Source organism: Streptomyces sp. NPDC026515, assembly GCF_055567595.1.
On record NZ_JBVHQD010000016.1, the window covers coordinates 167521 to 224246 of the forward strand.

The 56726-nt window shown below is 72.2% G+C and carries 50 protein-coding genes (2 of these 50 only partly in view); 14 read left to right on the forward strand and 36 right to left on the reverse strand.

What is annotated here, in order from left to right; genetic code table 11:
• Positions 1-105 carry the beginning of a class II aldolase/adducin family protein gene (locus ACZ4O3_RS30450; RefSeq protein ID WP_362722533.1) on the reverse strand. It extends 690 nt beyond the left edge of the window, so the window shows 105 of its 795 coding nt (coding positions 1-105); it begins with the start codon at positions 103-105; the stop codon falls past the left edge of the window.
• 139 nt (positions 106-244) lie between these two features.
• On the opposite strand from ACZ4O3_RS30450, the gene ACZ4O3_RS30455 reads away from it, so the two are divergent.
• A complete protein-coding gene (locus tag ACZ4O3_RS30455) occupies positions 245-751 on the forward strand; it encodes a pyridoxamine 5'-phosphate oxidase family protein (protein WP_362722536.1) in 507 nt (168 codons plus the stop codon).
• A 6-nt stretch (positions 752-757) separates the two neighbouring features.
• Here ACZ4O3_RS30455 and guaA read toward each other — a convergent pair whose 3' ends face one another.
• On the reverse strand, positions 758-2338 hold the full coding sequence (guaA, locus tag ACZ4O3_RS30460) for a glutamine-hydrolyzing GMP synthase (RefSeq protein ID WP_362722539.1): 1581 nt from the start codon (positions 2336-2338) through the stop codon (positions 758-760).
• A 304-nt stretch (positions 2339-2642) separates the two neighbouring features.
• Here guaA and ACZ4O3_RS30465 point away from each other — a divergent pair, with 304 nt between their 5' ends.
• Entirely contained in the window at positions 2643-2933 is a 291-nt protein-coding gene (locus ACZ4O3_RS30465; protein WP_467725279.1) for a chorismate mutase, read from the forward strand.
• A gap of 619 nt (positions 2934-3552) precedes the next feature.
• Here ACZ4O3_RS30465 and ACZ4O3_RS30470 read toward each other — a convergent pair.
• Positions 3553-4695 (reverse strand): hypothetical protein, encoded by a 1143-nt coding sequence (locus tag ACZ4O3_RS30470; RefSeq protein ID WP_362730974.1) that lies wholly within the window; start codon positions 4693-4695, stop codon positions 3553-3555.
• A gap of 206 nt (positions 4696-4901) precedes the next feature.
• On the opposite strand from ACZ4O3_RS30470, the gene ACZ4O3_RS30475 reads away from it, so the two are divergent.
• Positions 4902-5921, forward strand: a complete 1020-nt coding sequence (locus ACZ4O3_RS30475; protein WP_384989418.1) for an LAETG motif-containing sortase-dependent surface protein — start codon at positions 4902-4904, stop codon at positions 5919-5921.
• 123 nt (positions 5922-6044) lie between these two features.
• On the opposite strand, the gene ACZ4O3_RS30480 is transcribed toward ACZ4O3_RS30475, so the two are convergent.
• The 5 genes from ACZ4O3_RS30480 to ACZ4O3_RS30500 all read right to left on the reverse strand — a co-directional run bounded on the left by ACZ4O3_RS30480 (position 6045) and on the right by ACZ4O3_RS30500 (position 14159).
• The gene (locus tag ACZ4O3_RS30480) at positions 6045-7820 is read right to left on the reverse strand and encodes a GMC family oxidoreductase (protein ID WP_362730232.1); all 1776 of its coding nucleotides are present in this window, start codon (positions 7818-7820) and stop codon (positions 6045-6047) included.
• A 76-nt stretch (positions 7821-7896) separates the two neighbouring features.
• Positions 7897-9522, reverse strand: a complete 1626-nt coding sequence (locus tag ACZ4O3_RS30485; protein ID WP_467725282.1) for a succinic semialdehyde dehydrogenase — start codon at positions 9520-9522, stop codon at positions 7897-7899.
• A gap of 136 nt (positions 9523-9658) precedes the next feature.
• Positions 9659-10606 carry a serine/threonine-protein kinase gene (locus tag ACZ4O3_RS30490; RefSeq protein WP_467725284.1) on the reverse strand — a complete coding sequence of 316 codons (948 nt, stop codon included), beginning with the start codon at positions 10604-10606 and terminating at the stop codon, positions 9659-9661.
• Positions 10607-10736: 130 nt separating this feature from the next.
• Complete coding sequence (locus ACZ4O3_RS30495) at positions 10737-12437, reverse strand: LamG domain-containing protein (RefSeq protein ID WP_467725329.1); 1701 nt, start codon at positions 12435-12437, stop codon at positions 10737-10739.
• Positions 12438-12554: 117 nt separating this feature from the next.
• Entirely contained in the window at positions 12555-14159 is a 1605-nt protein-coding gene (locus tag ACZ4O3_RS30500) for a serine/threonine-protein kinase (RefSeq protein ID WP_467725285.1), read from the reverse strand.
• Positions 14160-14375: 216 nt separating this feature from the next.
• Here ACZ4O3_RS30500 and ACZ4O3_RS30505 point away from each other — a divergent pair, with 216 nt between their 5' ends.
• Positions 14376-14792, forward strand: coding sequence for a hypothetical protein (locus tag ACZ4O3_RS30505; protein WP_362731554.1), 417 nt, complete (start codon positions 14376-14378; stop codon positions 14790-14792).
• A gap of 16 nt (positions 14793-14808) precedes the next feature.
• Here the strand turns inward: ACZ4O3_RS30505 and ACZ4O3_RS30510 are convergent, their stop codons facing one another.
• The 3 genes from ACZ4O3_RS30510 to ACZ4O3_RS30520 all read right to left on the reverse strand — a co-directional run bounded on the left by ACZ4O3_RS30510 (position 14809) and on the right by ACZ4O3_RS30520 (position 21575).
• Entirely contained in the window at positions 14809-16515 is a 1707-nt protein-coding gene (locus ACZ4O3_RS30510) for a serine/threonine-protein kinase (RefSeq protein ID WP_467725287.1), read from the reverse strand.
• A 178-nt stretch (positions 16516-16693) separates the two neighbouring features.
• On the reverse strand, positions 16694-19387 hold the full coding sequence (locus ACZ4O3_RS30515; protein WP_467725289.1) for a protein kinase domain-containing protein: 2694 nt from the start codon (positions 19385-19387) through the stop codon (positions 16694-16696).
• Between the two features lie 136 nt (positions 19388-19523).
• Positions 19524-21575, reverse strand: a complete 2052-nt coding sequence (locus ACZ4O3_RS30520; RefSeq protein WP_362728624.1) for a protein kinase domain-containing protein — start codon at positions 21573-21575, stop codon at positions 19524-19526.
• Between the two features lie 170 nt (positions 21576-21745).
• Between ACZ4O3_RS30520 and ACZ4O3_RS30525 the strand changes: the two genes are divergently transcribed.
• Positions 21746-22786 carry a serine hydrolase domain-containing protein gene (locus ACZ4O3_RS30525; protein WP_467725290.1) on the forward strand — a complete coding sequence of 347 codons (1041 nt, stop codon included), beginning with the start codon at positions 21746-21748 and terminating at the stop codon, positions 22784-22786.
• Positions 22787-22814: 28 nt separating this feature from the next.
• Here the strand turns inward: ACZ4O3_RS30525 and ACZ4O3_RS30530 are convergent, their stop codons facing one another.
• Positions 22815-24521 (reverse strand): glycerol-3-phosphate dehydrogenase/oxidase, encoded by a 1707-nt coding sequence (locus ACZ4O3_RS30530; RefSeq protein WP_467725292.1) that lies wholly within the window; start codon positions 24519-24521, stop codon positions 22815-22817.
• A 290-nt stretch (positions 24522-24811) separates the two neighbouring features.
• Here ACZ4O3_RS30530 and ACZ4O3_RS30535 point away from each other — a divergent pair, with 290 nt between their 5' ends.
• Both ACZ4O3_RS30535 and ACZ4O3_RS30540 read left to right on the forward strand, forming a co-directional pair.
• The gene (locus tag ACZ4O3_RS30535; RefSeq protein ID WP_362728454.1) at positions 24812-26020 is read left to right on the forward strand and encodes a nucleotide sugar dehydrogenase; all 1209 of its coding nucleotides are present in this window, start codon (positions 24812-24814) and stop codon (positions 26018-26020) included.
• Between the two features lie 143 nt (positions 26021-26163).
• Positions 26164-26700, forward strand: coding sequence for a hypothetical protein (locus tag ACZ4O3_RS30540; RefSeq protein ID WP_467725294.1), 537 nt, complete (start codon positions 26164-26166; stop codon positions 26698-26700).
• Positions 26701-26770: 70 nt separating this feature from the next.
• Here ACZ4O3_RS30540 and ACZ4O3_RS30545 read toward each other — a convergent pair whose 3' ends face one another.
• The 4 genes from ACZ4O3_RS30545 to ACZ4O3_RS30560 form a co-directional block, all read right to left on the reverse strand.
• Complete coding sequence (locus tag ACZ4O3_RS30545; RefSeq protein WP_467725296.1) at positions 26771-27895, reverse strand: GuaB3 family IMP dehydrogenase-related protein; 1125 nt, start codon at positions 27893-27895, stop codon at positions 26771-26773.
• A gap of 105 nt (positions 27896-28000) precedes the next feature.
• Positions 28001-29503 carry an IMP dehydrogenase gene (gene guaB / locus ACZ4O3_RS30550; protein WP_362728766.1) on the reverse strand — a complete coding sequence of 501 codons (1503 nt, stop codon included), beginning with the start codon at positions 29501-29503 and terminating at the stop codon, positions 28001-28003.
• 152 nt (positions 29504-29655) lie between these two features.
• Positions 29656-30243: a sigma-70 family RNA polymerase sigma factor gene (locus ACZ4O3_RS30555; protein WP_351693558.1), complete on the reverse strand. Its 588-nt coding sequence runs from the start codon at positions 30241-30243 to the stop codon at positions 29656-29658.
• A gap of 277 nt (positions 30244-30520) precedes the next feature.
• Positions 30521-31132 (reverse strand): response regulator transcription factor, encoded by a 612-nt coding sequence (locus tag ACZ4O3_RS30560; RefSeq protein WP_003948568.1) that lies wholly within the window; start codon positions 31130-31132, stop codon positions 30521-30523.
• Positions 31133-31513: 381 nt separating this feature from the next.
• Here ACZ4O3_RS30560 and ACZ4O3_RS30565 point away from each other — a divergent pair, with 381 nt between their 5' ends.
• A complete protein-coding gene (locus ACZ4O3_RS30565; RefSeq protein ID WP_362732945.1) occupies positions 31514-31843 on the forward strand; it encodes a WhiB family transcriptional regulator in 330 nt (109 codons plus the stop codon).
• Between the two features lie 79 nt (positions 31844-31922).
• On the opposite strand, the gene ACZ4O3_RS30570 is transcribed toward ACZ4O3_RS30565, so the two are convergent.
• Positions 31923-32822, reverse strand: coding sequence for a LysR family transcriptional regulator (locus ACZ4O3_RS30570; protein ID WP_467725297.1), 900 nt, complete (start codon positions 32820-32822; stop codon positions 31923-31925).
• Between the two features lie 79 nt (positions 32823-32901).
• On the opposite strand from ACZ4O3_RS30570, the gene ACZ4O3_RS30575 reads away from it, so the two are divergent.
• The 3 genes from ACZ4O3_RS30575 to ACZ4O3_RS30585 all read left to right on the forward strand — a co-directional run bounded on the left by ACZ4O3_RS30575 (position 32902) and on the right by ACZ4O3_RS30585 (position 35236).
• Complete coding sequence (locus tag ACZ4O3_RS30575; RefSeq protein WP_467725299.1) at positions 32902-33570, forward strand: MOSC domain-containing protein; 669 nt, start codon at positions 32902-32904, stop codon at positions 33568-33570.
• Between the two features lie 97 nt (positions 33571-33667).
• Positions 33668-34441 carry an SDR family NAD(P)-dependent oxidoreductase gene (locus ACZ4O3_RS30580; RefSeq protein WP_467725301.1) on the forward strand — a complete coding sequence of 258 codons (774 nt, stop codon included), beginning with the start codon at positions 33668-33670 and terminating at the stop codon, positions 34439-34441.
• Between the two features lie 78 nt (positions 34442-34519).
• The gene (locus tag ACZ4O3_RS30585) at positions 34520-35236 is read left to right on the forward strand and encodes an ester cyclase (protein WP_362717633.1); all 717 of its coding nucleotides are present in this window, start codon (positions 34520-34522) and stop codon (positions 35234-35236) included.
• Between the two features lie 89 nt (positions 35237-35325).
• Here ACZ4O3_RS30585 and groL read toward each other — a convergent pair whose 3' ends face one another.
• From groL to ACZ4O3_RS30605, 4 genes are all read right to left on the reverse strand, one after another.
• The gene (gene groL / locus ACZ4O3_RS30590; RefSeq protein WP_362717636.1) at positions 35326-36951 is read right to left on the reverse strand and encodes a chaperonin GroEL; all 1626 of its coding nucleotides are present in this window, start codon (positions 36949-36951) and stop codon (positions 35326-35328) included.
• Positions 36952-37069: 118 nt separating this feature from the next.
• Entirely contained in the window at positions 37070-37378 is a 309-nt protein-coding gene (gene groES / locus ACZ4O3_RS30595) for a co-chaperone GroES (protein WP_066995800.1), read from the reverse strand.
• Between the two features lie 404 nt (positions 37379-37782).
• Entirely contained in the window at positions 37783-38586 is an 804-nt protein-coding gene (locus ACZ4O3_RS30600) for a polysaccharide deacetylase family protein (RefSeq protein ID WP_362717639.1), read from the reverse strand.
• A complete protein-coding gene (locus ACZ4O3_RS30605) occupies positions 38583-39473 on the reverse strand; it encodes a polysaccharide deacetylase family protein (protein WP_384989445.1) in 891 nt (296 codons plus the stop codon). The genes ACZ4O3_RS30600 and ACZ4O3_RS30605 overlap by 4 nt, the downstream gene beginning before the upstream one ends.
• Positions 39474-39563: 90 nt before the next feature.
• Between ACZ4O3_RS30605 and ACZ4O3_RS30610 the strand changes: the two genes are divergently transcribed.
• Positions 39564-40757: a class I SAM-dependent methyltransferase gene (locus tag ACZ4O3_RS30610; RefSeq protein WP_467725303.1), complete on the forward strand. Its 1194-nt coding sequence runs from the start codon at positions 39564-39566 to the stop codon at positions 40755-40757.
• Here the strand turns inward: ACZ4O3_RS30610 and ACZ4O3_RS30615 are convergent.
• The 9 genes from ACZ4O3_RS30615 to tsaB all read right to left on the reverse strand — a co-directional run bounded on the left by ACZ4O3_RS30615 (position 40735) and on the right by tsaB (position 49664).
• On the reverse strand, positions 40735-42756 hold the full coding sequence (locus ACZ4O3_RS30615) for a cell wall-binding repeat-containing protein (RefSeq protein WP_467725305.1): 2022 nt from the start codon (positions 42754-42756) through the stop codon (positions 40735-40737). The two genes, ACZ4O3_RS30610 and ACZ4O3_RS30615, sit on opposite strands and share 23 nt — an antisense overlap.
• A gap of 118 nt (positions 42757-42874) precedes the next feature.
• Positions 42875-44143 (reverse strand): RNA polymerase sigma factor, encoded by a 1269-nt coding sequence (locus tag ACZ4O3_RS30620; protein ID WP_362717218.1) that lies wholly within the window; start codon positions 44141-44143, stop codon positions 42875-42877.
• A gap of 43 nt (positions 44144-44186) precedes the next feature.
• A complete protein-coding gene (locus ACZ4O3_RS30625; protein WP_362717215.1) occupies positions 44187-44543 on the reverse strand; it encodes a YciI family protein in 357 nt (118 codons plus the stop codon).
• Positions 44544-44684: 141 nt separating this feature from the next.
• Complete coding sequence (locus tag ACZ4O3_RS30630; protein WP_362717212.1) at positions 44685-45740, reverse strand: LCP family protein; 1056 nt, start codon at positions 45738-45740, stop codon at positions 44685-44687.
• A gap of 277 nt (positions 45741-46017) precedes the next feature.
• Positions 46018-47049 carry a LacI family DNA-binding transcriptional regulator gene (locus tag ACZ4O3_RS30635; protein ID WP_362717210.1) on the reverse strand — a complete coding sequence of 344 codons (1032 nt, stop codon included), beginning with the start codon at positions 47047-47049 and terminating at the stop codon, positions 46018-46020.
• A gap of 93 nt (positions 47050-47142) precedes the next feature.
• A complete protein-coding gene (locus tag ACZ4O3_RS30640) occupies positions 47143-47409 on the reverse strand; it encodes a hypothetical protein (RefSeq protein WP_362717208.1) in 267 nt (88 codons plus the stop codon).
• A complete protein-coding gene (tsaD, locus tag ACZ4O3_RS30645) occupies positions 47406-48500 on the reverse strand; it encodes a tRNA (adenosine(37)-N6)-threonylcarbamoyltransferase complex transferase subunit TsaD (protein WP_384989455.1) in 1095 nt (364 codons plus the stop codon). The genes ACZ4O3_RS30640 and tsaD overlap by 4 nt, the downstream gene beginning before the upstream one ends.
• Positions 48493-48990: a ribosomal protein S18-alanine N-acetyltransferase gene (gene rimI, locus ACZ4O3_RS30650; RefSeq protein ID WP_362717227.1), complete on the reverse strand. Its 498-nt coding sequence runs from the start codon at positions 48988-48990 to the stop codon at positions 48493-48495. The genes tsaD and rimI overlap by 8 nt, the downstream gene beginning before the upstream one ends.
• Before the next feature lie 17 nt (positions 48991-49007).
• The gene (tsaB, locus tag ACZ4O3_RS30655) at positions 49008-49664 is read right to left on the reverse strand and encodes a tRNA (adenosine(37)-N6)-threonylcarbamoyltransferase complex dimerization subunit type 1 TsaB (RefSeq protein ID WP_384989457.1); all 657 of its coding nucleotides are present in this window, start codon (positions 49662-49664) and stop codon (positions 49008-49010) included.
• A 112-nt stretch (positions 49665-49776) separates the two neighbouring features.
• On the opposite strand from tsaB, the gene ACZ4O3_RS30660 reads away from it, so the two are divergent.
• Entirely contained in the window at positions 49777-50340 is a 564-nt protein-coding gene (locus ACZ4O3_RS30660) for a hypothetical protein (protein ID WP_362717200.1), read from the forward strand.
• A gap of 56 nt (positions 50341-50396) precedes the next feature.
• On the forward strand, positions 50397-50642 hold the full coding sequence (locus ACZ4O3_RS30665) for a hypothetical protein (protein ID WP_467725308.1): 246 nt from the start codon (positions 50397-50399) through the stop codon (positions 50640-50642).
• A 117-nt stretch (positions 50643-50759) separates the two neighbouring features.
• Here ACZ4O3_RS30665 and tsaE read toward each other — a convergent pair whose 3' ends face one another.
• From tsaE to ACZ4O3_RS30695, 6 genes are all read right to left on the reverse strand, one after another.
• Positions 50760-51302, reverse strand: coding sequence for a tRNA (adenosine(37)-N6)-threonylcarbamoyltransferase complex ATPase subunit type 1 TsaE (tsaE, locus tag ACZ4O3_RS30670; RefSeq protein ID WP_362717194.1), 543 nt, complete (start codon positions 51300-51302; stop codon positions 50760-50762).
• Positions 51268-52521 (reverse strand): alpha/beta fold hydrolase, encoded by a 1254-nt coding sequence (locus ACZ4O3_RS30675; protein WP_362717192.1) that lies wholly within the window; start codon positions 52519-52521, stop codon positions 51268-51270. Before ACZ4O3_RS30675 ends, tsaE begins: the two co-directional genes overlap by 35 nt.
• A 129-nt stretch (positions 52522-52650) precedes the next feature.
• Complete coding sequence (gene alr / locus ACZ4O3_RS30680; RefSeq protein WP_467725309.1) at positions 52651-53847, reverse strand: alanine racemase; 1197 nt, start codon at positions 53845-53847, stop codon at positions 52651-52653.
• 93 nt (positions 53848-53940) lie between these two features.
• The gene (locus tag ACZ4O3_RS30685) at positions 53941-54861 is read right to left on the reverse strand and encodes a L,D-transpeptidase (protein ID WP_362730878.1); all 921 of its coding nucleotides are present in this window, start codon (positions 54859-54861) and stop codon (positions 53941-53943) included.
• Positions 54862-55032: 171 nt separating this feature from the next.
• Entirely contained in the window at positions 55033-56487 is a 1455-nt protein-coding gene (locus ACZ4O3_RS30690; protein WP_467725310.1) for an NAD(P)H-hydrate dehydratase, read from the reverse strand.
• Between the two features lie 54 nt (positions 56488-56541).
• Positions 56542-56726, reverse strand: the final stretch of a protein-coding gene (locus tag ACZ4O3_RS30695) for a holo-ACP synthase (protein ID WP_362716504.1). It continues 187 nt past the right edge of the window; the window shows 185 of its 372 coding nt (coding positions 188-372); the start codon falls outside the window, past its right edge; the stop codon is at positions 56542-56544.

Below are 56726 nucleotides of genomic sequence, written 5' to 3' on the forward strand. Positions count from 1 at the left end.
TTCCTTGCGATGCCGGCGCTCGTCGTCGAGCGACTCGTGCATCGGCGGCATCGCGAACCGGAGCTGATCGGTGGGCAGCGGCAGGGGCGGAGTCGGCCCGTGCATAGGTCCTCCAGCACTGGGTTTGTGTTACGGCCGGAAGTTACCGTCGGTCAGCGCAGGAAAACAGAGCTGTTCTGTAAAGATGACGCCCGCGCTCACAACACGACAGAAGATGTCGGGTATCGGCAGCAGACTGACTCGTATGACACGCACAACCCCCGCAACCGGAATCCCCGCCGCCCGCTGGGCGGACTTCGCCACGGCCGCGCCCGACCTGGCCCGGACCGCCGAGGCCCGCTTCCTCACCCACCCCCATCACGTCCTGGCCACGCTCCGCAAGGACGGCTCCCCCCGTACCTCGGGTCTGGAGGTCCGGTTCCTCGACGGCGAGCTCTGGCTCGGCATGATGCCGGACTCGGTGAAGGCCCTGGACCTGCTGCGCGACCCGAGGTTCGCGCTCCAGGCGAACCCGGGGGACGGCACCGGCATGGGCGGCGGAGACGTCCGGATCGGCGGACGGGCGTACGAGGTGACGGACGCGGCGGTCAAAGGGAGGTTCACGGAAGAGGTGGTGGTGCCCGAGGGACCGTTCCACCTCTTCCGTACCGAGCTGACGGAGGTCGTACGGACCCACGTCGAGGACGACAGGTACCTGGTCGTCGAGGCCTGGCTGCCCGGCGAGCCCGTGCGCACGGTCAGGCGCACATAGGGCCCGCTACTCCCACTCGATGGTGCCCGGCGGCTTCGAGGTGACGTCGAGGACGACCCGGTTGACGTCCCGGACCTCGTTGGTGATCCGGGTGGAGATCTTCGCGAGGACGTCGTACGGCAGACGCGACCAGTCGGCCGTCATGGCGTCCTCGGAGGAGACCGGGCGCAGCACGATCGGGTGACCGTAGGTGCGGCCGTCGCCCTGGACGCCGACCGAGCGGACGTCCGCGAGCAGGACCACCGGGCACTGCCAGATGTCGCGGTCCAGGCCGGCCGCGGTCAGCTCCTCGCGGGCGATGGCGTCGGCGTCGCGGAGCAGGTCGAGCCGCTCCTTGGTGACCTCGCCGACGATCCGGATGCCGAGGCCGGGGCCGGGGAACGGCTGGCGCTGGACGATCTCCTCCGGCAGGCCGAGCTCCTGGCCGACCATGCGGACCTCGTCCTTGAAGAGCTTGCGGAGCGGCTCGACGAGCTTGAACTCCAGGTCTTCGGGCAGACCGCCTACGTTGTGGTGGGACTTGATGTTGGCGGTGCCGGTACCGCCGCCGGACTCGACGACGTCCGGGTAGAGCGTGCCCTGCACCAGGAACGCGACCTCGGGGCCCTCGTCCGCGATGATCTCGGCCTGCGCCTGCTCGAAGACCCGGATGAACTCACGGCCGATGATCTTGCGCTTCTCCTCCGGGTCGGAGACGCCCTTGAGGGCGGTCAGGAAGCGCTCCTCGGCGTCCACGACGACCAGCTTCACGCCGGTCGCGGCCACGAAGTCCTTCTCGACCTGCTCGGTCTCGCCCTTGCGCATCAGCCCGTGGTCGACGTACACGCAGGTCAGCTGGGAACCGATGGCACGCGCGACGAGCGCGGCGGCGACGGCGGAGTCCACGCCGCCGGACAGGCCGCAGATGGCGCGCTTGTCGCCGACCTGCTCGCGGATGAGGGCGACCTGCTCCTCGATCACGTTGCCGGTGGTCCAGGACGGGGTGAGGCCCGCGCCGCGGTACAGGAAGTGCTCCAGGACCTGCTGGCCGTGCGTGGAGTGCATGACCTCGGGGTGGTACTGGACGCCGTAGAGCTTCTTCTCGTCGTTCTCGAAGGCGGCGACCGGGACGACGTCCGTGGACGCGGTGACGGAGAAGCCCTCGGGGGCGGCGGAGCAGGCGTCGCCGTGCGACATCCACACGTGCTGCTCGCCCGGGGTGCCCTCGAAGAGGGTGGACGACGTCCGGGAGACGTGCAGGTCGGTACGGCCGTACTCGCGGGCTCCGGTGTTGTCGACGGTGCCGCCGAGGACCTGGGCCATCAGCTGGAAGCCGTAACACATGCCGAAGACGGGGACGCCGGCCTCGAAGAGCGCGCGGTCCAGGCGGGGTGCGCCCTCCTCGTACACGGACGAGGGGCCGCCCGAGAGGATGATCGCCGCCGGGTTCCTGGCGAGCATCTCGGCGACCGGCATGGTGCTGGGCACGATCTCGCTGTAGACCCGGGCCTCGCGGACGCGGCGGGCGATGAGCTGGGCGTACTGCGCGCCGAAGTCGACGACCAGGACGGTGTCGGGGGTGGCGGCAGCGGGAGTCGCTGATGACACGGGGTGCCTTCCGGCGGTGGGGCGGGGGTCTGTGGTTACCGATTCTAACGGGGCGGGCGGGCGACACCCTGACGAGGTGCTGTGGCATACTCGCCTCCATGCTCACGCAGACGACCTTCTCCTTTACCTATGGCAACCGGTCCGCCGGCTGCCATGGTCGTGCCGCTTGAGCAACTGACAGGCGACTTCCCCAGGCGCCCCGGGCCGACAAGGTCCGGGGCGCCTGGTGTTTCTCCGGATCGTGCCGGTCCGGGGCTGCCTCCGAGCCCCCTCCGAGAACCTTCCGAGAACGAGGAGCCCCGACATGACGACCGTCAGCCCCGCCGAGAAGACCGGTGCCCGTACCGCCGAGGCCGCCGATGTGATCACCGGCGCGCGGGAGCGCGTGGACACGCTCGACGACCGGATCATCGGCCTGATCCAGGAACGGATGGCGGTCTCCGCCGTCATCCAGGAGGCCCGGATCACCTCCGGCGGCCGCCGGGTGAACCTGTCCCGGGAGATGGAGGTCCTCGGCCACTACAGCAAGGCGCTCGGCAGGCCGGGCACCGCCCTGGCCATGACACTCCTCGAACTGTGCCGCGGGCGGATCTGAGTTCGGACGTATCTGAGTTCGGGGCCTTCTCACCCGTACGGCGCGTGACCGGCACGCGAACCGCTTCGTTGGTGGGGTGTCCGTGCCAGCCAGGGGCGGGCCCGAAAAGAACCACGCGTGGCTCACTGGAGCGATGAGGCGTACGGATCGTGCCGTGCGCCGTGGGACCTCGCTCCAGTCACGTGACCGGACGGCAGGGGACAGCAGCCCGGTCACACCTGAGACGGCCGGCTCCGGGGACGCCCGGGGCCGACCGGCGGAAAATTGCAAAAATGCATAAGGGCTGGGTCAAACGGTTGCGAAGGCCCCGTGCATCCAGCACGATGCCCAGAGGGCCCCCACAGCCCTCACAAGCTCCCAAGTCCCGTTTCAGGCAACGGAATTACCCGTGTGCCGATCGCCCGTCCGAGGTCGAGACCTGCCGTACGCGCCGAGTGCGCCGGGGCACGGACGGTGGCACAGGGCACGGAGACCAGCGGCGCAACCCCCCCGGCGCCGCTCCCAGGCACCGACGCTGCCCTGACGTCGGTGCTGACGGAAGAAGGGCCCCGCGGCTCCGTCCTGCGGGGCCCTTCGCCCATCCCGCGGCCGGGGTCGCAGGACGCGGCAGGTCGTACGACTAGGTACGGCTCACCGTGCCGCACCCCTTCGGACCCTCCCCGATCTTCCGGCTGCGGTCGTACGGGTCGACCGACGGGCCGCTCGGCGACGCGCTGCCGGTCGGCGCGTGGGACGGGAACTGCGGGTGCAGAAAACCGTCGTCGATGTCGCAGGCCGAGTTGCCGGCGTCCTCGTCGTAGCTCACCAGGGTCAGGCGGCCGGGGGTGACCCGGTAGCGCGTCGGGTCGGGGAGTTCGGTGTCGACGACCCGGCGCACGATCGTGCGGGTGACCTCGCCCGAGCCGTCGACGGGGACCACCGGGTAGACGAAGGTGAAGTCCGCGTGCACGGCCACGCCCGCGAACTTGCCCTTGGCGAAGGTGATCCGGCCGCGGGTCTTGACGACCTTGCCGGCCGGCATCACGTCCTCGGGGTCGAAGCGGCTGAAGAGGGACAGCGGGTCGTGGGCCTTGCTGGGGTGGCGCAGCGCGGTGTCGAGCTCGTCGAGGAGGCGGGGCTGCTTGGGGTCGAGCACCGCGAGAGCGGCGTCGGGGTGCGCGCCGGCCACGACCTCGGGGTTGAGGTTCGCGTCGACCAGCAGCTTCTTGGTCTGCCGGAGGGCCAGTTCGACGCGGTCCTTGGGAATCGAGCCGAGCGCGGTGGCCTTCGGCAGCACGATGCCGGCCTCGCCGTCGGCCCAGCGCAGCGCCGGGGAACCGGCGAACGGGTGGGCCAGGGTGGGGGTTTCGGGGGCGACCGCGGACGGTGCCGCGGTCGGGGCGGCGGTCTCGGCGGGAAGCTGCGTGACGGCGGTGTCCGCGTCGGAGGCCGAGCCGAAGGGATCGCCGGGGATCAGCGACGGCCGCATCGCCACCACGGCGACGGCGATCGCCACCGGCAGGCCGATCACCGCCCACACCTTGCGGCGCCGCGTGGTCCGCCCGTTCATCTCCTGCCAGGCGGGCCCGGTCCGCCAGCCCTCGGGCTCCTGCTGCCCCCTGAGCCGCTCGGTCACCTGACGGGCACGGGCGGAGGGCTCCTTCGGAGCGGACCTGCGGATGTCGCGCTCGGAATCGCGAATGAACTGCTCCCACACCTCATCGGGTATGGAGGACGACGACGGCTCGTCCCCCGGCGACTGCTCGGACCGTCTGTCAGTCATGGCACTCTCTCGCTCGGCCGTTCGACGGGGGCGAGAATAACCTCGGAATCCGCTGTGGACATGCCCACCCCGTCGCGGACCCGGAAGTGACGACCGTCACATAAGAATTCGGTGAATGTGGAGGCAACCATTCATCGGATTCACCGGTCACATCAGCGGAACCAGCGGTTACATCCGCCTGCCGTACCTGATTCACGGGGGTCCTCATGAAGCTTCGCCGCGCCATGGCCGCAGCAGCCGCCACGGCTGCCATCGCACCCATGGCCCTGCTGTCCGCGCCGGCCGCCTTCGCGGACGACCTGCCGTCCGCGTCCGAGAGCGCGCCGAGCGAGATCCCGAGCGACTCCGCCTCGGCCTCCCCGTCGGACTCCGTCTCGCCGAGCGAGAGCGCGCCGGCGTCCGAGTCCGCGTCGGCGTCCGCCTCGCCCAGCGACAGCGCGAGCGCCAGTGCCAGTGCCAGCACGTCCGCCTCGGCCGAGCCGTCCGAGTCGGCGGAACCCAGCGAGGACCCGTCCGACCCGGACGTCCCGTACTGCGAGGACCTCGACGAGGACTTCGGCAACGCCAAGGTGTCCGCCGACATCAAGGGCCTGCCCGGCAAGATCGTCGCGGGTGACGGCTTCCACGGCTTCAAGCTGGTGGTGACCAACGAGTCCAAGACCGATGTCGACGGTGTCGCCTTCTACGCCGAGATCGAGAACTACGAGCTCAGCGAGTCGAAGTTCCTCAGCCCGTACGTCGACCTGGAGTTCAAGAACCCCGACACCGGCTCCTGGGACCGGATCGGCAGCGACGACTGGGCCGGCGACTACTTCTTCTACGTGGAGAAGCTCAAGTCCGGCGCGAGCAAGTCGGTCGACCTGCGGGTCTCCATCGACGCCAAGGCACCCGCGGGTGACGCCTACTCCTTCGGCTCCGGCGCCTACCTCGACAAGGTGGACGGCCAGGACTGCATCGCCGAGGGCTGGGCCCAGTACGACTTCACGGTCCTCAAGGCCGGCTCGTCCAACCCGGACCCGGGTACGGCCACGCCGAGCGACGACGGCGGCAAGGACTCCGTGAAGCGGCCGCAGGGCGAGGTCTCCGACCTGCCGACCGGCAACCTGGCCGAGACCGGCTCCAGCTCGGCCCTCCCGGTCATCGGCCTCGTCGGCGGAGTCGCCGTCGTGGCCGGCGCCGGCGCGGTGTTCGTGGTGCGGCGCCGCAAGGCCGGGGTGAGCGCGTAGCCATGTGAACGAGGTCGCGCGGACCGTCGTCGCACGGCGGCCGCGCGCACCGGACGAGGAGGGACCTGGGCTCGGAGGGGGGCACAGGTCCCTCTTCGGCGTCCGGACGCGTGACGCCCGGGCCTACTTCTTCGGGGGGACGGCCGGGACGTCGAGGAACGGCAGGCGCAGCGCTCCGAAAGCCTCCGCCGGGACCGCGGGGCGGTGCGGCTCCACCGCCCGCAGCCGCTGGTACGCCTCGCCCTGCCGGGGCCGCGGGTCCGCCTCACCCTTGTTGGGCCAGTACGACATCGCGCGCTCGGCCTGCGCGGTGATGGTGAGGGACGGGTTCACGCCCAGGTTGGCGGAGACGGCCGCGCCGTCCACGACCGAGATGCCCGGGTGGCCGTAGAGCCGGTGGTACGGGTCGATGACCCCGCTCTCGCGCGAGTCGCCGATCGGGCAGCCGCCGAGGAAGTGCGCGGTGAGCGGGGTGCCCATCAGTTCGCCGACGTTGCTGCCGGCGAAGCCGTTGATCTCGGCGGCGAGCACGGTGGCGGCCTCGGAAGCGGCCCTGATCTGCTTGGGGTTGGGGGCACCGTGCCCCTGCCGGGCGGTGAGCAGGCCCTTGCCGACGCCGTCCGGTTTCAGGTACGTCGTCAGGGAGTTGTCCAGCGACTGCATCACCAGGCCGATGATGGTCCGCTCGGACCAGCGCCGGTTGGAGAGCGAGCGCAGCACGAGCAGCGGGTGGCGGGCCGCGTTCGCCAGCCAGCCGAGGACGCGGGAGGAGCCCTCCGCGTACGGCACCTGGAGGATGGACATGCCGCCCATCGCGTTGGAGCCCTTGCCGTAGCGGACCGGCTCGATGTGCGTGTTCTCGTCCGGGTGGATCGACGAGGTGATCGCGACGCCCCTGGTGAAGTCGGCCTTCGGGGTGCCGTGCGCCCTGCGGTAGCGGCGGTCGTCGGTCTGGGCGCCCACCAGGGCCTCGGAGTTGGTACGGGTGAGGTCGCCCAGCCGGTCGGAGAGATAGGGCAGTTGGCCGCCGGCCTTCATCCGGTGCAGCAGGGTCTGGGTGCCGTAGGTGCCGGCCGCGACGACGACCCGGCGCGCGGTGAGGATCCGGCCCTGCGCCTTCTTGTCGTCGGTGGGCAGGGTCGCGATCGCGTAGCCGCCCCGGGAGTCGTCGGTGACGGAGACGACGGTGGTCATGGGGTGGACGACGGCGCCCGCCCGCTCGGCGAGATGGAGGTAGTTCTCGTTGAGGGTGTTCTTCGCGCCGTGCCGGCAGCCGGTCATGCACTCGCCGCACTCGGTGCAGGCGTTGCGGGCGGGGCCGGCACCGCCGAAGTAGGGGTCGGCGACCTGGTCGCCCGGTGCGGCCTTCGCCTCGCCGGAGGCGTCCTTGCCGTCGCCGAAGAAGACACCGACGGGGGCGAGGTGGAAGGTGTCGCCGACGCCGAGCTTCTCCGCCGCCGCCTTCAGGTGGACGTCGGAGGGGGTCATCGTCGGGTTGAGTCGTACGCCGAGCATGCGCTGCGCCTGGTCGTAGTAGGGACTCAACTCCTCCTGCCAGTCGGTGATGTCACGCCACTGGGGGTCGTCGAAGAAGGCCTTCGGCGGGACGTAGAGGGTGTTGGCGTAGTTGAGCGAGCCGCCGCCGACACCCGCGCCGGCCAGCACCATGACGTTGCCGAGCAGATGGATGCGCTGGATGCCGAAGCAGCCGAGCCTGGGCGCCCAGAGGTAGTTCTTGATGTCCCAGGAGTTCTTGGGGAGGGTCTCGCGGGTGAAGCGGCGGCCGGCCTCCAGGACGCCCACGGTGTAGCCCTTTTCCGTCAGGCGCAGGGCGGTGACCGAACCGCCGAAGCCGGAGCCGACGACGATGACGTCGTAGTCGTAGGTGTCCTGGGGCACGGGTGCTCCTCGTTGAGTTTCGCGTGCGGGCCGTCAGTGGTCGATCGCGCAGTTCTCCGCGCCCCTCATGGGGCGCTCAGCGCAGCCTCAGTGCCTTCATCACCTTCAGGCTGGTGCTCATGAAGGCGGCGTACCTCTCGTCGTCCATGCCGAGGGAGGGGGCCATGGGGAGCAGGCGCTGCTGCGCGACGGTCTGCGCCTCCGTGTACTTGAGGATGCCCTCCGAACCGTGCCGACGGCCAAGGCCCGAGTCCTTCATGCCGCCCATCGGGGACTGGACGCTGCCGTAGGCGGGGGCGTAGCCCTCGTTGACGTTGACCGTGCCGGTGCGCAGGCGGGCGGCGATCTCGCGGCCGCGGCCGCCGTTCTTCGTCCAGACCGAGGAGTTCAGGCCGTACGGCGTCGCGTTGGCGTGCTCGATGGCCTCCTCCTCCGTCTTGAAGCGGTAGAGGGAGACGACCGGGCCGAAGGTCTCCTCCGCGCAGACGGCCATCGCGTCCTCGACGCCGTCGAGGATGGTCGGCTCATAGAAGTAGGGGCCGATGTCGGGGCGGGCGGTGCCGCCGGCGACGACGGTCGCGCCCTTCTCCACGGCCTCCGCCACATGCCGGGAGACGGTCTCCAGCTGTCGCTCACCCACCAGGGATCCCATGTCCGCGCCGTAGGCGAGGGACCTGCCCAGGCGCATGGCCCTGGTGCGGGCCGCGAACCGCTCGACGAAGGCGTCCGCGACCGACTCGTGGACGTACAGCCGCTCGATGGAGATGCAGAGCTGGCCGGCCGAGGAGAAGCAGGCGCGGACCGCGCCGGCCGCCGCCTTCTCGATGTCGGCGTCCTCGAGGACCAGCATGGCGTTCTTGCCGCCGAGTTCCAGGGAGACGCCGACGAGCCGGGCCGCCGCACCCTGCGCGACCTGGCGCCCGGTGCGGGTGGAGCCGGTGAAGGAGACGTAGTCCGCGTGCCGGACGACCTCGGGACCGACGACCGGGCCCTCGCCGAGGACGACCTGGAAGACGCCGGCGGGCAGTCCGGCCTCGATGAGGATGTCACGGGCCCACAGGGCGGTCAGGCAGGTCTCGGTGTCCGGCTTCATGACGACCGCGTTGCCCGCGGCGAAGGCGGGCAACGCGTCGCCGACGGAGAGTTCCAGGGGGTAGTTCCAGGGGGCGATCTGGCCGACCACGCCCCGCGGATGGCGCAGTTCGGTGACCTTGGTGAGGGTGGGCATGGCGCCCGCGTGCCGCTTCGGCCTCAGATAGGAGGGGGCTTTGCGGCCGTAGTGGCGGGCGGCGACGGCGACGGCCTGCACCTCCTCGTGCGCGTGCAGGCGGGCCTTGCCGGTCTCCAGCTGGATGAGGTCGAGGACCTCCGCCTGCCGGGCCAGCACCAGGTCGTGGAAGCGGAGCAGGACGGCCGCGCGCTGCCGTACCGGCACCTGCGCCCACACGGCCTGCGCGGCGCGCGCCGCGTCGAAGGCCTTCGCCACGTCCTCGGGCGTGGACTCGGGCAGGTCGGCCAGCTTCTCGCCGGTGAAGGGCGTGTGGTTGGCCGTACGGCCGGAGCCGACGACGCCCTTGGTGAGCTGGGCGACCAGCTCGGGCGTGACCACGTCGGCCGCGGTTCGGGCCCCTGCGGGGGCGGGGGCGAGCGGGTTCGTGCCGGTGGTGGCCGGTGCGGGGGCCGGGGCCTGCGAGTCCGTCATGAGCCGCAGGGTATGCGCGGAGCGGGCCTTTGGGTACCCGTGGGTAACCCGGATTCACCGACTGCACACATACTGCCAGCGATCACTGGCAGGGAATGCGCTGATCAGGCGGTTGGACGGGGACGATCAGCGTCGGTCAGCCGCGTTCGGGTTTTTTGGCGAGAAGGAGGCCGAGGGCGGCGAAGGGGGTGAGGCGGCGCGGTTCGGGGGCCGTCGGGGGCGGTGCGGCCGGGTGCGACGACGGTGCGGGCGCCGGGGGTTCCGTGACCCACTCCGGCACGGCCGCCCCGGCGACCCCGGCGAGGGCCTCGGCCGTCTCCGGAGCGGCCGGCCGGGCCTCCGGCTCGGCGGCCAGGAGCCGATCCAGGAGCGGGCCGAGGGGGCCGGCGTCCGCGGCGGTGGCCGCCCGCAGCAGCGCGCCCAGCGACCACAGGTCGGAGGCGGGACCGGCGCCGCGCCCAGCCGCGCACTCGGGCGCCAGGAATCCGTCGGAGGCGGCGCGGTCCCCGCGGTCGCCCTGCCCCTGGCGCCCGTCTTGCCTCTGCTGCTCCTCGTGCCCCTGCTGCCCCTGCTGTCCCGCGCCGATGCCGAAGTCGGTCAGCACGACCCGCTCGCCTGCGGCCTCCAGGAGAACGTTGGACGGTTTGAGGTCACGGTGCACGATGCCGACGCTGTGGGCGGCGTGCAGCGCGCCGAGCACCGCGAGTCCGATCCGGGCGGCCTCGGCGGGGGCCAGCGGGCCGTGCGCGGCGAGAGCTTCCCGGAGGGACGGCCCTTCCACCAACTCCATGACCACCCAGGGAAGTTCGCCCTCCAGCAGGACGTCGAGAATGGCGACGGCGGCCGGATGGTCGACGCGAGCGGCGGCCCGGGCCTCGTGCAGCAGACGGTGTGCGGCGCGTTGCCGCTCCTCGGCGTCCGGCTCGCCGGTCAGGCGCGGCTCCTTGACGGCGACCTGCCGTCCGTCCTGCTCGTCGCGGGCGCGCCACACGGTGCCGGTCGGCCCGGAGCCGATGCGCCCGGCGAGCCGGTAGCGCCCGCCGATCAGACGTTCCCCGACCGGCCGTTCGCCGTCTTCACTCATGCCACATGAGTACCTTGCGCACCATGCCCTTGTCGAAGCGGCACGGTCAGCGGACCGCGGAGTCCGGGCCCCATCCTGCGGAAGGGGCCCGGAGAGGTCCCGGAGGGGGCTCGCGGGGAGCCCACGGCCGTCACATGTCGATGCCACCGATGGCGAGTTGGGCGATCTGGGTCCGGGTCAGGACGCCCGCGTAGGTGTGCACCTCGTCGATCGCGCCGGCCAGGTAGTCGGTACCGCCGTCAGGTGTACGCGTGCGGCCGACCTGGAGTGAACCGGCCGGCGTCCAGACGTTCTCACCGGCGACGTCGGCCGTGGCGGCGGGCTGGTCGTAGGTGACGTAGAGGCGGAGCTGGTCGGCCTTCTCGTCGTACACCACCGCGAGGTACTCGTCACTCGACGCGGCCCAGTCGGCGGGCGCGCTGACCGTCGTGGTGGGCGCGCCGGCCCTGTCCTCGTGGGCCACCACCGCCTCCCAGCTCTGCGAGGCGGCGACATAGCGCAGGGTGAACAGGTCGGTGTGGGCGCCGGGCTGGGACAGCACCGTCATGTCGTGGCCGGCGGCGCCGGTGTCGATGCGGGCGTGCGCGGTGACGGAGAACCCGGCGTCGGTCGGGATGACCGCGGTCGGGGTGCTCGCGTAGTCGCCGTCACCGTCGAGGAGGAGGTCCCCGGTGCCCCACAGGGGGTACTCGGCCGGCACGCAGTCGGGGTCGACGGCGCAGTCGTCGCTGCCGGTGTTGACGGTGGCGTCCCCGGCGAGGGTGAGCGGCGCGCCGCCGGCCCGGGCCGGGCTGCTGCCGCCAGTGGCGCTGTCCAGGTCCCAGTAAGCGATCCGTTGTGCCGAGCGCGCGGCCGCGCCGTCGGCCTCCGCCGCCACGAGCACGCGGTCCCAGACGTTCACGTCCGTGAGCAGCCCGTGCCAGTGACCGCCGGTACCGTCGGCGCCGAGCCGCAGTGCCGCCGCCGCGCCGCCGGCCGCCGTGACGCCTCTGGCCGCCGTGCCGGCCGGGTTTCCGTCGACGTACAGCCGCGCGGTCCCCGCCTCGGCGTCGTACACGGCGGCGAGGTGGGCCCACTCGCCCCGCTCGGGAGCGCCGCCGGTGACGCGCGCGGTGCCGCCGTCCCGGGTGGGGAGGGTGAAGGACCAGACAGGCAGGCCGGTCGCCGGGTCGGTCGCGGTGCCCAGGGTGAAGCCGGAGCCGCGGCTGACCGCGGTCGCGGGACCGTCGAGAGTGTCGGGCCGCACCCAGGCGTCGACGGCGAAGGTGCCCGGCGGGTTCGCGGCCGGATCGAGGCTCAGGTATCCCTCGTCCGTGCCGTCCAGCGCGGCGGCGGAGGCCACGCTCGTCCCGGACGGGCCGGAGGCGTCGAGGGTGACGCCGGTGCCGGGCGTGGCGCCCGCGGGGTGCTGCGGGTCCCAGTGGGTGACGGCCGGGCGGCCCCGCGTGACCCGCACGTAGTAGGTGGTCTGCGCGCTGACCCTGCCGGCGGCGTCGACGGCCTGCGCCTGGAGGTAGGTGGCCGTGTCGCGCTCCGGCAGCCAGCGGAACGCGACCGGTCCGCCGGGCACGGACGGCGCGAGGGTGTGCGTGGTGTCGCCGAGCCAGCTGTACCGGTACGAGACGACGTCGTCGGAGGCCGAGTCGATGGTGAACGTGCCGTACGTGCCGACACCGTCGTGCCAGGCACCGTCGTCCGGGTACTCGGCCGACGAGACGACGGGTGCCGCCGGCACCGCCCCGCTCTCGGCCGCCGCGACCGGCACCGCAGCGGCCACCGCCAGTACGGCGAACGCGCACGACACCGCCGCGCCCCGCCCCACCCTCGTCATCCTCAAGACCTCTCCCCATGTCCGTGACAAGCCCGGGTCAACACCGGGCCAAGAGGAGGATGGCCGCACCTCCCGTCCCACGCAACGCATTTGGCATCCGCGCCCGGCGCCCGGCGCTCACCTCGCCACGAACGTGTCCACCGCCACGTCGAAGTACTCCCGCGCCTCCCGCACCTTCCCGACCGGGGCGGACACCCACACGTCGTACATCCGGCCGCCCTCCTCCCAGCACAGGTCGTAGGTGTGCCGGGGGCCCTCCGCCGCGCTGAACCCCTTCCAGGTGAACTCCCAGAAGGCGGCGGGGTGTCCGGAGTGGGTGGTGTCGGTGACCCGGCCGTCGTGGTAGCCGGGGTTCGTGCTCGGCCCTTCGGCGGCCGCCCGCCGCATCGCCGTCCCCGGTCCGCCGGTCTGCGGCTGCGAGACCCTGATGCCGAGCCGGAAGGCCTGCCCGGGCGACAGGTAGAAGACGCGCTGGCCCTGCGGGTCACGGGTGAAGTCCTCCGGTACGGCCAGGGAGAAGCCGCCGGGGTCCCGCGCGAGACGGTAACCGGAGGGCACGGGAGGGGAGTTGGCGGCCGAGGGCGACGGTGAAGGGGACGACGGGGACGACGGGGACGACGTGGTGGCCGTCGGGCGTGCCGTGGCGGCGGTCGCCGTGGTCCCGGGGGCCGGGGTGCCGCCGTGACCGCCGCCGCCGTTGAACAGCAGTACGGCCGCCGACACTCCGGCCCCGGCCATCGCCGCGACCAGCAGCGCGGCGACCAGCACCCCGCGGGGCGAGGACCGGGGCGGCCCAGCCGGTACCGGGGCCGGTGGCCAGGGCACGTCCCGCTGGGTCGGCGTGTAGGCGGAGACACCGACGCCCGCCGCCGCCCGGGCGGGCGTCACGGTCCCCGTCTCCAGGAACCCGCGCAGCATCCGCTCGGCCTCCGCCGCGCCCAGCCGCCGCTCGGGGTCCCGCTCCAGCAGCCCGCGGACCACCGGCAGCAGCGGCTCCGACTGAGCGGGTGGCCGGATCTCGTCGGAGACCACGGCGTGCAGGATCCCGCCGAGCGAGTCGCGCCGGAACGGTGACTCGCCACTGAGAGCCGCGCACAGCAGCACACCCAGCGACCACAGGTCGGAGGCGGGACCGGACCGGGCGCCGGACATCCGCTCGGGTGCGGTGTACTCGGGCGATCCGACGAAAGAGCCGGTCTCGGTGAGCGTGGTGGCGCCCGCGACCTGGGCGATCCCGAAGTCGGTGAGGACGACACGCCCGGTGGCCGTCTCGACGAGCACGTTCGCCGGTTTGATGTCCCGGTGCAGCACCCCGGCCGTGTGCGCCGTCCGCAACGCGCTCAGCAGGGCGATCCCGATCCGCGCGGCCTCCCCGACGTCCACCGGGCCGTTCCGCGAGATCAGGTCGGCGAGCGAACCCCCGACGACCAGCTCCATGACGATGTAGGGCCGTTCGCCCTCCTCGACCACGTCGTGCACCACGATGATGTGCGGGTGGTGCAGCTGCGCGACGGCCTGCGCCTCACGCAGGGTGCGGTCGCGGCGCAGCCGGGCGTCGTCGTCCGGGAGCGAGTCGTCGACGGTGAGTTCCTTCACGGCGACCTGCCGGCCGAGCAACTGGTCGGTGGCGCGCCACACGACACCCATTCCGCCGCGCCCGAGCCGCGTTTCCAGGCGATAACGCCCCGCGATCAGCCGGACGGCTTCCCCGTCGGTCCCCATGGCCCCCATGATGCCCCGCCGGACGGATCCCTTCCGGACGGTGACCGGCCAAGTGTGCCGCCGCGGCAACCATCAGAGGCGATCATTTTCGGCCACATCGGGTTTTGAAATGGATACAGGACATGGCAAGCCGCCCGGGCATAAGCCCCGAGCAAGGTGAAGCGGGCGACCGGAAAAGCGCTACCAAGTGAATCATGGAAGCCTTATTTTGCCTTTATGGAGAACACATGGAAGCGCCTTTCCGTCACGAGTGTCGCGGCGGCGGCCATATTCGCCACGGCCACGGTGACCGATGCCAGCGCGGCGAGTGGCGGCGCGTCGTGCTCCACGTCCGGCGCCTCGGGGAGCCTCACGTTCACCAACTGGTCGGACAATTACGTGGACATCAGCGGCTGGGTGAAGGACACCGCCGCCGACGGTCACCACGTCGCCATTGAACTCATCTCCTCCAACGGCGGCGAGAACCTGAAGGATTGGACCTGGCACCACGAATACGACGGAAACGGATCGACTCTCACCTTCAGCACTCACGCGTCGAGCACCGACAATTGGCTCCGCTATGTCGGTGTGAGCGTGGCGGTCTGGGAAGGGGACAAGATAGTCGGCGGGCACACCTGCGCGGACTGGGCCTGAGCGCCGCTCGACGCCCTCACGGCGCGACTTCGCCCTCCCGCCAGCCCTGGAGGACGGAGGTGAACTGCTTGCTGGTGGTCGCCCAGTCGTCCGCCGGTGAGGCCGTGTAGATCGCGTACTCGACGCCGTCGCTGGTGAAATAGCCGACGTCGACGGCCCGGTACGACCCCGGCACCTTCGCGTCCTTCGCCAGCGCGGTCCACGTGTACTCCCAGCGGGAGCTCGGCAGATCGCGGTACGCGTCCTTCTTCAGGCTCACCGTCGTGTAGTCCACCAGCCTCTCCCGGAGCCGCCTCTCGAGGTTGCGCATGTGGTCGTACGCGTTGGTGTAGTCGGGTGAGGTGTCGACAGCGACGCGTACGAGGTGCGTGCCCCCGTCGGGCGAGTAGTCGATCTGCTCCAGTCCGTCCGTCTTCTTGATGGACACCGAGCGCTTCCAGCCCGCGGGCAGGTACAGCGTGAAGCCCACGGGGTCGTCGTACTTCTTCCAGCCCGCGGGAATCGTGCCCCCCGGGGCCGTGGTCGCGCCCTGGGAGGAAGAGCCGGACGTGGCCGGCGAGACCACGCTGCCGCCGTCGTCCTGCCGCTGCCCGAAGTCCCACTTCTGCAGGGCGACCGCCGCGCCACCGCCGAGCAGCGCGGCCACGGCGACGACGAGCGCGAGCGTGCGCAGCCGGCGCCGCCTGGGCTGGACGGGTACGGGGGCGGACGACGCCGAGGCGACCGCCGTCGGCAGGGACGTGGAGCCCCCCGGGGGCCGCTGCCCCCCGAACGAGCCCCCGTACGCGCCGTCCGGCGAACTGCCGTACGCACTCCCGTACGGCCGCTGCTGCGAGCCTCCGGAGTCCAGCCAGGTTTCGCCGCCGGTCTGCGACCGCGTCGGCACGTACACCTGCGCCCCGCTCGGCCGCCGGCCCTCCGCCGCCTCGGCGAGCATCTGCTCGGTCTCCTCGGGGCCGGGCCGCTGGTCGGGTTCCTTGCGCAGCAGCGCGGTGATGACCGGTTCCAGCGGGCCCGCGTTGCGCGGTTCGGTGGCCTCGTCCTCGACGACGGCCTGCATGGTGGTCAGCGGTGAGGTGCGGCGGAACGGCGAACGCCCCTCCACGGCGGTGTACAGCGTCGCGCCCAGCGCCCACAGGTCGGAGGACGGCCCGGGGTCGTGCCCGCGCACGCGCTCCGGCGCGAGATAGTCGACGGATCCGACGACTTCCCCGGTACGGGTGATCGTGGTGTCGCCCTCGATCTGCGCGATGCCGAAGTCGGTGAGGAGGACCCGGCCGTCCCGGCCGAGCAGGACGTTGCCGGGTTTGATGTCCCGGTGCAGCACGCCGGCGCTGTGCGCGGCGCGCAGCGCGCGCAGCACCCACAGTCCGATCCGCGCGGCCTCCCGCGGCTCCACGCGCCCGCGTTCCTTGACCTCGTCGGCCAGCGAGTGGCCCTCGACCAGCTCCATGACGATCCACGGCCGGCCGTCGTGTTCGAGGACGTCGTGGACGGTGACGACGGCGGAGTGGTTGATGCGCGCCGCGGCCCGGGCCTCCGCCCGGGTGCGGGCCAGCAGGACGGCCTGGTCGCTCTCGGAGACGTAGAGCGCGGCCGTCAACTCCTTGATGGCGACGGCTCGGTGCAGCACTTCGTCGTGGGCGCGCCACACCCGGCCCATGCCGCCGCTGCCGATGATGTCGGCCAGCCGGTAGCGGCCCGCGATGAGCAGGCCCTGCATCTGATTCACGTTGCCCCGCAATGGTCTTGTCAGGGTCAGACTAAGGACCCCCCTGCGGTCATGGAACGGGTGGGGTCCCACGGAGACAGCACTGTGACGGTTTTCGCTTTCGGCACGGAAAGTGAACAGAATCCGCCCTTCGGAACGGGAACCATTCGACCCGCACCGGCGTTGACGCTCAGCCCGTGTACTTGTACGTCGACGAGGCCTGCTCGTACAGCCGTGTGACCTCGTCCCGTTCCGACTCCGGGCCGCGGACCTGCACGACGTGGTACCGCCCGTCGATCAGGAACACCATGTTCCGAACGAACAGGTCGCCCTGCCCGCTGTCCGTCCAGGTGAACTGCCCCTCGGCCGACACCTGCTGACCCACCGTGATGGTCCGCAGCCCGCCCGCCGTGGCCCAGCTGGAGTCCCGGTACGGCTGCAACTCCCGCTCCTTGTCCCGCTGGTACGTCATCGGGTCGTTGCCGTAGGCCGCCGCGCCGTCCCGCCCGGGGACGACGATCAGCTCGAACTTCCCGTGCGAGTAGATCACCTGGCCGCTGCCGTTGCGCGGTGCGCGGCTCCAGCCCTGGGCGACGGCGACCTGGAAGCCGTCCGGGTCGTCGCGCAGGGTGAAGCCGTCTGCGGCCGTGGCGCCGCCCGTCGAACCGGCGGTGGTCTGCGTCTCGGTGGACGGCGTCGTCGTCTGCGTCGGTGTCCGCCCGGGGGTCGGGCTCGGACTCGGCGCGGCACTGGCCTCGCCGGCCGTGCCCGTCCGGTCGCCCCTCGCCGCGCCGCCGTTGTCCGCGCTGTCCTTCTTCGGCAGGAACAGCATGGCGTACGCGACCGCGGCGGCCAGCAGGAGCAGCACCAGCAGAAGCAGCGTACGGCCCAGCCTGCGCGGGGACTTGGCCTCCTGACGGGCCCGCTTGTGGCGGCCGTGCGGACCGGTCGCCGGAAGTCCGGCCCGCCGCCAGCGCACCAGCTGCCCGCGCCGCCGGACGATCGGCAGCCGGGCCGGGTCGGCGGCGGGCGGAGCGGAGACGACATGCGTGCCGGCGTCCGGCTCGGGCGCGGACCGCACCAGCGAACGCAGCCAGCCGCGCAGCTCCTCGAAGTCCAGCCGCTCGGTGGGGTCCTGGCGCAGCAGCGACTCCACGACCGGCCGGAGCGACCCGCACTCCTCCGCGAAGGCGGGCGGCTCCGAGCACACCAGCTGCACCAGCTCGGCCGTCGACTCCTCCGGATACGGCGCGTGTCCCTGCACGGCCCTGAAGAGCAGCGCCCCGAGCGCCCACAGGTCGGTGGCCGGCCCGATGGGCGCCGCCAGCTGCCAGTTCTCGTGCACGGGCCCGGCCTGTTCCGGCGCCCAGCGCTCGGTCACCGGCCCGACCACGGTCATCCGCACCTGCCGGGCCCGCTCGGCGGCCAGCGCGGTGGCGGGCCCGCGCCGCCCGGTCACGACGGCCCCCGGTTCGCCCCAGCGGGGGGGCTGCGCGGGCACGACCGGTCGCGGGAGGTCGGCGCCGGGGCCGACCGCCGCAAGCGCGGTGCGCTCCGCGGCCGGCGTGCCGGGCTGGGGTACCGCCCCGTGCCAGAGCGAGGGCGCACCGGCCACCCCGTACGGATCGGCGATCTGCCCGGGCGGCACACTGCCCGAGGCCCGCTGCCCGCCGCCCGGCGCCTCCAGGTGCGCCTGCCCGTTCGCGTACGGCGGCTGAGCCGCCCCGCCCTCGTGTCCCGGGGCGTAGGGCGGTTGAACGGCCCCGCCCGCGTACGGCGACTGTGCGGCGCCGTCGGCCTGGTCCGGACCGTAGGACGGGCGCGGTACGGGCGTACCGGTTCCGGTGTCCGTGTCGGCCGCCGGCCGGGCGCCGGGAAGCGCGGCCCGCCCGTTCTGCTGGGACTCCTGGACCCGGGCCGCGGCCCTGGCCCCCGCCCGGTACGCGGCGATCGCCCCGGCCCGTGCGGCCCGGACGTCCCCACCGCTCTCCAGCGCGCGCCGCTCCACCGCGCCCGTACCGGGGCCGCCCGAACCCTCCTCCGGTCCGGCTCCCGGCAACCCGCCGGCCGCCCGGGCCTGGATGGCGGCGCGCCGCGCGGCCTCGGGATCCGTCTCCGGCGCGCCGGGCGCCCGCCGCGCGCCGGCCGTACCACCCGACGCACCACCCGTGCTTCCGATGCCCCCGACGGCGAGGCCGCCAGGACCTCCGGGACCGGCCGAGCCGCCGGGTGTGGCGGAACCTTCCGCCTCCGCGCCGCCGTCTCCCTCCGGCACCGGGTCGTACCCGCACAGTGCCTCTTCCGCCGCTCCGACCGCGAGGCCGGTCAGCATCACCCGGCCGTCGTCGCAGACCAGGACCGTGCGGGCGGTGATGTTGCGGTGCACCCAGCCGTGCGCGTGCAGCACCCGGAGCGCCATCAGCACGTCCGAGGCGACCTCGGCCGCCCGGTACGGCGACAGTGTCCGCTCGGCGAGCATGCTCGCCAACGACCGCGCGGCCACGAACTCGCTGACGATCCAGAGCGAACCGCCCTCGGCGAACACGTCGAAGACCTGGTCGAGCCGGGGATGGTCGGGTATCCGGGCGGCGGCCTGCGCGGCCTCCACGGCGCGGCGCACCGCCGGATCGCTCGGCCGGCGTGTCGCGGTGCGGGCGGCCGGTGGCCGACGCGCGCCACGGTCACGGGCCGTGAACCCGTCGGGCAGCCCCTCCGCGTCGAGCACCTCCGCCTCGACGATCTCCGGCAACGGCACCTGCCGGACGTACACTTCCTGCCCGCTGTAGGTGTCGAAGGCCCGGGTCTCGGTGTGTTCGTACTCGTCGGAGGGGGGCAGGGGCAGGCGGTAGCGGTCGGCGAGTACCCGACCCGCGTAGTCGTCCACGTTGCCTCCCCCGGCCGGCCGGTGGTCAAATCCGCTCGTTTCGCGGGCCGTTCCGCATACCTGCCTGGATGCGTACGGTCCGCAACCACTCACGATACGTGCCGGAGGCAAATCGCAATGAGGGGATGCGGATTTGTCACTTGGGCTCGAAGCTCGCCGTCAGCGTCTTCCAGGTGTTCTCGCGCAGCTCACCGCTCCAGTCGGCGGCCTTCGCGGTGTACATCAGCGCGTACCCCTGCTTCGGGCTGACGACGAACCCCCGGTCGACGGTCCGGTACCGGGTGCCGCCGTCGACGTAGGTGAACTCCCAGTCGGCCGTGTTCCAGCCGCGGTAGCTCACCTGCGCTATGCGGATCTTCTGGTACTGGGAGCGCACCATGTACCGCTCCTGGTTCTTCCAGTCCGCCACCGGGTCGTCCTTGGGCGTGCTCGTCCACGCGACCAGCAGCTTCTGCCCGTCGGGCCCGGTGAACCGGTCTCCGGCGGAGCTGCCGGTCTGGAACTTCCAGCCCTTGGGCAGCCCGATCGAGTACCCCTGGCCCCCGTCGTACTTCTGCGCCACCGAGGTGCTGCCGTCGTCACTGCCACTGGAGTTCGACGTCGAGGAACCGTTGTCGTCCGACGTGCCGGTGTCCCCCGAGTTCCCGGAGGTCGAGGCCGCCGCGGAGTCACCGTCCGTCTCCGTGCCGCCGCTCGTGTCCTCCTTGGTGGAGGCCCCCCCGCCGGACCCCGAACCGGAGCCCGAACCGGAACCGGAACCCGCACCCGTGCTCGCGCCCGAGGTGGCCACCGCCTTGGAACCGCCGCTCTTGCCGCTTCCCTTGCCGTCCCCGTCGCCGCCGCCCAGTGTGAGGGCGAGCACGGTGCCGAGCACCGCGAGGGCCACCACCACGGCGATGATCACCAGGGTCCGCTTCGGTACCACGTCCGTGATCGGGGCCCGGGGCACGGACCGTGGTGCCAGGTCCAGGTCCGGCGGCGGCATCACGGGCCACCCGGAATCCGCCTTGCCGGCGGCGGCACCGGAGAGAGGACCGCCGGTGGGACGCGCACCGCCGGTGGAACCGGCAACCGGGGCCGAACCGGAACCGGTCGGGCCCTTGGAGGCGGCCGCCTCGGCGGCGGTGCTCTTCGACCGGGCCACGGACGCGGCACCCGCCGCTCCCGCGGCACCGGCGGCCTTGCGCACGGACCGCAGCGCTCCGCGCAGCTTCTCCCCGGCCTCCTCGCCCCGCCTGGCCGCGGTGCCCTTCTCCTCCTTCGGCGCGTCCGGCTGCGGAGGCAGCGGGACGACCCGCGTGGCGTCGACGGGCGGCTCCTGCGGCGCGCTGATCACCGCGTTGAGCATCGCCCGTGCGCCGGCGTCGTCCAGCCGCTTGGCCGGGTCCTTGGTGAGCAGGCCGTAGATGACGTCCCTGAGCGGTCCCGCGTTCTTCGGCTCCTCCAGCTGCTCGGTCATCACCGCGGTCAGCGTGGCGATCGCCGACCCCTTGTCGTACGGCGGGGCACCCTCGACCGCCGCGTACAGCAGGCCGCCGAGCGACCAGAGGTCGGCCGCCGGGCCGGGCTTGTGACCGCGGGCCCGCTCCGGGGAGATGTAGGAGGGGGCACCGACGAGCATGCCGGTGGAGGTGATCGACGGGTCGCCCTCGACCTGGGCGATACCGAAGTCGGTGAGCACGACCCGGCCGTCGCCCTCGGCGATCAGCACGTTGGACGGCTTCACGTCCCGGTGCAGGATGCCCTCGCGGTGCGCCGACCGCAGCACGTCCAGGATCGCGAGCCCGACCTCGGCCGCGCGCCTGGGCTTGAGCAGGCCGTCCTCCCGGATGACCTCGGCCAGCGACTTGCCCTCGACCAGCTCCATCACGATCCAGGGCCGGTCGTCCTCCTCGACCACGTCGAAGACCGTCACCGCGCTGTTGTTGCGGATCCGGGCGATCGCCTTGGCCTCGCGCAGCGTGCGCGTGATCAGGCGCCGCTTCTCCTCCTCGTCGATGTTCGACGGGAACCGAAGCTCCTTGACGGCCACCGTCCGGCCGAGGGTCTCGTCCTCGGCACGCCACACCGTGCCCATGCCGCCACGGCCGAGCACTCGTCCCAGCCGGTACCGCCCGGCGAGAAGACGGTCACTGTTGTCCTGACGAGTCTCCTGACGGGAATTACCCGCCCGCTCCGCCTCCGACATGCGTCCCCTCATGCAACCCGCCCTGACAGAGCCTTCATTGTCCCTCACCCGACAAGTGCCCGACGCCCAGGGGCCCCCTGACCGCGCATCGGGGCCGACCGGCCGGAACCCCCGGTGACGAGGGCGTCACGCTCGCCGGGATGATGGGCCGCGACAAGGGAGGAATCGGGATGCCTTCGCTTCGGACACTGGTGGCCATACCGGTCTCTCTCGCCCTGCTTGCCTCGGTGGCGGCCGGGTCCGCGTCCTCGGCGGAGGCCACGGACCCGCTCCTGTCACAGTTCGTCTCCAAAGGCCGGGTGCCCGCCGCCGCCCTTCTGGAACACGACGGCGACGACGTCCGCTACGCGTCCGCCGGCCGGGGCATCTCCCGCGCCGACCACTTCCGCGCCGGCAGCATCACCAAGACCTTCATCGCCACCGTCGTCCTGCAACTGGCCGCGGAACACCGGCTGTCCCTGTCCGATCCCGTGGAGCGCTACCTGCCGGGGCTGCTGCGCGGTCAGGGCGCCGACGGGCGGCGGATCACCCTGCGCGCCCTGCTGTCCCACACCAGCGGAATCGCCGACTTCACCGGGATCACCCGCGGGGCCGTCCCGCTGACCCCGCTTCAGGCCGTACGCGTCTCGCTCGCCCTCCCCTCGACCGGTCCCGGCCGCTACGCGTACTCCAGCACCGGTTATGTCGTCCTCGGCATGGTCGTCCGCCGGGTCACCGGGCACTCCTACGCCGCCGAGGCGCGACGCCGCGTCATCACACCGCTCCGGCTGACGGGCACCTCCTTCCCGGGCGCGAGGAGGACACTGCCCGCGCCGCACGGCCGCGCCTACGCGGCCGACGGTTCCGACATCACCCGACTCGACCCGCGCGTGGCCGGCGCCGCGGGCGAGCTGGTGACCACGCTCGACGACCTGGACCGCTTCTACGCGGCGCTGCTGGGCGGCCGGTTGCTGCCCCCGCACTGGCTGCGCGAGATGCTCGGCACCCGTGCCGCGCACGGCGTGTACGGCCTGGGGATGTTTCCGGTGAAGCTGCCGTGCGGGACCACGGTGTGGGGACACAACGGCCGGATCGCGGGCAGCTACGTGCGCAGCGCCGCCTCGGCCGACGGCCGTCATGTCGTCACGTTCCGCGTGAACACGACGGCGGTCGCGGACCCGGCCCTCGAACCCGCGCTCCTCACGGCCAAGTTCTGCCCCCGCGGCCGGTAGGACCGGGCTGCCGCCCGCCGTCGGCGGCCTACCGCGGCACGATGTCCGGGGCGCCCAGGCGGGCCGCGTCCGCCGTCAGGTCGTCCGGCTGGAGCTGGGACTCCCGTTCCGCCTCCACCCGCTTCTCGTAGTGCTCGACCTCCCGCTCGATCTGGTCCTTGTCCCAGCCGAGGACGGGTGCCATCAGTTCGGCGGCCTCGCGGGCGCTGCGGGTGCCCCGGTCGAAGGTCTCGATGGAGATACGGGTACGGCGGGTGAGGACGTCGTCGAGATGGCGGGCACCCTCGTGGGAGGCGGCGTAGACGACCTCGGCACGCAGGTAGTCGTCGGCCGCCGTGAGCGGCTCGCCGAGAGCGGGGTCGGCGGCGATGAGGTCGAGGAGTTCGTCCGCCATCGAGCCGTACCGGTTCAGGAGGTGCTCGACCCGGGCGACATGGACGCCGGTACGGGCGGCGATCCGGGCCCGCGCGTTCCACATCGCCCGGTAGCCCTCCGCGCCGAGCAGCGGGACCTCCTCGGTGACGCACTCCGCGACCCGCATGTCGAGCCCGTGCACCGCCTCGTCGACCGCGTCCTTGGCCATCACCCGGTACGTCGTGTACTTGCCGCCCGCGACCACCACGAGCCCCGGTGCCGGATGCGCGACCGTGTGTTCGCGCGACAGCTTGCTGGTGGCGTCGGACTCGCCGGCCAGCAGCGGGCGCAGCCCCGCGTACACGCCCTGGACGTCGTCGCGGGAGAGCGGCACCGCGAGCACCGAGTTGACGTGGTTGAGCAGGTAGTCGATGTCGGCGCTGGAGGCGGCCGGGTGGGCCTTGTCGAGGTCCCAGTCGGTGTCGGTGGTCCCGACGATCCAGTGCCGGCCCCAGGGGATGACGAACAGGACCGACTTCTCGGTGCGCAGGATCAGGCCGGTCGTGGAGTGGATGCGGTCCTTGGGGACGACCAGGTGGATGCCCTTGGAGGCACGGACGTGGAACTGCCCGCGCTCGCCGACCATCGCCTGGGTGTCGTCGGTCCACACGCCGGTCGCGTTGACGACCTGCTGGGCGTGGATCTCGTACTCCCCGCCGCCCTCCACGTCCAGCACCCGGGCCCCGACGACCCGCTCGCCCTCGCGCAGGAACCCGGTCACGCGCGCGCGGTTGGCCGCCTTCGCGCCGTAGGACACCGCCGTGCGCACCAGGGTGGCCACATAGCGGGCGTCGTCCATCTGGGCGTCGTAGTACTGGATGGCGCCGACCAGGGCGTCCTTGCGCAGGGCGGGCGCCACGCGCAGGGCGTGACGGCGGCTCAGGTGGCGGTGGCGGGGCAGGCCCCGGCCATGCCCGCGGGCCATCGACATCGCGTCGTAGAGCGCGACGCCCGAGCCCGCGTACAGGCGCTCCCAGCCCTGGTGCTGGAGCGGGTAGAGGAACGGCACCGGCTTGACCAGGTGCGGGGCGAGCCGTTCCAGGAGCAGGCCGCGCTCCTTGAGTGCCTCGCGGACCAGGGCGAAGTCGAGCATCTCCAGGTAGCGCAGGCCGCCGTGGACCAGCTTGCTGGACCTGCTGGACGTGCCCGAGGCCCAGTCACGGGCCTCGACTATGCCGGTGTTCAGGCCGCGGGTGACCGCGTCCAGCGCGGTCCCCGCACCGACCACCCCACCGCCCACCACCAGCACGTCCAACTCGCGCTCGGCCATGGCCGCCAAGGACTCCGCCCGCTGCTCGGGCCCCAGTGTCGCTGTCCTCACCGCTGCCTCCCGCTCTGCCGCCATGGGTCATGGCTCGTCGTCGGTCGTCGGTCGCATCGGCCACACCCGGCAGGCGGGGCCCATGCCGAAAGTCTGACCGCGATGGCCGACTTCAGCCACCACGCGCCCGCAGCCTGTGGACAACGCTCACCGAACCCCCGGAAGACACACGTACACAATCCCACATAACGTTCATATTTACTCCTAGTCTGACATTGCGCTTCGCTCATCCTGTCTACAGGGCTTGCGCACCTGTCCCGCTTCGGTTACTGGGAAGGACGGCCCACGCCATGCCCGCAGACCTCGCCGTCATGGGACTCGGTCCCTACGGCCTGCCCCTCGCCCAGGCCGCCGTGGCCGCCGGCATCCCCACGATCGGATACGCCACCGGTCCGGAGGCGGGCTCACTCAGCCCCGCCGAGCTGCGCCGGATGCTCTCGGGGGGCTTCCGTGCGGCCAAGGACCCGGCCGAGCTGGGGCGGGTACGCACGGCCGTGATCTGCGCGCCGACCCCGCGCGGCGCCGACGGCGGACTCGACCTGAGCCGGGTGGAGGCCGCGGCCCGCACCCTGGCCGAGCGGCTGCGCCCGCACACCACGGTGATCCTGGAGTCACCGGTCCATCCGGGGACGACCGAGGACTTCCTGCGGCCCCTGCTGGAGAAGGGCTCGGGCCTGCGCGCGGGGCGCGACTTCCATCTCGCCTACTCGCCCAGTCGGGTGGATCCCGGCAGCCGCGACTTCACCCCGGCCAACACCCCCAAGGTCATCGGAGGTCTCACGCCGGCGTGCACGGAGTCGGCGGCCGCGTTCTACGGCCGGCTCACCGACAAGGTGGTACGCGCGCGTGGCCCGCGCGAGGCCGAGACCGTGCAGCTCCTGGAGACCAACTTCCGGCACGTCAACATCGCCCTCGTCAACGAGATGGCCGTCCTCTGCCATGACCTGGGCGTCGACCTGTGGGACGTCATCCGCTGCGCGGAGACCAAGCCGTTCGGCTTCCACGCCTTCCGTCCCGGCCCCGGCATCGGAGGCCACGGGGTCGCCCAGGACCTGTCCGGGGTCACCGGCCGCGGCCTGCGCATGGTGGAACTGGCCCAGCAGGTCAACACCCGGATGCCGGGGTACGTCGTCCAGCGCGCCGCCGCCCTGCTCAACGAGCACGGCAAGTCGGCCCGCGGCGCGCGCGTGCTGCTGCTCGGCGTCACCTACAAGGCCGACCTCGCCGACCAGCAGGCCACGCCCGCCCGCGAGATCGCGATCCGGCTGATGGAACTGGGCGCCTCGGTCAGCTACCACGACCCGCACATCGCGTCCTGGAACGTCCTGGACCGCCCGGTCCCGCGCGCGGACTCCCTCTACGAGGCGGCCGCCGACGCCGATCTGACGATCCTGGTCCAGCAGCACCGGACGTACGACCTCCAGGGCCTGTCGGTGAAGGCACAGTTGCTCCTCGACACCCGCGGGGCGACGCCGACGGGGGCGGCGCACCGGCTCTGAGCCCCGCTCCGCGGCCGCGGAGAAATCGCCAGGAGCGTTGTCACCGGCTCCTGTTAATCTCCCCTCACTCGCGTCGCACAGGTGTGCGCACGCCTCTTCATCTCGCTGTTCGCACAGTGATCCACCAGGGGGGATTTCCTGTCATGAGCCAGTCAACTCCGCCGCAGCCGCAGCCGCAGCCCGCCGACGGCAACCCGTTCGCGCAGCAGCAGGCGTCCGCGCCGTACGCCGCCCAGCCCGGCGCCGTACCCCCGCCCCCGGCGCCGCCCGCGCCTCCCCGGGGCAATGTCGCCCTCGGCCTGGTGGGTGCCGTCGTCGCGGCCGTGGCCGCCGCCGCCCTCTACGGCATGGTCATCGGCCTCACCAAGCACGAGATCGGCTGGGCGGCCGTCGGCGTCGGCTTCGTCATAGGCCTCGCGGCCGGCCGGCTCGGCGGCCGCAACCCGCTGCTCCCCGTCGCCGCCACGCTCCTCGCGCTCGGCTCCGTCTACCTCGGCCAGCTGGTGGGCGAGGCGATGATCGGCGCCGACCAGCTCGACCTGGGCTTCTCCGAGGTGTTCTTCCAGCACTTCGGTGTCGTCCAGGACGCGTGGAAGGAGACGGCCGACCCGCTGACCTTCCTGTTCTTCGCGATCGCCGGGTGGGCGGCGTTCTCGGGCGCCCAGAAGGCGGCCGCCTGACCGGCCCGCGGCGCACGAAGGGGCCGGTCACCCGTTTCGGGTGACCGGCCCCTTGTCCGTCGTGCGGGACCTACCGCTTGTGCTGGCTGTCCGCCACGGTCACCTCGACGCGCTGGAACTCCTTGAGCTCGCTGTAACCGGTCGTGGCCATCGCCCGCCGCAGTGCGCCGAAGAGGTTCATCGAGCCGTCGGGGGTGTGGGAGGGGCCGGTGAGGATCTCCTCGATGGTGCCGACCGTTCCGAGGTCGACCTTCTTGCCGCGCGGCAGCTCCTCGTTGACCGCCTCCATGCCCCAGTGGTGGCCCTTGCCGGGCGCGTCCGTGGCACGGGCGAGCGGGGAGCCCATCATCACCGCGTCCGCACCGCAGGCGATCGCCTTGGGGATGTCCCCGGACCAGCCGACACCACCGTCGGCGATCACGTGGACGTACCGGCCGCCGGACTCGTCCATGTAGTCACGGCGGGCCGCCGCCACGTCCGCGACCGCGGTGGCCATCGGGACCTGGATGCCGAGCACGTTGCGCGTGGTGTGGGCGGCGCCGCCGCCGAACCCGACGAGGACGCCCGCGGCGCCCGTGCGCATCAGGTGCAGGGCCGCCGTGTAGGTGGCGCAGCCGCCGACGATCACCGGGACGTCCAGCTCGTAGATGAACTGCTTCAGGTTGAGCGGCTCGTGCGAGGACGAGACGTGCTCCGCCGAGACCGTCGTACCGCGGATGACGAAGATGTCCACACCCGCGTCCACCACCGCCTTGGAGAACTGGGCGGTGCGCTGCGGGGAGAGCGCGGCCGCCGTCACCACGCCGGAGTCGCGCACCTCCTTGATGCGCGCGCCGATCAGCTCCTCCTTGATGGGGGCCGCGTAGATCTCCTGGAGCCGGCGGGTGGCCTCCTCGGCGGGCAGCCCGGTGATCTCGTCGAGCAGCGGCTGCGGGTCCTGGTGGCGCGTCCACAGGCCTTCGAGGTTGAGCACACCGAGGCCGCCGAGTTCGCCGATGCGAATGGCGGTGGCCGGGGAGACGACCGAGTCCATGGGGGCGGCCAGGAACGGCAGCTCGAAGCGGTAGGCGTCGATCTGCCAGGTGATCGAGACCTCCTTCGGATCCCGCGTGCGGCGGCTGGGGACGACGGCGATGTCGTCGAAGGCGTACGCCCGGCGGCCGCGCTTGCCGCGCCCGATCTCGATCTCAGTCACGTCTGTGGCCTTTCCCTCTTCGTTTCAGCGTCTTCCAGTATCGCCGACAGGCACGGCGAGGGCGGCCCCGGTGTGTCCGGGACCGCCCTGGAAAGGCCGTGCAGACTACTTGCGGCTGTAGTTCGGTGCCTCGACCGTCATCTGGATGTCGTGCGGGTGGCTCTCCTTGAGACCCGCGGAGGTGATGCGGACGAACCGGCCCTTGGACTCCATCTCGTCGATGGTGGCGGCGCCCACGTAGCCCATGGTCTGGCGCAGGCCGCCGACGAGCTGGTGCAGCACGTTGGAGAGCGGACCGCGGTAGGGCACCTGGCCCTCGACGCCCTCGGGCACGAGCTTGTCGTCCGAGGCGACCTCGGCCTGGAAGTACCGGTCCTTGGAGTACGACCGGCCCTGGCCGCGGGACTGCATCGCGCCCAGCGAGCCCATGCCCCGGTACGACTTGAACTGCTTGCCGTTGATGAAGAGGAGCTCGCCGGGCGACTCCTCGCAGCCGGCCAGCAGGCTGCCCAGCATCACGGTGTCGGCGCCGGCGGCGAGGGCCTTGCCGATGTCGCCGGAGTACTGCAGGCCGCCGTCGCCGATCAGCGGGATACCCGCCGGGCGGGCCGCGAGGGAGGCCTCGTAGATGGCGGTGACCTGCGGGACGCCGATGCCGGCGACCACGCGCGTGGTGCAGATGGAGCCGGGGCCGACCCCCACCTTGATGCCGTCGACGCCGGCGTCGACGAGCGCCTGGGCGCCGTCGCGGGTGGCGACGTTGCCGCCGATCACGTCGATGTCGACGCTCGACTTGATCTTCGACATCCAGCTGAGGGCGTTGCTGTTGTGGCCGTGCGAGGTGTCGACGACCAGGAAGTCCGCGCCGGCCTCGGCGAGCGCCTGGGCCCGATCCAGGGCCTCCGGGCTGGCTCCGACGGCGGCGCCGACGAGCAGGCGGCCCTCGGCGTCCTTGGCGGCGTTCGGGTACTTCTCGGCCTTGACGAAGTCCTTGACCGTGATGAGGCCCTTGAGAACGCCCTGGTCGTCGACCAGCGGCAGCTTCTCGATCTTGTGCTTGCGCAGCAGCTGGATGGCCTCGCTGCCGGAGATGCCGACCTTGCCGGTCACCAGCGGCATCGGGGTCATGACCTCGTGCACGCGGCGGGAGCGGTCGCTCTCGAAGGCCATGTCCCGGTTGGTGACGATGCCGAGCAGCTTGCCGGCCGGGTCGGTGACGGGCACACCGCTGATCCGGAACTTCGCGCACAGGGCGTCGGCCTCGGCGAGGGTCGCCTCCGGACGCACCGTGATGGGGTCGGTGACCATGCCGGACTCGGACCGCTTGACCAGGTCGACCTGGTTGACCTGGTCCTCGACGGACAGGTTGCGGTGCAGCACGCCGACGCCGCCGAGACGGGCCATCGCGATCGCCATGCGGGACTCGGTCACCTTGTCCATCGCCGCGGACAGCAGCGGGATGTTGACCCGGACGTTGCGCGAGATGCGGGACGAGGTGTCGACCGCGTTCGGGAGCACCTCGGATGCGCCCGGCAGCAGCAGCACGTCGTCGTAGGTAAGCCCGAGTGTCGCGAATTTTCCGGGCACTCCGTCGACGTTGGCAGTCATGACACCTTCCCCAAATGGCCTTGAACGGTGCGGATGTCCATGCTAACGGGAAGCACAGGCCCCAAATTCCACGGTACGACTCAGCTTCAGGCTTCGTATGTTCGTACGGAAATGAGCGCACGCCTGTTCATCGGGTGCGGCGAACCGTGCGGTTACTGCTCCGCCAGTGCGCGCAGCCGGCTCAGGGCACGGTGCTGGGCGACCCGGACGGCGCCCGGTGACATTCCCAACATCTGGCCCGTCTCTTCGGCGGTCAGGCCCACCGCGATGCGCAGGAGCAGCAGCTCGCGCTGGTTCTCGGGGAGGTTGGCGAGGAGTTTCTTGGCCCATTCGGCGTCGCTGCTGAGCAGCGCCCGCTCCTCGGGGCCGAGGGAGTCGTCGGGCCGTTCCGGCATCTCGTCGGAGGGGACGGCCGTGGAGCCCGGGTGGCGCATCGCGGCCCGCTGCAGGTCGGCGACCTTGTGGGAGGCGATGGCGAAGACGAAGGCCTCGAAGGGGCGGCCGGTGTCGCGGTAGCGGGGCAGTGCGAGGAGGACCGCCACACAGACCTCCTGGGCCAGGTCCTCCACGAAGTGCCGGGCGTCGCCCGGCAGGCGCGACAGCCGCGTACGGCAGTAACGCAGCGCGAGCGGGTGGACATGGGCGAGCAGGTCGTGCGTGGCCTGCTCGTCCCCGTCGACGGCGCGGTGGACGAGGGCGCCGATCGTCCCAATGGCGGTGACCGCCTCGTCGTCGCGCATCGGTCCATCGTGCCCTGCTGCCGTCGGCGGTGTGGCACCACGTCCGTCGTTGTGCACCGAAGCGTTATGAGCAGGTGCGCCGGAACTCATCCCTTGCGCCCTCCCCTTCCGCTCGAACGACTCGTCCCCGAGAGACTCCACACCTCAAGGATGCGGCATCAGCGCCGAAACGAGCAGCGGGCCCGAGGCGATCCGCCTTGCGGACCCCGCCCACCGTACGGTGGGCGGGGGCGTCCGGTCGGTCCGCGATCCCGCTGCGGCGCAGCTCATCGCCCCGCTATCGGACCAGTCCCCAGCGGAAGCCGAGGGCCACCGCGTGGGCGCGGTCGGAGGCGCCGAGCTTCTTGAACAGCCGCCGGGCGTGGGTCTTCACGGTGTCCTCGGAAAGGAACAGCTCGCGCCCGATCTCGGCGTTGGAGCGGCCGTGACTCATGCCTTCGAGGACCTGGATCTCGCGCGCGGTGAGAGTGGGCGCGGCGCCCATCTCGGCCGAGCGCAGCCGCCGGGGCGCCAGCCGCCAGGTGGGGTCCGCGAGTGCCTGGGTGACGGTCGCGCGGAGTTCCGCGCGCGAGGCGTCCTTGTGCAGATAGCCGCGGGCACCGGCGGCGACGGCCAGGGCCACGCCGTCCAGGTCCTCGGCGACCGTGAGCATGATGATGCGCGCGCCGGGGTCGGCCGACAGCAGCCGGCGCACGGTCTCGACACCGCCCAGACCGGGCATGCGCACGTCCATCAGGATCAGGTCGGAGCGGTCGGCGCCCCAGCGGCGGAGGACTTCCTCGCCGTTGGCCGCCGTCGTCACGCGCTCGACGCCGGGCACGGTCGCCACCGCGCGGCGGAGCGCCTCTCGGGCAAGCGGGGAGTCGTCGCAGACGAGGACGGATGTCATGACCGCCCTCCGCAGCTGATGCGCGTCACCTTGAGCCTCCAGGCTGGTACGGAATCGTCACCTGTGCGGTCGACCGTCTCGGACGCCTGCCCGAGCGCTTGTTGTTTCAACCGCCTCCGCACTCTCAACGACGGTCACTCGAAAGAGTTACGGGGCTGCGTGGCCTCTTCGGCACTCTACGTGAGGGGGCGGACACGGTGCAGACATGGACGTCAGACTCTCAACTTTTCATCACATCCAATGCCCCATTTAGACCTTTTTCTTCCCGTTTCACGGTGTCTGGGGCTAGATTCGCAATGAGTCATATTTTCATCTCTCTAGACCGGAGATATACGGTCATTGGCACCGTATCCGCCCAGAACGGCTACAAGGGGTCACGTAATGGCAGATTTCTCCCGCCTTCCCGGACCGAACGCGGACCTGTGGGACTGGCAGCTGCTGGCTGCCTGCCGTGGGGTCGACAGCTCGCTCTTCTTCCATCCCGAGGGCGAGCGCGGGGCGGCTCGGAGTGCCCGTGAGAACTCGGCCAAGGAGGTCTGCATGAGATGCCCCGTCCGCGCGGAGTGCGCGGCGCACGCGCTGGCGGTCCGCGAACCGTACGGCGTCTGGGGCGGCCTGACCGAGGACGAGCGCGAAGAGCTCATGGGGCGGGCGCGGAACAGGCTGGTGTCGGCCTCGACGACCAGCGGCGACTCCCTCCCTCGCACCTGAAAGCACCGACTCCCCCTACCTACCTGAAAGAACGTTTCTTCAGATCACTGGCACGCTGCCGATCGGGCCGCCCGTCGCCTCAGGCCCGCCGGGCCGCCCGGCCCAGCTGCCGCAGCGTCGCCGCCACGGCCGGCACCTGTGCCAGGTCGGGCAGCGTGAGGGCGACGATCTCCCGCACCACCGCGGGTTCCAGCGCCACCGTGCGCGCGCCCCTCGGGCGTACCGACTCGACCGCCAGCTGGGGCAGCACCGCGACGCCCAGACCGGCGCCGACCAGGCCGACCACGGCCGGGTAGTCGTCGGTGGCGAAGTCGATACGGGGCGTGAATCCCGCGCTCTCGCACGCCTGGACGAGCTGTCCCCGGCAGCGCGGGCAGCCCGCGATCCAGGGCTCGTCGGCGAGTTCCCCCAGGGCGACCGACTCCGCGCGTGCGAGCCGGTGCCGTTCCGGCAGCAGGCCGACCAGCCGGTCCGTCAGCAGCGGCCGTACCACCAGGTCGTCCCACTCCTCGGCGCCCGCCGCACCCTCGTAGCGGAAGGCCAGCGCGATGTCGCAGTCACCCGCGCGCAGCAGCTCCACGGATGCGGGCGGCTCGGCCTCCTCCAGGGAGACCCGGGTGCCGGGATGCGCCGCGCGCAGGGCGGCCAGCGCCGTCGGGACAAGGGTGGAGCTGCCGCTCGGGAACGAGACCAGACGGACCCGGCCGGCGCGCAGACCGGCGATCGCGGCGACCTCCTCCTCGGCGGCGGTGAGTCCGGCGAGGATCCCGGAGGCGTGCCGCACGAGTGCCTCGCCGGCCTGGGTCAGGCGCATCTCCCGGCCGTTGCGCACCAGCAGCGGGGTGCCCACGGAGGTCTCCAGCGCCTTCATCTGCTGGCTGACGGCGGGCTGGGTGCAGCCCAGTTCGCGCCCCGCCGCCGAGAAGGAACCGGTGGTGGCGACGGCGCGCAGAACACGGAGATGACGGGCCTCTATCACCCTCCGATCATAAGCCGGGCTTGGACAGCGCACCCGATAGTGCGTCGACGCTTTGAGCACGGTCCCGTACCGTCGGACCATGCAGCTTCTCTCGGTGAACCTCGGCGTCCCGACGCCGTCGCCCCACACGGACCAGAAGGACGGCGTGACCGGCATCGACAAGCGGCCGGCGGACGGTCCCGTGCGGGTGCAGGCACCCGGGCCGAAGGGGGTCGCGGGCAGCGGTCTGGCCGGGGACGCGGTGTGCGAGCTGCGCCACCACGGCGGCGACGACCAGGCGGTCTACGCCTTCGCGCGCGAGGACCTCGACGACTGGTCGAAGGAGCTCGGCCGGCCGCTGCCGAACGGCTGCTTCGGTGAGAACCTCACGACAAACGGGCTGAACGTGTCGGACGCGCTGATCGGCGAGCGCTGGCGGATCGGTTCCGAGGTCGTACTGGAGGTGACGTCCGGGCGCATCCCGTGCCGTACTTTTCAGGGCCATCTGGGCGAGCGGGGATGGGTGAAGAGGTTCACGCGGAAGGGTGCGACCGGTGCCTACCTCCGGGTGATCGAACCGGGTGAGATCCGGGCCGGCGACCCGATCGAGATCGTGCACCGGCCGGCGCACGGCGTGACGGCGGCGATGGAGTTCCGCGCCACCACCACCGAGCGGGAGCTGCTGCCCCGGCTCCTCGTGGCCGGCCACGCGCTGCACCCGGAGGCGCTGGCGCAGGCCCGGAAGTACGTGGCCGCGCAGCAGGACTGAACGGCCGTCACCCCCGGACCGTCCACCGGCGCTTCACCCTTCGGAAGAGCTGGTGCGCGCAACGGACGCCGTCAGTCCGGGTAACTACCCTTGGGCCATGACAACGGCTCTGATTACGGGATCGACCGCGGGGATCGGTGCCGCGTTCGCGCGGCGGCTGGCGGCGGACGGGCACAACCTCGTCCTGGTGGCACGGGACACCAAACGGCTGCGCGAGCAGGCCACCGAGCTGCACGACCGGCACGGCATCGAGGCCGAGGTGCTCACCGCCGACCTCGCCGAGGACACCGGCATCGAGTCGGTCGCAGGCCGCCTCGGCGACCGCAGGAGCCCGGTCGACCTGCTGATCAACAACGCGGGCTTCGGCAACAAGGGCCACTACCTGGACGTCTCGATGGCCGACGAGCTGAAGATGCTCAAGGTGCACTGCGAGGCGGTGCTGCGGCTGACCTCGGCCGCGGCCGAGGCGATGCGGGAGCGCGGGCGCGGCGGTGTGGTCAACGTGGCCTCGGTGGCGGCCTTCGTGCCCCGGGGCACCTACGGCGCGTCGAAGGCGTGGGTCGTGCAGTTCACCCAGGGCGCGGCGCGCGATCTGGCGGGGACCGGGGTCCGTCTGATGGCGCTGGCGCCCGGTTTCGTGCGCACCGAGTTCCACCAGCGGGCCGGGATGGGCACGGACAACATCCCGGACTGGATGTGGCTGGACGCCGACAAGCTGGTCGAGGCGGCGCTCGCCGACCTCGCGCGCGGCAAGACGCTGTCGATCCCGGACCCGCGGTACAAGGTGCTGACCGGACTGGCGAAGGTGACCCCGCACGGGCTGCTGGGCGGGATCACCTCGAAGACGGGGCGCAAGTACGGGCCGCGGTGACGGCTGAGGTGGCGCCGCCTCCCCCGGTGGGAAAATGGGCGTGACGGTACCGGACCCAGGGGGGCCGGAGGCGGCGGCATGACGTTCGTACAGCTCATCGAGTGCAGGACCAACCGGCCGGCCGAGATGGACCGGCTGATGGACAGGTGGGTCACGCAGACCAAGGGGAAGCGCACGGCGACGCACGCGGTGGTCGGCAAGGACCGCTCCGACGCGTCGCACGTCGTCGAGATCGTGGAGTTCGCCTCGTACGAGGAGGCGATGCGGAACTCGAACCGGCCGGAGGCCGACCAGGTCCTCAACGAGATCTTGGCGCTCTGCGAGGGGATGCCGACGTTCACGGATCTGGACGTGGTGCGCGACGAGCGGCCGCACACCGGCATCGCGGCCACCGCACGGCGGTTCTTCGACACGATCGCCGCGCCCGGCCCGCTGGTTCCACTGGACGGCCTGATCACCGAGGACTACCACGACCACGATCCGGTCGAGGGCCGGGACACCATCGGCATGGACGCGATGCGGCGCAAGCTGGAGATGTGGCGGGGCGCCTTCGACTTCTCGTTCCTCATCGAGGACCAGATCTCCCAGGACGACCGGGTGTGCACCAGGTGGCTCTGGACGGGTGTGCAGAAGGCGGCGTTCATGGGGGTGCCGAACACCGGCAGGCAGGTCACCATGACCGGGACGACGATCCACCGCTTCGACGCCGACGGGAAGATGGCGGAGAGCTGGTTGCAGTACGACCGGATAGGACTGCTGGCACAGCTGGACGCGCTGGACGCGCTGGCGAACTAGGCAGACGATCGAAGTACCCGCGAGGGGCGAAGCCCCCGTTCCCGGCGGACGACCGGGAACGGGGGCTTCATCCGTGCAGGCGCGTCGCCTCAGTGGGCGTGGCCGTGGGAGTGACCGGCGGCCGCCGGCTCCTCCTCTTCCTTCTTCTCGACGACCAGGGTCTCGGTCGTCAGGAGCAGGGAGGCGATGGAGGCCGCGTTCTCCAGGGCGGAGCGGGTGACCTTGACCGGGTCGATGACGCCGGCCTTGACCAGGTCGCCGTACTCGCCGGTGGCGGCGTTGAAGCCCTGGCCCTTCTCCAGCTCGGCGACCTTGGAGGTGATGACGTAGCCCTCCAGGCCGGCGTTCTCGGCGATCCAGCGCAGCGGCTCGACGACCGCGCGGCGGACCACGGCGACACCGGTGGCCTCGTCGCCGGACTTGCCCAGGCCGCCCTCCAGCACCTTGGCGGCGTGGACGAGCGCGGAGCCACCACCGGAGACGATGCCCTCCTCGACCGCGGCGCGGGTCGCGGAGATGGCGTCCTCCAGACGGTGCTTCTTCTCCTTCAGCTCCACCTCGGTGGCGGCGCCGACCTTGATCACGCACACGCCGCCGGCCAGCTTCGCGAGGCGCTCCTGGAGCTTCTCGCGGTCCCAGTCGGAGTCGGTGTTCTCGATCTCGGCCTTGATCTGGGCGACGCGGCCGGTGACGGCACCGGAGTCACCGGCACCGTCGACGACCGTGGTGTCGTCCTTGGTGACCGTGACACGGCGGGCGGAGCCCAGCACGTCCAGGCCGACCTGGTCGAGCTTGAGGCCGACCTCCTCGGAGATGACCGTGGCGCCGGTGAGGATCGCCAGGTCCTCCAGCATCGCCTTGCGACGGTCGCCGAAGCCGGGGGCCTTGACCGCGACCGCGTTGAAGGTGCCGCGGATCTTGTTGACGACGAGGGTGGAGAGCGCCTCGCCCTCGACGTCCTCGGCGATGATCAGCAGCGGGCGGGAGGCGTTGCTCTGGATGATCTTCTCGAGCAGCGGGAGCAGGTCCGCGATGGAGGAGACCTTGCCCTGGTTGATGAGGATGTAGGGGTCCTCCAGGACGGCCTCCATGCGCTCCTGGTCCGTCACGAAGTACGGCGACAGGTAGCCCTTGTCGAAGGCCATGCCCTCGGTGAAGTCCAGCTCCAGACCGAAGGTGTTGGACTCCTCGACGGTGATGACACCGTCCTTGCCGACCTTGTCCATCGCCTCGGCGATGAGCTCGCCGACCTGCTGGTCCTGGGCGGACAGCGCGGCGACGGCGGCGATGTCGGACTTCTCCTCGATCGGCCGGGCGGTCGCGAGCAGGTCCTCGGAGATGGCGGCGACGGCGGCGTCGATGCCCTTCTTCAGGGCGGCCGGGGAGGCACCCGCGGCGACGTTCTTGAGGCCCTCGCGGACGAGCGCCTGGGCCAGCACGGTGGCGGTGGTCGTACCGTCACCCGCGATGTCGTTGGTCTTGGTCGCCACCTCCTTCACCAGCTGGGCGCCGAGGTTCTCGTACGGGTCCTCGATCTCGACCTCGCGGGCGATGGTGACACCGTCGTTGGTGATGGTGGGGGCGCCGAACTTCTTGTCGATGACGACGTTGCGGCCCTTGGGACCGATCGTCACCTTGACGGTGTCGGCAAGCTTGTTGACGCCGCGCTCAAGGGCGCGACGGGCGTCCTCGTCGAACTTCAGGATCTTCGCCATGGGAGCGGTTCAGCCCTCTCGGAAAACGTGGGTGAAACGAGCCGCGCCCCCGACGCCCGGCTTCATAAGGTCGCGGGGGCCAGGGGCGCAGCTCAAAGCAGAATGTGCTTGGGGTGAACTACTTCTCGATGATCGCGAGCACGTCGCGAGCCGAGAGGACGAGGTACTCGTCGCCGTTGTACTTCACCTCGGTGCCGCCGTACTTGCTGTAGAGCACGACGTCGCCGACCTTGACATCGAGCGGCAGGCGCTCGCCGTTCTCGAAACGGCCCGGGCCCACGGCGAGGACGGCGCCCTCCTGGGGCTTCTCCTTCGCGGTGTCCGGGATGACCAGGCCGGAGGCCGTGGTCTGCTCGGCGTCGAGCGGCTGGACCACGATGCGGTCCTCAAGCGGCTTGATGGCAACCTTGGAGCTGGTGGTCGTCACGATCCGACCTCCCCCTTCGGAGATCTCACGGGGTTAACTGTCTGAGGTGGCGACCAGGTGGATCCGTCGTCGCGGGTGCCGGACCTGCCCGTCGCGTTGTTGGCACTCTCATCTGCCGAGTGCCAGAGCCGAGACTATGACCGGGATTAGCACTCGGTCAAGCGGAGTGCCAATTGGCCGCGGCGCGGCGCCGGAAATCGGTGACTCGGGCGGGCCCCGGACGGACGGGACCCAGGGTCTGTCCGACCTTTCCCGTCGTCGCCCGGAGGGCGGCGTCGCGGCGTCAGGTGCGTGCTCTCGGAGTGCCGGGCGTGGGCCCCGGTACTGAACCCCGGGTCTGCGCCCGGTGCGGCGAGCGTGCGTGCACGGCGTCGCACCGCAGACGGGACTTTCGCAACACGCCCCTAGAGGTAGTCCTCCAGCCGCCCCACCGTCAGGCCGTTCTCCTGGACCTGCCGGAGCAGCCGGGTCGTGCGTTCGCGCAGGGTCAGGCCCGTGGCCTCGTCCGGGCCCACCAGGACGATGTCGCCGGGGCGCAGCCGTTTCTCGCCGTGGCGGTAGGCGATGCCGTCGGCCGTCATGGCCGCGCGCCACAGGACCACCGCCGTCACCCCGCAGGCGGCCGCCGCGCGCAGGGTGGTGGTGTCATAGGTGCCGTAGGGCGGGCGGAAGAGGCGGGGCCGGATGCCGAAACGGGATTTCAGCTTCTCCTGCTGGCCGCAGATCTCGGCGCGCTGGCCGGCGTAGGGCAGGCCGGGCATGGCCGGGTGGTCGAGGGTGTGGTTCTGGACGCTCGCGCCGACCTCCTGGAGGCGGGCGAAGTGGCCGTAGCCGGGGCCGACCACGCTGTCGGTGAGGAACATGCTCACCGGGAGCCGCAGTTCACGGACCATGTCGACGAACCGGGGGTCCTTCTCGGCGCCGTCGTCGTAGGTGAGGAAGACGACCTTGTCGCTGGTGCGGACGTGGTCGACTACCGGCGGACGGGCCGAGTGGAGGGCGAGCGGGTGCAGCGGGGGGTGCGGTGCCGGCAGGAGGGGCGCGGTCAGGCCCCAGCGGCGGTAGGGCTGTTCGCCGGCCGGGCCGTGCGGCCGTACCCGGTCCGCCGCCTTCTTGCCCAGCCGTTCGATCGGGTCGACGGACTGGGCGCAGCCCGCCAGGAGGAGGGCGGCGGTCAGCAGCGCGGCCGTCGCCCTCGGCCTGCTCACAGGTAGTCCTCCAGGCGCGCCACCGCATAACCCTCGCGGGTGACCTTGTTCAGGAAGCGGCGCATGTCGTCGACCATCGTGCCGTCCCAGTCGTCCGTGCCCCGGAAGTGCGTGAGCACGATGTCACCGGGGTGCAGGTCGCGGTCCCACTCGCGGTACTCCCAGTGGTCGACGAACACCTCCTCGTCCCAGATCGGCGCGTACTTGATGCCGCAGGACTTGGCGGCGCGCAGGGTGTCGCCGTTGTAGTTGCCGTAGGGCGGCCGGAAGACCGTCGGCGCCCTGCCGAACTGCTTCTTCATGATCGCCTGCATGCCGCAGATCTCGTCCCTCTGCTCCTCGTAGGAGAGTCCTGGCAGGTAGGGGTGGGTCAGGGTGTGGTTGTTGAGGGTGTGACCCTCGGACTGCATCGTGCGGAAGAAGCCGTAGTCGTCCTTGACGAGGTAGTTGCTGAGGAAGGCGGTGTAGGGGATCCGCAGGTCGTTCATCATGCGCAGGAACCGCGGGTCCTTGTTCGAGCCGTCGTCGATGGTGAGGAAGACGACCTTCTGCCGGGTCGGGATCGTGGTGAAGACCGGGGGCAGGTCGTCCTCCTCCTGTCCGTCCACCTCGAAGCCGTCCCGTGCGGTGATCCGCGGCTTCACCTTCGGCGGGGCCGGGGCCCGCAGCGGGACCGCGTCCAGGCCCCAGCGCCTGGCGGCGGCGGCCAGGGCGGCGTGGGAGTCGGGGGCGGCGGCGGGCCTGTGCGGCGGCTGCTGGCCGGCGGCGGGACGGGCGATGGAGCCGGTGTCCGGCCCCGCGCAGCCGGACACCAGGGCTGCCACGGCCAGCAGGCCCGCCACACCCACCGTCAACCCTTTTTTGTCATTTTGTACGACTACTCGCATGGTGTCGGATCCTTCCAGGACCTCCCCCGGAACCGGGTCCGACACCGCCGCCGGAGGCGAACCATCCACCGACTGGCCGACAATGACCCGGTGAACGACCTCCTCGCCCCCCTCCTGACCGCCGAGGGCCGTGCCCTCCTCGCCGAAGTGCGCGGCACCGCGGCCGCCGACGAACTCGCCGTGGCCACCCGCCTGCGCCGCGCGCACCCCGCCGAGCTGGTGTCGGCGGCGCTCGCCCAGGCCCGGCTGCGGCAGCGGGCGGCGGCGAAGTTCGGGGACGCGGACGCGGACCGCATGTTCTTCACGCCGAACGGGGTCGAGCAGTCGACGCGGGCGAGTGTCGCCTCGTACCGGGCCGAGCGGCTGCGGTCGCTGGGGGTGACCTCGGTCGCCGACCTGTGCTGCGGGATCGGGGGCGACGCGATCGCGCTCGCGCGGGCCGGGATCCGGGTGCTGGCCGTGGACCGGGACCCGCTGACAGCGGCCGCGGCGCGCGCGAACGCCGACGCACTGGGGCTCGCCGGCCTGATCGAGGTCCGGGAGGCGGACGTGACGGAGGTGGACACGGCCGGCTACGACGCCGTGTTCGTCGACCCGGCCCGGCGCGGCGGCCGCGGCCGCATCTTCGACCCGGAGGCCTACTCACCGCCGCTGTCCTGGGCCGTCGAGGCGGCCCGCCGGGCCGCGCGCACCGCCGCGCTGAAGATCGCCCCCGGCGTCCCGCACGAGGCGGTCCCGGCGGACGCCGAGGCGGAGTGGATCTCGGACGCGGGGGACGTGAAGGAGGCGGTGCTCTGGTTCGGGACGGCGCCCGGGACGGTCCGCGCCACCCTGCTGCCCGGCCCGCGCACACTTCCCGGCCGGGGCCTGCCCGATCCCCGGGTCCGTCCCGTGGGGCGGTACCTGTACGAACCCGACGGCGCCGTCATCCGCGCCCATCTGGTCGCCGAGGTGGCCGAGGAACTGGACGGCGGGCTCGTCGACCCGACGATCGCGTACATCACCGCCGACACGCTGCGCGCCACCGCCTGGGCGACGCCGTACGAGATCACCGACCGGCTCCCCTTCAACGTCAAGAAGCTGAAGGCGCTGCTGCGCGAGCGCGGGGTCGGCACGCTCACCGTGAAGAAGCGCGGCTCGGCCGTGGAGCCGGAGGAACTGCGCAGGAAGGTCAAGCCGCAGGGACCGAACGCGGCGACGGTGTTCCTGACCCGGGTGGCGGGAGCGCCGACCATGCTCGTCGGCGCCCCCGCGCGGCCGGCTACCGGTGCTGGGCCGTCCTGAGCGACGACGGGTTCCGGTCGGTCGCCCGGCCGGACCTGATGGCCGCCGGGACCGGGTCACCGGCGTCCGTGCGCAGCGACAAGGCGCGCGCGGCCGGGGCGACGCCGTTGTAGTACGGCCGGTACACGAAGTCGTTCCCGCCGGCGCTGATCGACGAGCCGGCCGTGTTGAGCGCGCCCAGCGTGACCGAGCCGGTGTCGCCGAAGGCGATCACGGCCTGGGTGCCGGCGGACTCGCGCAGCAGGTAGCTCTTGACCCCGTCGGAGAGCGCGGGCCGGGAGGTCCACAGCACGGGCCCGTAGACGTTCATCGCCGAGCCCGCGGAGACGCCGTCCCGCCAGGAGCCGGCGTAGGCGACGGCGACCTGGCCCGGCGTGGTCCACCAGAACTTGGCGACGGCCACCGACAGCGCCTCGCTGTCGGCGCCCGTGACCGGGTAGTAGTAGTACGTCGACGGCCACTTGGTCATCGACGCGTGGGTCAGCGCGTACTTGGCGTCCGCCCCGACCGTGATGACCATGGTCTTGGCCGGGTTGAGGCTGTTGAGGTACGACTTCACCGCCGAGGTCAGCGACTTGCCGCTGGTCAGGACCACGCCGCCGGTGCTGCCCGCGCCGTCGGCGCCGGCCGCGGCGGCCGCCGGGAGCGCCGCCTGGTAGTCGGTGCCGCTGGCCAGGAAGACGTACGTCGGGCTGGTCGTGACCGTCTTCGCGGCCTTGACCGAGGTGTCGTAGCGGTCGGTGCCGGAGATCCGCTTGGGGACGTAGCCGAGGGACTTCAGCTGCGTGGAGACGTTGGTGCTGAGGACCGAGGTCCCGCCGACCATCCACACGTTCGCGCCCTTCTTCAGGGTGCGCTGCAGCTCGTTCTTCACCGCCGTGGACAGCCCGGTCTTCACGGTCGTCAGCACCGGCCCCTGCCGCTTGCCGGCGAGTGCGGTGGCGGTGGGCGCGTCCGCCGAGTCGTCCTGGCCGAGCAGGACGGCGGACTTGGCGTCCAGCAGGCCCGGCTCGCTCTGGCCGACGGTGTTCCAGCTCCAGCGCGAGGAGGCGACGACCGTGCCGTTGGCGTCGGCGCCCCAGACCCGGGCGGTGGTGTTCTTGCGGACCGGCTGCCAGCTGGGGTTGCTGCCCTCCCAGGTGGTCGGGACCGGGGTGAACGCGCCGCTGCTCAGGTCGAGGTACTCGGTGCTGTGCGCGTCGCTGTCGTTCGGGTTGGTGTGGACGTCGTAGAGGATCCGGGTGCCGGTGGGCGACCAGGAAGGGTTGGAGTACGAGCGCGTGTCGTCGGTGAGCTGCTTGACGCCGGTGCCGTCCGCGTTCGCCGTGAAGAGCTGGGAGTCCCGGACGAAGGCCAGCTTGCTGCCGTCGGGCGAGAAGGCGGGCTGCCCGGCGTCGCCGAGTACGAGCTTGACCGTGTCCGCGACCGAGTCGTAGACGTAGACGCCCGGGTCGGCGGAGCAGGCGCCGTTGCGGCGCTCGAAGGCGACCCGGCCGGTGGAGTCGTCCACGGTCGGGTCGGAGTCGCAGGCGGTCGACGGCTCCTGGGCGGTCGACAGCAGCGGGCCGGGGGCCCAGGCGCCGTCGGAGGGACCGTAGGCGAGCTGGCCGCCGTCGGAGAACACGACGTAGCGGCCGTTCCAGCCGTAGGTCAGGTCCGTGTAGCCGACGTTGTCGTTCCGCATGCCCTTGGCCGGGGGCAGGGTGAGCTTGGTGGCGCCGCTGGTGCGCACGCTGCTGATCGTTTGGTACGAGCCGGTGACGAACCGGCTGCCGTCCGGCGCCCAGGCGCCGTAGAGGCCCGAGGCGACGGAGGAGACGGCGGTGGCCGTACCGGTGGCCGGGTCGATCAGCCGCGGTCCGTCGGTGAGGATCCTGCCCTCGGTTCCCGGCCAGGGCCCGGCGTCGTCGGCGACGGCACCCGGCGCGAGCGCCAGGGTGCCCGTCGCGGCCAGTACGGCCGCGGTCGCGAGCGCCGCCGCACGGCGGCGCGTGAACATTCTCAAGTTGTCGACCCCCCATGGTCTGAACAGCCCCCGCACGGGGGCCGGGTCACTGTATGTGCCAACTAGTTGCCATGGGAACGGAGTTGTGGGTGAACAGCTGTGTGCCAGAAGGTTACGGAGCGCACTCACGCGCCCTGGCGAGCAGCAGCTCCCGCTCCCGCTCGTTGCGGGCCAGCCCGGCGGCCCGTTCGAACTCCGCGCGGGCCTGGGCCGTACGCCCGAGGCGGGCCAGCAGGTCACCGCGCACGCTGGGCAGCAAGTGGTAGTCGCGCAGGGCGGGTTCGGCCGTCAGCGGGTCCACGATCGCCAGGGCCGCCGCCGGCCCGTCCGCCATCGACACGGCCACCGCCCGGTTCAGCTCGACGACCGGGGACGGGGACCGGACCGCCAGCAGGCCGTACAGGGTGGCGATGGACCGCCAGTCGGTCTCCTCGTAGGTGTACGCGTGCGCGTGGCAGGCCGCGATGGCCGCCTGCAGGGCGTACGGTCCCGGGGCGCCCGTCGCCGTGGCGTCCGCGCGGGCCAGGGCCCGGATGCCGCGGGCGATGAGCATGCGGTTCCAGCGGCGGCGGTTCTGGTCCCGGAGCAGGACCGGCTCGCCGTCCGGGCCGGTGCGGGCGGCCGTGCGGGAGGACTGGAACTCCAGGAGCGAGGTGAGGGCGTGCACCTCCGGCTCCTTCGGCATCAGCGAGGACAGCACGCGCGCCAGCCGCAGCGCGTCCTCGCACAGCGAGGGGCGCAGCCAGTCGTCGCCGGCCGTGGCCGCGTACCCCTCGTTGTGGATCAGGTAGATGACGTCGAGCACGGAGCCGAGCCGGGCCTCGCGGTCCGGGCCGCAGGGGACCTCGAAGGCGATGTTCCTGGTGGCCAGGGTGCGCTTGGCGCGGACGATGCGCTGAGCCACGGTCGGCTCGGGGACGAGGAAGGCGCGGGCGATCTCGGCCGTGCTCAGGCCGCCGAGGAGCCGGAGGGTGAGCGCGGTGCGGGCCTCCGGCGACAGCACCGGGTGGCAGGTGGTGAAGACCAGGCGGAGCAGGTCGTCGTCGATGTCGTCCGGGTCGGCGGGTTCCTCCGGCGGGGCGGCCGTCTCCGTCGCGCGGCCGATCTCCGCGAGCTTGCGGGCGTAGTTCTCCCGGCGCCGGACCAGATCGACGGCGCGGTGGCGGGCGGTGGCCGTGAGCCAGGCGCCCGGGTTGTCGGGCACCCCGTCCCGGGGCCACTGCTCCAGGGCGGCGACGAGGGCGTCCTGGGCCAGTTCCTCCGCGATGCCGACGTCCCGGACGATCCGGGCGACGACGGCGATCACGCGGGGCGACTCCAGGCGGTAGACGGTCTCGATGGCGTGCCGGGCCTCGGCGTCGACGGAGGGCTGTGTGCTCACAGCCCTCCATTCGACACCCCCGGGCGGCGGTACGCCAGGAGGATCAGCCCGCCGCGATCTCCCGCACCTCGCAGGTCACCGTCCAGAACTCCTCGTGCACCTTCAGGAACCGCTTGGTCCACTCCAGGGCTTCGGCCATGTCCTTGCACTGCATGATCGCGTAGCCGCCGACGACCTCCTTGGACTCCGTGAACGGCCCGTCGGTGACGGAGATCTTCCCGCCCTCCCAGTGCACCCGGGTGCCCTGGGCGGTCGGCGTGAGCCCCGCGGTGTCCAGCATCACGCCGGCCTTGGTGATCTCCTCGATCAGCTCGCCCATCCGCTGCATCAGCTCCTGGCTGGGGCCTTCGGCGGGGGCGGTGTTCTCGTCGATCTTCACGAGCGACAGGTAACGGGGCACGGTGACTCCTGGGATTCCGGTGCGGTGCGGGGCCTCTCCCCGCATCTCACCCTTGCGTCGAACGCGCCGGACCCGGATCGACACGCGCGCCGGAATCTCCCGAAGTTTTTTTCCGCGCCCCTGCGCGGGGGCCGCGGGGGCCTACCGCAGCGACTTCCAGAGGTCGCCGGCCTCGGGTTCGTCGGCGATCACCCGGTTGGGGTCGGACGGGGCCGTCACCACCGGCATCATCACCGTCCTGACGTGGTCCGAGGCCAGGCCCTTCAGGCTCTGGCCGAGACGCATCAGTTCGCTGAGCGAGTCCAGGCCCGTGTCGGTGGTGAGGCTTGCGGTGACCGCGTCGGCGACCTCGTAGAGCCTGGCCGGGTTGGTCAGCAGGCTGATCGAGGCCATCTGGTCCAGCAGGGCCTTGACCAGTTTCTGCTGGAGGCCGATCCGGCCGAGGTCGCTGCCGTCGCCTATGCCGTGCCGGGTGCGGGCGAGGGCCAGCGCCGTGGTGCCGTCGAGGTGATGGGTGCCCTTCTTCAGGTGCAGGTGGCTGTCGTCGTCGTCGATGTCCTGGTCGGTGGTCACGGTGACCCCGCCGAGCGCGTCGACCAGTTTCGCGAAGCCCGAGAAGTCGATCTCCAGGTAGTGGTCCATGCGGACGCCGGTGATCGACTCGACCGTCTTCACCGCGCACACCGCGCCGCCCACCGAGTAGGCGCTGTTGAACATCGCGCCGTGGGCGACGGACGTCGAACCGCCCGAGGAGAGCGGGCAGGAGGGGCGGGTGACCAGGGTGTCGCGCGGGATGCTGACGACCGTGGCCCCGGTGCGGCCCGCGTCGACATGGACGACCATCGCCGTGTCGGAGCGGGCGCCCGAACTGTCGCCGCCGCCGAGCTTCTGGTTCTCCTTGCCGCTGCGCGAGTCCGAGCCCAGCACCAGGATGTTGACCGAACCGGTGGGCAGCGGCGAGGCGGAGACGGACGCGGCGGCCGTCGGCGTGGACACCGCCTTGGCCGGGCGGTCGTCGCCGAGCGCGCTGTCGATGTCGACGCTCTTGATGTTGTCGTCGAGGTGCCAGTAGACCCACCCCGCGCCGGCGACGCCCAGCGTCATGACCCCCGCCAGCGTGAGGCCGACGATCCTCAGCCTTCTGGACCGCCGGCCCGCCCGTCTGCCCGCGCCGCCTTGCTCCTCGTGTCCCGTCACGGGACAGGAACGTAAGTCCGAATTATTAGGGGACTGTTAGCACGAGTACCGCAAGGACGTTTTTCTTCGGAAAATCTCACCCTTCTCAGACGTGGTTCAGCCCGGGGTGACGGCCGGCACGGGATTGCCGCCGCTCCAGGGCGCGTTGAACCCGAAGGTCGCCCAACCCCCGTCCGGCGCGGTCCCGTCACCGGAGGCGTTCGCGCAGGAGACGGCCACCCGACCCTGGAGACGCCCGCACCACCCGTCGACGCGTCACCTTCCGGCCAGGCCCGCCTCACCCGCTCGCGGGCGCCGCCGTGCTCGCCCGCACCACCAGGCTGGTCGCCAGCTCCACCCGGGTCGCCGTGGTGGCCTCCGCCGCGCGCCCCATCTCCAGCACCAGCCGCGCCGCCGCCTCGGCCATCTCGGTGAGCGGCTGCCGTACGGTCGTCAGCGGCGGCCCCACCCAGCGGGCCACCGGCAGATCGTCGAAGCCGACGATGCTCACGTCCTCGGGGATCCGCAGTCCCAGCTCGCGCGCGGCCTCGTACAGCCCGAGCGCCTGGAGGTCGTTGCCGGTGAAGACGGCGGTGGGCCGGTCGGGCATGCGCAGCAGCTCCAGACCCAGCCGGTAGCCGGCGTCGTGGTGGAAGTCCCCGGCCTTGACCAGGCGCTGGTCGACGGGGAGCCCGGCGGTCTCCAGCGCGGCCCGGTATCCGTCCACCCGGGCCCGGCTGCACATCATCCGGGAGGGGCCGCTGATCGCCCCGATACGCCGGTGACCCAGCTCGACCAGGTGCCGGGTGGCGGCGAGGCCGCCCTGCCAGTTGGTGGCCCCGATGGACGGCACGTCCGGCCCCGGGTCCCCCGCCGGGTCCATCACCACGAACGGGATCGACCGGCTCAGCAGCAGCGCGCGCTGCGACTCGTCCAGCTCCGACAGCACCAGCACCACCCCGTGCGGCCGCCGCGCCGCCACCTGGTCGGCCCAGGTCCGCCCGGGGGTGAGCCGCCCGGCGCTCTCGCTGAGCACCACGCTCAGCCCGGCGTCCCGGGCCACGTTCTCCACCCCCCGGATGACCTCCATCGCCCAGGCGCTCTCCAGTTCGTGGAAGACCAGGTCGATGAGCGGCGACCGGGAGGCCTCGGCGCGCCGCCGCCGATAGCCGTAGGCACGCAGCAGCTCCTCGACCCGGGTACGGGTCGCCGGAGCGACGTCCGCGCGCCCGTTCAGGACCTTCGAAACAGTCGGAGCGGAGACACCGGCCTCACGGGCGATGTCAGCAAGCGTCGCCGTCTGCGTTTCTGCGGGCTTCGGAGGCGTCATGCCCGCGATCGTAACCCTGCACTCCCCCCTTGACGAAGACCCGCGCAGGCCAGGGATTCCCGGAACATTCGGCGCGATTTCCGAAACATTCGCCTAGGGCGTTTCCACTCCGGCCGACTCGAACCGCCAGCGGTGCACCGGCCGCTCCACCAGGTCGCCCGGCGGGTCGGGGAGTTCGGGCAGCCCCTGGTCGTCGTACGACGCCTGCCACCACGTGACGACCAGGACCCGGTCCTGCGGTGCCCGGAAGCTCTCCCGGCGCAGCGGAGCCTTCGCAAGGTCCCGTTGCCGTGCCCAGGCCAGCAGTTCCGGGCCCCGCCCCGCCACCGCCCGCGCCTCCCACATCAACGCGACCGTCACGTGTACAGGTTCTCCCTGCTGACCTCGTGCACGTGGTCGTGGTGGTGACGGCCCGGCACGTGCGGGTCCGTCACCGGCAGGGAGCTGTCCGCCGAGAGGTCCCAGCTCGACGCGGCCCGGTTGCGCGCCACCATCTCGGCGCCGAGCGCCGCCACCATCGCGCCGTTGTCCGTGCACAGCTTCGGGCGGGGCACGCGCAGCCGGATACCGGCCGCCTCGCAGCGCTCCTGCGCGAGCGCGCGCAGCCGGGAGTTGGCGGCGACCCCGCCGCCGATCATCAGGTGGTCGACGCCCTCGTCGCGGCAGGCCCGGACGGCCTTGCGGGTCAGGACGTCCACAACCGCCTCCTGGAAGGACGCGGACACGTCGCGGACCGGCACGTCCTCGCCGGCCGCCCGCCTGGCCTCGATCCAGCGGGCCACCGCCGTCTTGAGACCGGAGAAGGAGAAGTCGTACGCCGGGTCGCGCGGACCGGTGAGACCGCGCGGGAAGGCGATGGCCGCCGGGTCCCCCTCCTTCGCGTACCGGTCGATGACCGGACCGCCGGGGAAGCCCAGGTTCAGCACCCGGGCGATCTTGTCGAAGGCCTCGCCGGCCGCGTCGTCGATGGTGGCGCCGAGCGGCCGCACGTCGGAGGTGATGTCCGAGGAGAGGAGGAGCGAGGAGTGCCCGCCGGAGACCAGCAGGGCCATCGTCGGCTCCGGCAGCGGACCGTGCTCCAGCTGGTCGACGCAGATGTGGGAGGCGAGGTGGTTCACGCCGTACAGCGGCTTGCCCAGCGCGTACGCGTAGGCCTTCGCCGCGGAGACGCCGACGAGCAGCGCCCCGGCCAGGCCGGGGCCGGCCGTGACCGCGATGCCGTCCAGGTCCCGCGCGCTCACGCCCGCGTCCTTCAGCGCGCGCTCGATGGTCGGGACCATCGCCTCCAGGTGCGCCCGGGACGCCACCTCGGGCACCACGCCGCCGAAGCGGGCGTGCTCGTCGACGGACGAGGCGACGGCGTCGGCGAGCAGGGTGGTCCCCCGGACGATGCCGACGCCGGTCTCGTCGCAGGAGGTCTCGATCCCCAGAACCAGGGGTTCGTCAGCCATTGATCTCGGTTCCTTGTCCGGAAGTGGGTCCGTCGGCGGGGCCGCTGCCCGGTTTCGTCGTCAGGCGCATCACCAGGGCGTCCACGTTGCCCGGCTGGTAGTAGCCGCGTCTGAACCCGATGGCCTCGAAGCCGTACCGCTCGTAGAGCTTCTGCGCGCGGGTGTTGTCGACCCGGCACTCCAGCATGACCTCGGCGCACTCGAAGGCGGTCGCGGCCCGCAGCAGCTCGGTGAGGAGCTGTCCGCCCAGGCCGGTGCCCCAGTGGTCGCGGGCGACCGCGATGGTCTGGACGTCGCCGAGTTCGCCCTGGGCCGCCAGCCCGGCGTACCCGACGACCTGGTCGTCCGTCAGGGCGACCACATAGCGCCGGGTCGCCGCCGGGCCTCTCGCGTGCGCCAGTTCGGACCAGAACATTCCCCGCGACCAGGCGTCCTCGGGGAACAGGCCCTTCTCCAGCTCCAGGACCCGGTCGATGTCCCACCAGCGCATCTCGCGCAACTGTGCGGTCACTTCGGGGTGACCACCTTGTAGTTCCTGGGCACCTGGGCGTCCGGGCGGCGCAGGTACAGCGGCCGGGGCGCGGGCAGTTCCTCGCCCGCGGCCAGCCGTTCGACCGCGAGCGAGGCGAGGGCGGCGGCGGAGACGTGCTCGGGTTCGTGCACGACCGGGAAGGTGTCGGGGTAGAGCATCGCCCCCGCACCCACCGCGGGCAGTCCCGCGACCCGCTCGGCGATGTCGGCGGGCCGGTCGACGGCCGGGTCCGTGAGCCGGGTGCGCGAGTCGGCGTACGTCGCCCAGTAGACCTCTTTGCGGCGGGCGTCGGTGGCCACGACGAACGGGCCCTTCTCGATGTCGGCCGCGTAGGCGAGCGCGTCGAGCGTGCACAGGCCGTGCACGGGCACGCCCAGCGCGAGTCCGAAGGTGTCCGCGGTCATCAGACCGACCCGCAGACCGGTGTAGGGACCGGGACCGATGCCTGTGACGATCCCGGTGACGGCGTCCAGCTTGACCCCTGCCTCGGCGAGGACGCGGTCGACGGCCGGCAGCAGCAGCTCGCCGTGCCGGCGCGCGTCCACCTGGCTCGACGAGGCGATGACGGCCGCACCGTCGTGCAGCGCGACGGTGACGGCGGGGGTGGCGGTATCCAGAGCGAGCAAGAGCACGCGAACAGCCTACGGCTCCGGCGCCGCGAGCACGGCCGTCAGGGGCGGACCGTCACTGGCTGCTACGGTCTGTACGAAGTACGACATATACGGCGAGTCAGAGGTGGCGCACGTGGCAGGGACCAGCTCGGCAATCGTGGCCGGCCTCACCGCGGCGGCCGTCGGGGCGGTCGGACTCCTCGCCTACCAGGCCTCGGCCGCCGTTCCGCCCGGTCTCGGCGACAGGTCCACGTCGAGCCCCGCCCCCGGGGCACCGGCCGCGAAGGCGCCCCGGGACCAGCGCCATCCCACCGCCCTGCCGAACAGCTCCGGCACGGGTGAACGGGTGGTGTACTCGGTGGACGACGACCGGGTCTGGCTCGTCAGCGAGCGCAACCGGGTCGAGCGCACCTTCACGGTGAAGCCCGGCACGATCGACCCGCCCGTGGGCGCCTACTGGGTGACGTCCCGCTCCAAGGCGGTCACGGGCACGGACGGACTCCCCATCGAACACGTGGTCCGCTTCGCCACCACGAAGGACGGTTCGGCGATCGGTTTCAGCGCGGCCACCGGCACCGGCCCGACGGAGCCCCCGGACCCCACGGTCAGGACGGGCGGCATCCGCGAGACCCGCCGGGACGGCGACGCGATGTGGATCTTCGCGACCATCGGCGTCAAGGTCATGGTGATCCGCTAGTTCTCACCGGGGCCGCGAGGAGCGGCCCCGCAGGGGGCGCCGGGGGTACCCCGGCCATGAGGCTCGGAGGAACCGCGCGCCCGGCCCCCGCGCAGCCGCACCGACCCGCCGGCGGCCGGCCCCCCGCCTACGCGGCCCGGGTGCGCCGCTCGGCCGGCCGCGCGGGCGGCTCCGGCACTCTCGGCGGCCTCGACACCGCGTCAGCGGCCGCACAGGACGCCAGCAGCTCGCGCATGGAGACTCCGGCGGCCGCGGACGGCTGCCGTTCCGGGGGCTGGGACGCGGGCATGGACGCCTCCTGAGCTGCGGGGGCGGATGAAGTTAGGTACACCTAACCACGGGCTGGGTTCCATGTGACCACGCCCGCGTCACGAAACGCAATATCTTGCCGACGCCTCGTCGGAATGTTCACCCGCCGCTCAGACGGACAGTGTCCCCAGGTCCGCCGAGGCCCACCGCTCCCCGAGCCCCGTCAGGGTCACGTGCCGTACCTCGTCCGTGGTGTCCCCGACGGCCCGGTGGATCTGCACGACGAGCCGGTCCTCGGTCAGCTCCTCGACCTTGCCCTCGCCCCACTCCACGACGATCACCGACTCGGGCAGCGAGACGTCGAGGTCCAGGTCCTCCATCTCGTCGAGGCCGCCGCCCAGGCGGTACGCGTCGACGTGGACGAGCGGCGGCCCGTCCCCGAGGGACGGATGGACGCGGGCGATCACGAAGGTCGGGGAGGTGACGGCCCCGCGCACGCCGAGCCCCTCGCCCAGTCCGCGGGTCAGCGTGGTCTTGCCCGCGCCGAGTTCCCCACTGAGCATCACGAGGTCACCGGCGCGCAGCAATGCGGCCAGCCGGCGCCCCAGCTCCCCCATCCGCCCGGGAGAGTCGACGATCAACTCCGTGCCGTTGCCGGCCGCGGCCCCGGCCGGGGCGTCAGCCTGGCCGTGCCGTGCTGCTGGTGCTTCCATAGCCACTTACCGTAGCCCCTGCCGGCACGGCACCCGCGCGGGTGAGCAGGTCGGCGAGGCGGTCGGTGACCACTTCCGGGTGTTCCAGCATGACCAGGTGCCCGGCGTCCGGGACCAGCACCAGCTCGGCGTCGGGCAGCAGATCGGCGATGACCTCGCTGTGCTCGCTGGGGGTGACGAGGTCCTGCACCCCGGCCAGCACCAGCACCGGCAGATCCTGGAAGTAGGCGAGCGCCGCGGTCTTGTCGTGGTCGGTGAACGCCGGATAGAACTCGGCGACCACGTCGATCGGGGTCGACTCGATCATGCGCTCGGCGAACCGCTCGATGGCCGGGTCGACCTCCCGGGAGGCGAACGAGTACCGCTTGATGATCCCGGCGAACAGCTCGGCGGTGGCCCGCCGCCCCTTCTCCACCAGGGCCGCCTGGGTACCCAGCGCCTTCAGCACTCCGGGGAGCACCCGGCGCAGCGCGTTGACGCCGGCGACCGGCAGCCCGAAGTTGACCTCGCCGAGCCGCCCGGACGAGGTACCGACGAACGCGGTGGCGACGACCCGGTCGCGGACCAGTTCGGGGCAGTGCGCGGCGAGTGCCATCACCGTCATGCCGCCCATCGAGTGCCCGACCAGCACGATCGGCCCCTCGGGGACGGCCGCGTCGAGGACGGCCTTCAGGTCCCGGCCGAGCTGGTCGATGGTGAGCGCGGTACCGCTCTCGTGCTGGGCGACGCCCCGCCCGGAGCGGCCGTGGCTGCGCTGGTCCCAGTGCACGGTGCGGACGACTCCGCGCAGGGCCGCCCGCTGGAAGTGCCAGGAGTCCTGGTTGAGGCAGTAGCCGTGGCTGAAGACGACGGTGACGGGGGCGGGGGCCTTGCGGCCGAAGAGCCTGCGGCGGCGCGGGGAGACGGCCGGGCCGAGGTCGGGCTCCACCTCGTCCACCTCGTAGTACAGCTCGGTGCCGTCGTCGGAGGTCGCCTTGCCGGGCGTGCCGCGCAGGGTGCCGTACGGTCCCGCGGAGTCCAGCGCCAGCCGGGCCCTGCGCCGCATCCCGCGGCCGACGGTCATCCGCTCCACCGCGACCCCCGCCGCCGCACCGGCGGCGAGCACCCCTATGGCGGCCCCGGCGATACCGGTGACCTTGAGCCAGGTCCCGTCCGCCCCCGTGGCGGAAGCGACGGCCGCCGCGGCGTCGGCTACGGCCTCCGCACTGCTCTCGCTCACGTACTGCTCCTCTTCGCCGTACTGCAGTTCGCTCGTTAGGTGAAACGGGTGACACCGACGAGATGACTGCTGAGTCCGTTGCTGCTGGTACAGGTGTAACCGGGTTCCGGTGCCGCCGAACCCCTGAGGTCAGTTCCCGTCCCCTGGTTCCTGCCCACTCGGTTCCCCGTTCACGTAGACGCGGGGAACCCGGGTTCCGATGCGGGTGACGATTTCGTAGGCGATCGTGCCCGCGGCCTGGGCCCAGTCCTCGGCGGTGGGCTCGCCCCGGTCGCCCGGACCGAACAGCACGGCCTCGGAGCCGACCGGGGGCTCGTCGCCGCCGAGGTCGACGACGAACTGGTCCATGGCGACGCGCCCGGCGACCGTGCGCCACTTGCCGCCGACCAGCACCGGTCCGGTGCCGGAGGCGTGGCGCGGGATGCCGTCCGCGTAGCCGACGGGGACCAGCCCGAGGGTGGTCTCCCCGGGGGTGAGGTAGCGGTGGCCGTAGCTCACGCCGTGGCCGCCCGGGACGTGCTTCACCAGGGCGAGCGAGGCGGAGAGGGTCATCACCGGACGCAGCCCGAAGTCGGCCGCGCTGCCCATCTCGGGGCTCGGTGAGATGCCGTAGACGGCGATGCCCGTGCGGACCAGGTCGAAGTGGGAGTCGGGGAGGGTGAGGGTGGCCGGCGAGTTGGCGATGTGCCGCACCTCGGGGCGCGCGCCCCGCTCCTCGGCGTGGGCGAGCATCTCGCGGAACAGGGCGAGCTGCGCGGCGACGGAGGGGTGGCCGGGCTCGTCGGCGCAGGCGAAGTGCGACCAGAGCCCCGTGATCCGGACCAGCCCGGCCGTCTCCGCGCGCAGCGCCTCGCCGACCAGCCCGGGCCAGTCCCGGGGCTGGCAGCCGTTGCGCCCGAGCCCGGTGTCGGCCTTGAGCTGCACGCGCGCGGGGCGGCCGGCGGCCCGGGCGGCCGCGACGACCTCGCGCAGCGCCCACATCCCGCTCACCGACACGTCGAGGTCGGCCTCGATGGCCTCCCGCCACGGCCCGCCGGGGGTCCACAGCCAGCACATGATCCGCACGTCCGCGGGCAGCCCGGGGTCCGCGCGCAGCGCCAGGGCCTCCTCGGGGGTGGCCGTGCCGAGCCAGCCGGCGCCGGCCCGGACGGCCTCGCGGGCACACCGGACGGCTCCGTGGCCGTACGCGTCGGACTTCATCACGGCCATCAGGGCCGCGCCCGGCGCGAGGGCGCGCAGGGTCCGCACGTTGGCCCGCAGGGCGGCCAGATCGATCTCGGCGCGGGCGCGCAGGGGCGCGGTCGGTGCAGTAGCTGTCTCACTCATCGCGCCCCCAGTGTCTCAGAGGCCTCTGTCAGCCCTCCGGCACAGGCCCTGGTACGGGCCCCGGTCCTCCTCGGGTACCCGGCGGGCACCGGGTCAGGTGCCCGTCCGGTGCCCCCACACGTACACCTTGTCGCCCTTCTTCAGCACGCCCCACAGCTTCTTGGCGTCGCCGAGCTTGAGGTTCACGCAGCCCCACGAGCCGACGGTGGTGTAGAGGGAACCGTAGACGGCGTGGAATGCCTGGCCGCCGTCGAAGAACTGGGCGTACGGCATGGGCGAGTTGTACAGGGTCGACCAGTGGTTCTTGTGCCGCCAGTAGACGGTGTGCAACCCGGCGCGGGTCGCATGCCCCTTCCGCCCGCTCCTCATCTGCACCGGCCCGAAGACCACCTTGCCGGCCTTCTGCACCCAGGTGACCTGCCGATTGAGATCGACGCAGGCGACCCGGTACGACTTCACGGGGCAGTTCTTCCTGGCGTTCGGGTTCTTCTTGGCCGAGAGGAAGTTCATCTGGTACCAGGTCACGGGTCCCGCGAAGCCGGTGGCCGGCTTGATCTTGTGCGACTTCTGGAACTTCTGGATCTCCTTGCAGTCGGAGGCGGACTGCTTGCCGTCCGCCTTCAGCTTCAGCCACTGCTCGACCTGCCGCTGGTACGGCCCGGTCAGCTTGGAGCAGCTCACCTTGGCGACGGCGTCGCTGAGCGGCACGTACTCCACGAGGTCGTAGATCCCGGGTGGCGCCGCCTTGGGCTCGACGGCGTCCTCCTCGGCGCTGGGCCGGTACACCTTCGGCGCCAGCATCTGGTCGGGGGTGTCGACCTGCCAGGGCCGCCCGGGGCCGGGCGGGACCCCGGGCACCAGGTCCGACTCGGCCACGGCGGTGGGCGGTTGGTGCGCGGTGTCCGCGGCCACGCTCCCGGCCCCGAGGCAGATCACCACCGCGGCGGCGACCAGGACCCCCGCGACCCCACGCGCATGACGGACCCGGCATCGCGTGATTCGTCCATTAATCATGTGATCAGACAACCCTGCACGCCCGTGAATCCGGGGGAGCCGCGCGGCCGGGTCACCCGAGGGAGGGAGCGGGACGCGCCCCGTCAGGGGCGCGGGGACTGCGCGAACGGCCCCCACCGGGCCGCACCCGAAACACGACGCCGCGGCCTACCGCACTACCGGCCCACCGGCCTACCGCCCCCGGAACCCGGACGGGAACACGCCCCTCCACGCCGCTCCCAGCTCGTCCGCCACCGCGTGCGCGACCGTCGGCGCCCCCTCCGCCGCGAACCGCCCCGCGAGCCCGTGCAGATACGCCGCCGCACTCCCCGCGTCCCGCCCGTCGAGACCGGACGCCAGCAACGACCCCGCCAGTCCCGACAGCACGTCCCCGCTCCCCGCGGTGGCCAGCCACGGCGTCCCCGTCGCGTTCACCCGGACGGCCGCGACCCCGTCGCCCGGCGCCGCCACCAGCGTCGTCGCCCCCTTCAGCAGCACCGTCGCCCGGTAGGCCGCCGCCAGTTCCCGTACCGCCGCGAGCCTGCCGGCCTCGACCTCCTCCCGCCCCACCCCCAGCAGCGCCGCCGCCTCCCCGGCGTGCGGAGTCATCAGCGTGGGCGCCCTGCGAGCGCGCACCGCGTCCCGGTCGACGAGCCGCAGCCCGTCCGCGTCGACCAGCACCGGAACGTCCGCCTCCAGCACCTCGGCGACGGCGTCGGCGTCGTCGCCCACCCCCGGTCCCGCCACCCACGCCTGCACCCGCCCGGCCTTGCGCGGCCCCCCGTCCGACACCAGCGTCTCGGGAAAGCGCGCCAGCACCTCGTCGCCGGCGGGCCCGACGTACCGGACGGCCCCGGCCCCGCCCCGCAGCGCCCCCGCGACGGCGAGCACCGCGGCCCCGGGATAGCGGGCCGACCCGGCCACGATTCCCACCACGCCCCGCCGGTACTTGTCGCTCTCCGCTCCCGGCGTCGGCAGCAGCCGCGCCACGTCCACGTCCTGCAACGCCTCCAGCTCGGCCTCGGCGGGCAGTTCGAGCCCGATGTCGACCAGCCGCACCGAACCCGCGTACTGCCGGGCCGGATCGACCAGCAGCCCCGGCTTGTGCGTCCCGAAGGTGACGGTCAGGTCCGCCCGTACCGCCGTTCCCCGTACCTCTCCGCTGTCCGCCTCCACCCCGCTGGGCAGGTCCACGGCGACCACGGCGGCCCGCGACCGTTCCACCACGGCGGCCAGCGCGGCCGCCTCGGGCCGCAGCCCGCCCGTCCCGCCGATCCCCACGATCCCGTCCACGACGAGATCGCACCGCAGGATCAACTCCTCGGCGTCTGCCGCCAGTACGGTCCTGCCGCCGGCCCGGCGCAGCGCCGCGAGACCACCCGCGTGGGTGCGCTCCGGCGCGAGCAGCACGGCCACGACCCCCGCCCCTCTCCCGGCCAGCCGCGCGCCGGCGTACAGCGCGTCGCCGCCGTTGTCACCGCTGCCGACCAGCAGGACCACCCGGCTGCCGTACACCCGTCCGAGCAGGTCGGCGCAGGCGGCGGCCAGCCCGGCGGCGGCCCGCTGCATCAGCGCCCCTTCCGGCAGCCGCGCCATCAACTCCCGCTCGGCCGCCCGTACCGTCTCCACGCTGTAAGCAGTGCGCATGCCCCGAGTCTCCCCCGGAACCGCCGGGGCGCGCATCCGCCCGCCCCGTCCGGGTCACCCCTCCGCGATCACCACCGCCGACGCCACCCCGGCGTCATGGCTGAGCGACACGTGCCAGGACCGCACCCCGAGTTCCGCCGCGCACGCGGCCACGCTCCCCTTGACCTGCAACCGCGGCCGCCCGTTGTCCTCCACGTACACCTCCGCGTCCGTCCAGAGCAGTCCCGGCGGCGCGCCCA

What these genes read in the sequence shown, in the direction of transcription:
- ACZ4O3_RS30565 (WP_362732945.1), top strand. Translation starts at nt 31,514, where the DNA reads ATGGCAGATTTCTCCCGCCTTCCCGGACCGAACGCGGACCTGTGGGAC.
- ACZ4O3_RS30490 (WP_467725284.1), bottom strand. Translation starts at nt 10,606, where the DNA reads ATGAGTGAAGACGGCGAACGGCCGGTCGGGGAACGTCTGATCGGCGGG.
- ACZ4O3_RS30635 (WP_362717210.1), bottom strand. Translation starts at nt 47,049, where the DNA reads ATGACGCCTCCGAAGCCCGCAGAAACGCAGACGGCGACGCTTGCTGAC.
- rimI (WP_362717227.1), bottom strand. Translation starts at nt 48,990, where the DNA reads ATGCGCTGGTGGGACATCGACCGGGTCCTGGAGCTGGAGAAGGGCCTG.
- ACZ4O3_RS30485 (WP_467725282.1), bottom strand. Translation starts at nt 9,522, where the DNA reads ATGACGGACTCGCAGGCCCCGGCCCCCGCACCGGCCACCACCGGCACG.
- ACZ4O3_RS30560 (WP_003948568.1), bottom strand. Translation starts at nt 31,132, where the DNA reads ATGACATCCGTCCTCGTCTGCGACGACTCCCCGCTTGCCCGAGAGGCG.
- ACZ4O3_RS30540 (WP_467725294.1), top strand. Translation starts at nt 26,164, where the DNA reads ATGAGCCAGTCAACTCCGCCGCAGCCGCAGCCGCAGCCCGCCGACGGC.
- ACZ4O3_RS30525 (WP_467725290.1), top strand. Translation starts at nt 21,746, where the DNA reads ATGCCTTCGCTTCGGACACTGGTGGCCATACCGGTCTCTCTCGCCCTG.
- ACZ4O3_RS30465 (WP_467725279.1), top strand. Translation starts at nt 2,643, where the DNA reads ATGACGACCGTCAGCCCCGCCGAGAAGACCGGTGCCCGTACCGCCGAG.
- ACZ4O3_RS30585 (WP_362717633.1), top strand. Translation starts at nt 34,520, where the DNA reads ATGACGTTCGTACAGCTCATCGAGTGCAGGACCAACCGGCCGGCCGAG.
- ACZ4O3_RS30685 (WP_362730878.1), bottom strand. Translation starts at nt 54,861, where the DNA reads ATGATTAATGGACGAATCACGCGATGCCGGGTCCGTCATGCGCGTGGG.
- tsaD (WP_384989455.1), bottom strand. Translation starts at nt 48,500, where the DNA reads ATGGCTGACGAACCCCTGGTTCTGGGGATCGAGACCTCCTGCGACGAG.
- ACZ4O3_RS30475 (WP_384989418.1), top strand. Translation starts at nt 4,902, where the DNA reads ATGAAGCTTCGCCGCGCCATGGCCGCAGCAGCCGCCACGGCTGCCATC.
- ACZ4O3_RS30690 (WP_467725310.1), bottom strand. Translation starts at nt 56,487, where the DNA reads ATGCGCACTGCTTACAGCGTGGAGACGGTACGGGCGGCCGAGCGGGAG.
- ACZ4O3_RS30500 (WP_467725285.1), bottom strand. Translation starts at nt 14,159, where the DNA reads ATGGGGACCGACGGGGAAGCCGTCCGGCTGATCGCGGGGCGTTATCGC.
- ACZ4O3_RS30580 (WP_467725301.1), top strand. Translation starts at nt 33,668, where the DNA reads ATGACAACGGCTCTGATTACGGGATCGACCGCGGGGATCGGTGCCGCG.
- tsaE (WP_362717194.1), bottom strand. Translation starts at nt 51,302, where the DNA reads ATGGAAGCACCAGCAGCACGGCACGGCCAGGCTGACGCCCCGGCCGGG.
- ACZ4O3_RS30455 (WP_362722536.1), top strand. Translation starts at nt 245, where the DNA reads ATGACACGCACAACCCCCGCAACCGGAATCCCCGCCGCCCGCTGGGCG.
- ACZ4O3_RS30505 (WP_362731554.1), top strand. Translation starts at nt 14,376, where the DNA reads ATGGAGAACACATGGAAGCGCCTTTCCGTCACGAGTGTCGCGGCGGCG.
- ACZ4O3_RS30535 (WP_362728454.1), top strand. Translation starts at nt 24,812, where the DNA reads ATGCCCGCAGACCTCGCCGTCATGGGACTCGGTCCCTACGGCCTGCCC.
- ACZ4O3_RS30665 (WP_467725308.1), top strand. Translation starts at nt 50,397, where the DNA reads ATGAGGCTCGGAGGAACCGCGCGCCCGGCCCCCGCGCAGCCGCACCGA.
- alr (WP_467725309.1), bottom strand. Translation starts at nt 53,847, where the DNA reads ATGAGTGAGACAGCTACTGCACCGACCGCGCCCCTGCGCGCCCGCGCC.
- ACZ4O3_RS30555 (WP_351693558.1), bottom strand. Translation starts at nt 30,243, where the DNA reads ATGCGCGACGACGAGGCGGTCACCGCCATTGGGACGATCGGCGCCCTC.
- ACZ4O3_RS30615 (WP_467725305.1), bottom strand. Translation starts at nt 42,756, where the DNA reads ATGTTCACGCGCCGCCGTGCGGCGGCGCTCGCGACCGCGGCCGTACTG.
- ACZ4O3_RS30470 (WP_362730974.1), bottom strand. Translation starts at nt 4,695, where the DNA reads ATGACTGACAGACGGTCCGAGCAGTCGCCGGGGGACGAGCCGTCGTCG.
- ACZ4O3_RS30605 (WP_384989445.1), bottom strand. Translation starts at nt 39,473, where the DNA reads ATGCGAGTAGTCGTACAAAATGACAAAAAAGGGTTGACGGTGGGTGTG.
- ACZ4O3_RS30520 (WP_362728624.1), bottom strand. Translation starts at nt 21,575, where the DNA reads ATGTCGGAGGCGGAGCGGGCGGGTAATTCCCGTCAGGAGACTCGTCAG.
- ACZ4O3_RS30575 (WP_467725299.1), top strand. Translation starts at nt 32,902, where the DNA reads ATGCAGCTTCTCTCGGTGAACCTCGGCGTCCCGACGCCGTCGCCCCAC.
- ACZ4O3_RS30495 (WP_467725329.1), bottom strand. Translation starts at nt 12,437, where the DNA reads ATGACGAGGGTGGGGCGGGGCGCGGCGGTGTCGTGCGCGTTCGCCGTA.
- ACZ4O3_RS30510 (WP_467725287.1), bottom strand. Translation starts at nt 16,515, where the DNA reads ATGCAGGGCCTGCTCATCGCGGGCCGCTACCGGCTGGCCGACATCATC.
- guaB (WP_362728766.1), bottom strand. Translation starts at nt 29,503, where the DNA reads ATGACTGCCAACGTCGACGGAGTGCCCGGAAAATTCGCGACACTCGGG.
- groL (WP_362717636.1), bottom strand. Translation starts at nt 36,951, where the DNA reads ATGGCGAAGATCCTGAAGTTCGACGAGGACGCCCGTCGCGCCCTTGAG.